49 protein-coding genes (1 of these 49 running past the window's edge) are annotated in these 57,671 nt (G+C 53.8%); 22 read left to right on the top strand and 27 right to left on the bottom strand.

What is annotated here, in order from left to right; all coding sequences use genetic code 11:
* The 9 genes from FHW17_RS12560 to FHW17_RS12520 form a co-directional block, all read right to left on the bottom strand.
* A protein-coding gene (locus FHW17_RS12560) for an FGGY-family carbohydrate kinase (RefSeq protein ID WP_112526322.1) crosses the window boundary here: on the bottom strand, window positions 1-160 show its start. 1,370 nt of this gene lie to the left of the window's left edge; only the first 160 of its 1,530 coding nucleotides appear in the window; it begins with the start codon at window positions 158-160; its stop codon lies beyond the left edge, outside the window.
* 32 nt (window positions 161-192) lie between these two features.
* A complete protein-coding gene (locus tag FHW17_RS12555) occupies window positions 193-1,035 on the bottom strand; it encodes a class I fructose-bisphosphate aldolase (RefSeq protein ID WP_112526324.1) in 843 nt (280 codons plus the stop codon).
* Entirely contained in the window at window positions 1,019-2,755 is a 1,737-nt protein-coding gene (locus tag FHW17_RS12550) for a glycerol-3-phosphate dehydrogenase/oxidase (RefSeq protein WP_112526326.1), read from the bottom strand. Before FHW17_RS12550 ends, FHW17_RS12555 begins: the two co-directional genes overlap by 17 nt.
* Window positions 2,756-2,767: 12 nt before the next feature.
* A complete protein-coding gene (locus tag FHW17_RS12545; RefSeq protein WP_112526328.1) occupies window positions 2,768-3,763 on the bottom strand; it encodes an aldo/keto reductase in 996 nt (331 codons plus the stop codon).
* Complete coding sequence (locus FHW17_RS12540) at window positions 3,760-4,764, bottom strand: sugar-binding transcriptional regulator (RefSeq protein WP_112526330.1); 1,005 nt, start codon at window positions 4,762-4,764, stop codon at window positions 3,760-3,762. The genes FHW17_RS12545 and FHW17_RS12540 overlap by 4 nt, the downstream gene beginning before the upstream one ends.
* A gap of 2 nt (window positions 4,765-4,766) precedes the next feature.
* A complete protein-coding gene (locus FHW17_RS12535; RefSeq protein WP_162700362.1) occupies window positions 4,767-5,756 on the bottom strand; it encodes an ABC transporter permease in 990 nt (329 codons plus the stop codon).
* Window positions 5,757-5,781: 25 nt separating this feature from the next.
* The gene (locus tag FHW17_RS12530; RefSeq protein WP_112526447.1) at window positions 5,782-7,329 is read right to left on the bottom strand and encodes a sugar ABC transporter ATP-binding protein; all 1,548 of its coding nucleotides are present in this window, start codon (window positions 7,327-7,329) and stop codon (window positions 5,782-5,784) included.
* Window positions 7,330-7,395: 66 nt separating this feature from the next.
* A complete protein-coding gene (locus FHW17_RS12525; RefSeq protein WP_112526332.1) occupies window positions 7,396-8,424 on the bottom strand; it encodes a substrate-binding domain-containing protein in 1,029 nt (342 codons plus the stop codon).
* A 185-nt stretch (window positions 8,425-8,609) separates the two neighbouring features.
* Complete coding sequence (locus FHW17_RS12520; protein ID WP_112526334.1) at window positions 8,610-10,097, bottom strand: carboxypeptidase M32; 1,488 nt, start codon at window positions 10,095-10,097, stop codon at window positions 8,610-8,612.
* Between the two features lie 518 nt (window positions 10,098-10,615).
* On the opposite strand from FHW17_RS12520, the gene FHW17_RS12515 reads away from it, so the two are divergent.
* The 3 genes from FHW17_RS12515 (at window position 10,616) to FHW17_RS12505 (ending at window position 17,723) form a co-directional block, all read left to right on the top strand.
* On the top strand, window positions 10,616-13,834 hold the full coding sequence (locus FHW17_RS12515; RefSeq protein ID WP_182510018.1) for a pre-peptidase C-terminal domain-containing protein: 3,219 nt from the start codon (window positions 10,616-10,618) through the stop codon (window positions 13,832-13,834).
* 212 nt (window positions 13,835-14,046) lie between these two features.
* The gene (locus FHW17_RS12510) at window positions 14,047-16,227 is read left to right on the top strand and encodes a type I secretion system permease/ATPase (protein ID WP_113095910.1); all 2,181 of its coding nucleotides are present in this window, start codon (window positions 14,047-14,049) and stop codon (window positions 16,225-16,227) included.
* 8 nt (window positions 16,228-16,235) lie between these two features.
* Window positions 16,236-17,723 carry an HlyD family type I secretion periplasmic adaptor subunit gene (locus FHW17_RS12505; RefSeq protein ID WP_246706833.1) on the top strand — a complete coding sequence of 496 codons (1,488 nt, stop codon included), beginning with the start codon at window positions 16,236-16,238 and terminating at the stop codon, window positions 17,721-17,723.
* Between the two features lie 41 nt (window positions 17,724-17,764).
* Here FHW17_RS12505 and FHW17_RS12500 read toward each other — a convergent pair whose 3' ends face one another.
* The 4 genes from FHW17_RS12500 to FHW17_RS12485 form a co-directional block, all read right to left on the bottom strand.
* Entirely contained in the window at window positions 17,765-18,277 is a 513-nt protein-coding gene (locus FHW17_RS12500) for a hypothetical protein (protein ID WP_182510016.1), read from the bottom strand.
* A gap of 26 nt (window positions 18,278-18,303) precedes the next feature.
* The gene (locus FHW17_RS12495; RefSeq protein ID WP_182510015.1) at window positions 18,304-18,894 is read right to left on the bottom strand and encodes a tetratricopeptide repeat protein; all 591 of its coding nucleotides are present in this window, start codon (window positions 18,892-18,894) and stop codon (window positions 18,304-18,306) included.
* A 475-nt stretch (window positions 18,895-19,369) separates the two neighbouring features.
* Entirely contained in the window at window positions 19,370-21,454 is a 2,085-nt protein-coding gene (locus FHW17_RS12490; RefSeq protein WP_182510014.1) for an ATP-binding protein, read from the bottom strand.
* A complete protein-coding gene (locus FHW17_RS12485) occupies window positions 21,451-22,218 on the bottom strand; it encodes a response regulator transcription factor (protein ID WP_112526348.1) in 768 nt (255 codons plus the stop codon). Before FHW17_RS12485 ends, FHW17_RS12490 begins: the two co-directional genes overlap by 4 nt.
* Window positions 22,219-22,426: 208 nt before the next feature.
* Between FHW17_RS12485 and FHW17_RS12480 the strand changes: the two genes are divergently transcribed.
* The 5 genes from FHW17_RS12480 (at window position 22,427) to FHW17_RS12460 (ending at window position 33,755) form a co-directional block, all read left to right on the top strand.
* Window positions 22,427-23,446: an ABC transporter substrate-binding protein gene (locus FHW17_RS12480; protein ID WP_091882447.1), complete on the top strand. Its 1,020-nt coding sequence runs from the start codon at window positions 22,427-22,429 to the stop codon at window positions 23,444-23,446.
* Between the two features lie 70 nt (window positions 23,447-23,516).
* Window positions 23,517-25,673, top strand: a complete 2,157-nt coding sequence (locus FHW17_RS12475; protein WP_182510013.1) for an iron ABC transporter permease — start codon at window positions 23,517-23,519, stop codon at window positions 25,671-25,673.
* 22 nt (window positions 25,674-25,695) lie between these two features.
* A complete protein-coding gene (locus tag FHW17_RS12470; RefSeq protein ID WP_182510012.1) occupies window positions 25,696-26,796 on the top strand; it encodes an ABC transporter ATP-binding protein in 1,101 nt (366 codons plus the stop codon).
* Window position 26,797: 1 nt separating this feature from the next.
* Window positions 26,798-27,289, top strand: coding sequence for an SRPBCC domain-containing protein (locus tag FHW17_RS12465; protein WP_162730202.1), 492 nt, complete (start codon window positions 26,798-26,800; stop codon window positions 27,287-27,289).
* Window positions 27,290-27,416: 127 nt separating this feature from the next.
* Window positions 27,417-33,755, top strand: a complete 6,339-nt coding sequence (locus FHW17_RS12460; protein WP_182510011.1) for a DUF4781 domain-containing protein — start codon at window positions 27,417-27,419, stop codon at window positions 33,753-33,755.
* Between the two features lie 35 nt (window positions 33,756-33,790).
* Here FHW17_RS12460 and FHW17_RS12455 read toward each other — a convergent pair whose 3' ends face one another.
* Window positions 33,791-34,606 carry a helix-turn-helix transcriptional regulator gene (locus FHW17_RS12455; protein WP_112526358.1) on the bottom strand — a complete coding sequence of 272 codons (816 nt, stop codon included), beginning with the start codon at window positions 34,604-34,606 and terminating at the stop codon, window positions 33,791-33,793.
* Between the two features lie 209 nt (window positions 34,607-34,815).
* On the opposite strand from FHW17_RS12455, the gene FHW17_RS12450 reads away from it, so the two are divergent.
* Together FHW17_RS12450 and FHW17_RS12445 are read left to right on the top strand one after the other, a co-directional pair.
* Entirely contained in the window at window positions 34,816-35,286 is a 471-nt protein-coding gene (locus tag FHW17_RS12450) for a hypothetical protein (protein ID WP_112526360.1), read from the top strand.
* 518 nt (window positions 35,287-35,804) lie between these two features.
* Window positions 35,805-36,302, top strand: a complete 498-nt coding sequence (locus FHW17_RS12445; RefSeq protein WP_112526362.1) for a PaaI family thioesterase — start codon at window positions 35,805-35,807, stop codon at window positions 36,300-36,302.
* Window positions 36,303-36,313: 11 nt separating this feature from the next.
* Here FHW17_RS12445 and sctT read toward each other — a convergent pair whose 3' ends face one another.
* The 12 genes from sctT to FHW17_RS12385 are packed head-to-tail and all read right to left on the bottom strand — an operon-like array spanning window position 36,314 to window position 44,169.
* Window positions 36,314-37,135 carry a type III secretion system export apparatus subunit SctT gene (gene sctT / locus FHW17_RS12440; protein ID WP_113095921.1) on the bottom strand — a complete coding sequence of 274 codons (822 nt, stop codon included), beginning with the start codon at window positions 37,133-37,135 and terminating at the stop codon, window positions 36,314-36,316.
* 8 nt (window positions 37,136-37,143) lie between these two features.
* Window positions 37,144-37,410, bottom strand: a complete 267-nt coding sequence (gene sctS, locus FHW17_RS12435) for a type III secretion system export apparatus subunit SctS (protein WP_112526366.1) — start codon at window positions 37,408-37,410, stop codon at window positions 37,144-37,146.
* A gap of 4 nt (window positions 37,411-37,414) precedes the next feature.
* Entirely contained in the window at window positions 37,415-38,068 is a 654-nt protein-coding gene (gene sctR / locus FHW17_RS12430; RefSeq protein ID WP_091882420.1) for a type III secretion system export apparatus subunit SctR, read from the bottom strand.
* A complete protein-coding gene (locus FHW17_RS12425; protein ID WP_182510010.1) occupies window positions 38,061-39,110 on the bottom strand; it encodes a FliM/FliN family flagellar motor switch protein in 1,050 nt (349 codons plus the stop codon). Before FHW17_RS12425 ends, sctR begins: the two co-directional genes overlap by 8 nt.
* A 2-nt stretch (window positions 39,111-39,112) precedes the next feature.
* Window positions 39,113-39,601, bottom strand: a complete 489-nt coding sequence (locus FHW17_RS12420) for a hypothetical protein (protein ID WP_113095923.1) — start codon at window positions 39,599-39,601, stop codon at window positions 39,113-39,115.
* Window positions 39,598-40,911 carry a FliI/YscN family ATPase gene (locus tag FHW17_RS12415; RefSeq protein WP_246706819.1) on the bottom strand — a complete coding sequence of 438 codons (1,314 nt, stop codon included), beginning with the start codon at window positions 40,909-40,911 and terminating at the stop codon, window positions 39,598-39,600. The genes FHW17_RS12420 and FHW17_RS12415 overlap by 4 nt, the downstream gene beginning before the upstream one ends.
* Before the next feature lie 29 nt (window positions 40,912-40,940).
* Entirely contained in the window at window positions 40,941-41,552 is a 612-nt protein-coding gene (gene sctL / locus FHW17_RS12410; RefSeq protein ID WP_182510009.1) for a type III secretion system stator protein SctL, read from the bottom strand.
* The gene (locus FHW17_RS12405) at window positions 41,549-42,199 is read right to left on the bottom strand and encodes a hypothetical protein (protein WP_182510008.1); all 651 of its coding nucleotides are present in this window, start codon (window positions 42,197-42,199) and stop codon (window positions 41,549-41,551) included. The genes sctL and FHW17_RS12405 overlap by 4 nt, the downstream gene beginning before the upstream one ends.
* On the bottom strand, window positions 42,196-42,993 hold the full coding sequence (sctJ, locus tag FHW17_RS12400; protein ID WP_113095949.1) for a type III secretion inner membrane ring lipoprotein SctJ: 798 nt from the start codon (window positions 42,991-42,993) through the stop codon (window positions 42,196-42,198). Before sctJ ends, FHW17_RS12405 begins: the two co-directional genes overlap by 4 nt.
* Before the next feature lie 16 nt (window positions 42,994-43,009).
* Window positions 43,010-43,420: a hypothetical protein gene (locus FHW17_RS12395; protein WP_112526375.1), complete on the bottom strand. Its 411-nt coding sequence runs from the start codon at window positions 43,418-43,420 to the stop codon at window positions 43,010-43,012.
* 35 nt (window positions 43,421-43,455) lie between these two features.
* Entirely contained in the window at window positions 43,456-43,641 is a 186-nt protein-coding gene (locus FHW17_RS12390) for a hypothetical protein (protein ID WP_182510007.1), read from the bottom strand.
* A gap of 12 nt (window positions 43,642-43,653) precedes the next feature.
* Entirely contained in the window at window positions 43,654-44,169 is a 516-nt protein-coding gene (locus FHW17_RS12385) for a type III secretion protein (protein ID WP_182510006.1), read from the bottom strand.
* Between the two features lie 515 nt (window positions 44,170-44,684).
* Between FHW17_RS12385 and FHW17_RS12380 the strand changes: the two genes are divergently transcribed.
* From FHW17_RS12380 to FHW17_RS12350, 7 genes are all read left to right on the top strand, one after another.
* The gene (locus FHW17_RS12380; protein WP_162700357.1) at window positions 44,685-44,855 is read left to right on the top strand and encodes a hypothetical protein; all 171 of its coding nucleotides are present in this window, start codon (window positions 44,685-44,687) and stop codon (window positions 44,853-44,855) included.
* Window positions 44,856-44,957: 102 nt separating this feature from the next.
* Entirely contained in the window at window positions 44,958-45,863 is a 906-nt protein-coding gene (locus FHW17_RS12375) for an EscD/YscD/HrpQ family type III secretion system periplasmic domain-containing protein (protein WP_182510005.1), read from the top strand.
* A 19-nt stretch (window positions 45,864-45,882) separates the two neighbouring features.
* A complete protein-coding gene (locus FHW17_RS12370; RefSeq protein ID WP_113095929.1) occupies window positions 45,883-46,278 on the top strand; it encodes a hypothetical protein in 396 nt (131 codons plus the stop codon).
* Window positions 46,259-46,618, top strand: coding sequence for a type III secretion protein (locus FHW17_RS12365; protein WP_182510004.1), 360 nt, complete (start codon window positions 46,259-46,261; stop codon window positions 46,616-46,618). Before FHW17_RS12370 ends, FHW17_RS12365 begins: the two co-directional genes overlap by 20 nt.
* The gene (sctV, locus tag FHW17_RS12360; RefSeq protein WP_348643734.1) at window positions 46,615-48,729 is read left to right on the top strand and encodes a type III secretion system export apparatus subunit SctV; all 2,115 of its coding nucleotides are present in this window, start codon (window positions 46,615-46,617) and stop codon (window positions 48,727-48,729) included. The genes FHW17_RS12365 and sctV overlap by 4 nt, the downstream gene beginning before the upstream one ends.
* Before the next feature lie 52 nt (window positions 48,730-48,781).
* Window positions 48,782-50,119: a type II and III secretion system protein family protein gene (locus FHW17_RS12355; RefSeq protein ID WP_182510003.1), complete on the top strand. Its 1,338-nt coding sequence runs from the start codon at window positions 48,782-48,784 to the stop codon at window positions 50,117-50,119.
* A gap of 4 nt (window positions 50,120-50,123) precedes the next feature.
* Complete coding sequence (locus FHW17_RS12350; RefSeq protein ID WP_348643733.1) at window positions 50,124-50,573, top strand: hypothetical protein; 450 nt, start codon at window positions 50,124-50,126, stop codon at window positions 50,571-50,573.
* Window positions 50,574-50,614: 41 nt separating this feature from the next.
* On the opposite strand, the gene FHW17_RS12345 is transcribed toward FHW17_RS12350, so the two are convergent.
* Window positions 50,615-51,409, bottom strand: coding sequence for a tetratricopeptide repeat protein (locus tag FHW17_RS12345; protein ID WP_182510002.1), 795 nt, complete (start codon window positions 51,407-51,409; stop codon window positions 50,615-50,617).
* Between the two features lie 132 nt (window positions 51,410-51,541).
* On the opposite strand from FHW17_RS12345, the gene FHW17_RS12340 reads away from it, so the two are divergent.
* From FHW17_RS12340 to FHW17_RS12320, 5 genes are all read left to right on the top strand, one after another.
* The gene (locus FHW17_RS12340; protein WP_182510001.1) at window positions 51,542-52,579 is read left to right on the top strand and encodes an EscU/YscU/HrcU family type III secretion system export apparatus switch protein; all 1,038 of its coding nucleotides are present in this window, start codon (window positions 51,542-51,544) and stop codon (window positions 52,577-52,579) included.
* A gap of 108 nt (window positions 52,580-52,687) precedes the next feature.
* Window positions 52,688-53,209, top strand: a complete 522-nt coding sequence (locus FHW17_RS12335) for a L,D-transpeptidase (RefSeq protein WP_348643732.1) — start codon at window positions 52,688-52,690, stop codon at window positions 53,207-53,209.
* A gap of 151 nt (window positions 53,210-53,360) precedes the next feature.
* A complete protein-coding gene (locus FHW17_RS12330) occupies window positions 53,361-53,639 on the top strand; it encodes a metal/formaldehyde-sensitive transcriptional repressor (protein ID WP_112526394.1) in 279 nt (92 codons plus the stop codon).
* Window positions 53,636-54,580 (top strand): CDF family Co(II)/Ni(II) efflux transporter DmeF, encoded by a 945-nt coding sequence (gene dmeF / locus FHW17_RS12325; protein WP_112526396.1) that lies wholly within the window; start codon window positions 53,636-53,638, stop codon window positions 54,578-54,580. Before FHW17_RS12330 ends, dmeF begins: the two co-directional genes overlap by 4 nt.
* Before the next feature lie 396 nt (window positions 54,581-54,976).
* On the top strand, window positions 54,977-57,671 hold a 2,695-nt coding region (locus tag FHW17_RS12320), incomplete at its 3' end, for an autotransporter-associated beta strand repeat-containing protein (RefSeq protein ID WP_182510000.1).

Below are 57,671 nucleotides of genomic sequence, written 5' to 3'. Positions count from 1 at the left end.
TGGTCCAGAGTTCGTCCAGCCCGCGCTCAACATGGCCGGGGTAGGGCATGCTGCTGTGCCCTTCCTCAGCCGCCGAAGCGATTTCATTGCCCTGCCGGTCGAAAATGATCGCCTTGATGATGGTGTTGCCAGCATCAAGACCCAATAAATACTCTCCCATACGGAACCCCTCCTCAGGTTCTTGTTTTATTCTCAGCCCTGCTGGTAGAGCGCGTAGGCCTGCTCGCCGCTGGCATTGTCGTGGATGATGGCCATCAGCCCGCGCACCACAGCGCTCGGGTTAGCGTGCTGATAGATGTTCCGCCCATAAACCATGCCAACAGCACCTTGCTGCATCAAAGCTGCCGACTTTTCAAAGACAAGGCGCAGGTCCTCCTTCCCGCCACCCCGCACCAGAACCGGACACCGTGCGGCCTCCACCACCCGATGAAAATCTTCCGCTGATGTCGTAGGGTCCGCTTTGATGATATCAGCGCCCATCTCGCGGGCAAGGCGGGTCAGCGTGACGATCTTGTCCGCATCGCCATCCACCATATAGCCGCCGCGTTCTGTCACCGGCTGCATGACAAGCGGTTCAATCATCAGGGGCATACCGTATCTGTCGCAATCAGCGCGTACCCGTGCAATGTTTTGGACGCACTGGCGGAACAGGTCTGGCTCATCGGGAAGCATGAAGAGATTGACGACAACGCAGGCCGCATCCATCGCAATCGCGCCGATCAGCGGTTCAGCCTCATTTTGCAGGACAGCCCACATATCGCGATGGCGGATGGCATTATAGGGATTTCCCATGTCGATACGCATGACAAGGGCGGGCTTATCCTTGCCGGGTACATTCTGCAAAAGATCAGCCTGACCATAATTCATCTGAATGGCATCTGGGCCAGCCGCTACCAGCGCGCGCACCACCCCTTCCATATCCTCAAGGCCATTCAAAAAGGATGGTTCGTTGCAAACGCCGTGATCGATTGCCACATCGAGGCAGCGTCCGGCACCAAATAGGCGGTTCATACGAACCTTATGATTGTTTCGCATATTGTATTCCTTGTTCATTGCGTGCGGTGAGTGCGTCGAGGCCGACGCCATGGCGTTCGGCGAGAAGCTTGAGGAAGCGGTTCAGCTCCGCCGTTCGGCGTGCGGGTGCCCAATCTCTTTCGTGTGCAAGCAGATCAAGCGCTGCTTGCGCCATGTCGAGTGACAGTTGGCCGCTAATGGCCAAAGTGGTGCGGCGTAACAGCAGATCGTCAAGGTGTTCGACGGCTTCATTGAGGATAAGAAACAGCATTTCCCGAACCGAATATCCGGCGTGGGGCATCGCTTTATCAGGGCTCTCGGCAATAAAGCGCGCAACAGTTTCCGCATCGGTGCCATAGCGCTCGAAAAGTTCGATCATGCGTTTCGGGGAAACGCCCGTAGCAGACGACCGGCGAGCAATCCATTCACTTATATTATCCGGGAATTCCCGTCCGCCACCGATTGCGCGCGCTGTGGTTGTTACCTGCCGTGTCCGCTTCAGACGTTCCAATGTCATATCGGCTGCGAGTTCACCGAACGAGCGAAAGGTTGTCCATTTGCCACCGATCATGCACAGCACCGGCGGCTCATTTTCATCCGCCTCAACAATCGTGCAATAGTGGTCGCGCGGGATTCGCCCCGTGAAATCATCCTTGCTGGCCGGGAGTGGACGAACGCCAGAAAACTGGAAAACGATTTCCTCCGGGTGAATGCGAATATCAGGCAGCACGAAGGCAAGCGATTGCAGGATGTAATCCCGTTCATCAGGTTCGCAATAAACGCTCTCCGGATCATCGACGCGGATATCGGTCGAACCAACCAGAACTTTGCCAAGATAGGGAAAGAGGATGCAGATGCGCCCGTCCTCATTCTCGTAATAGATCATATGGCCATCAAGCGCGGCAGCGAGTTCAGCGTTGTCGATGATCAGATGCGAACCTTTTGTGCCTCCCATCAATGGGGTGGAAGGTGCCGTTTTGGGGAGCAGGGTGGTATTTGCAATATCAATCCAGCCGCCCGTCGCATTGATGATGAAAGCGGGTTCGATTGGCATCATCGTACCTGCGATATGGTCTTGCACGACAAAACCGCCTTGGTCGGTTCGCCTAAGCTCCGCATAGTTCAGCGCATATGCATGGTTCCCGGCTGACAAACCATCCTGCAGCAGCTCAATCCCGATACGCTCAGGATGTTTGACCCAGGCATCATGATAGGTGGCCGAACTTTTGATAGCAGGATTAAGCGCTGGCCATTTGGCAAGTGTTGCCTGCCGTCCGCGAAAACGATGGCGCGGCATCAATGCACGTTTGCGCGTCAGGAAGTCGTAAATGCTCAAGCCAGCTTTGACCGTGATAGCACCACGCCGGCTTGGTCTGCGGCTCAACCCCAGAAACCGGACAATGCCATTGGCAAGACCGGAGAAAACATCAAAGACCGGAACTGTTGTTGGCAATGGCGCGACAAGGTGAGGGGCGTTGCGCAAAAGGCGATCACGCTCGACAAGTGATTCACGCACCAGGCTGAATTCGCCGTTTTCGAGATAGCGCAGGCCACCATGCACCATGCGCGACAGGGCGGCACTAGCGCCCGAGCAATAGTCATGTTTCTCCACAAGCAGCACGTTGACGCCCTGCAAGGCCAGTTCGCGGAACACGCTGATGCCGTTGATACCACCGCCGACAACGCACACGTCCACCTTCGGACTCCGACGAAGTCCGTCAAATATCTCTTCACGGTTCATGATGCAGCCTGTTTACCTGTCCATGTCTGCCAGTTTCACTGCGATGGCCGCGTCAATGGCCGATAGGTCTCCGGTATCGAGCCGGATTGTTCCAGCTCGCGCATTGTCAAGCGCCTGATCGGGATTGCGTGCCCCGCACAGCGCAAAGGTCACGCCCGGTTGGGCCAGTGTCCACGCAATCACGATCTGAGCGATACTGGCACCATGCTTGTCCGCAACGGGACGGATGACATCGGCAAATTGCTTTGCCTTCAACCGGTTGCCGACGGAAAACCGGGGATTGTCTTTTCGCTGATCGTCACCGGCAAATACCCTGTTTGGATCAACGGTCCCGGAGAGCAGCCCCAGCGCGAGCGATGAATAGCTCAGCGTTGCAACACCAGCTTTTCGTGTTGTTGGCAACAAACCGGCCTCAAGCTCCCGGTCGATCATGCTGAACCGCTCCTGTATCGCGTCCAGAGAACCGGTTGCGATATAGGCGTTCAATTCGGCAAGATTGACATTGCTTGCACCAATGGCCCGGATTTTTCCGGCTTTGCGCAAATCTTCCAGCGCCCGCACGGTTTCCTCGATTGGTGTGGTCGGGTCCTGCCAATGGGTGATGTAGAGGTCGATGTAATCGGTGCCGAGACGCTTCAGGCTTGCTTCGATCTCATGAAAGATGGCATCGCGTCCGAGATACCGGTGAACCGGTTTGCCGTCCTGATCGAAAAAGTGCGTGCCTTTTTGGGTATGCCAGACGAGGCCGCATTTGGTGGCAATGACTGCCTTGTCGCGGCGACCCTTGAGCGCCTTGCCAACAATCTCCTCTGATCGTCCAAGCCCGTAGGCAGGAGCGGTGTCAATGAGCGTCACGCCAGCATCGAGTGAAGCCTGAATGGCGGCAATCGACTCTTGCTCGTCCGTGCCGCCCCACATCCAGCCGCCAATGGCCCAGGTTCCGAGCCCAACGGCCGATGCCTGCACGCTCGACTTGCCAATGGCCCGCGTCAGTTGTTCGTTGCTCATATCCGTCCTCCTTCAGCGGCAATATCAAGAATGCGTTGCCCCGTCGCTTCGTCTGTCACCAGCGTATCCAAGTGATTGCCCCGCATAATGCTCAGGATTGGCCGCGCCTTGTTTTGTCCGCTCGCCACGCCAATTTTGGTTGGAATGGACGCAAATTCCTCAAGCGTCAGCGAAACCAGCGACCCGTTCAGGCTGTAGTCACAGACCTGTCCGCGATCATCGAGCAGGTGAGCGAGCAATTCACTGCGCGCGCCGGAGCGTTCAATGGCATCGCGATCCGTGCTGGAAGAGGGATGCAGGTCATAATAGCTCGAGTCATCCGATAGGATGGAACCAATACCCACCACGGCGATTTTCGCTTCGCGTGCCCGTTTGAAAACATCTGCGACCGAACGCATGTTGATCAGCATGGCACGCTCGGCAGAACTGTCGGCAAAGAGCGGCGCATGAATCTGGTAAGCGCGCCCGCCAAGCTTGTCAGCCATCAGGGTCGAGACATGGTTCACATCGGTGTAATGCTTACCCTGAACACAGCCGGTGGCCGGGATTACCTCGACATCAAAACGGCGCGGTGCCTGCAACCCGGCAACCACGGCGCTGACGCCCTTGCCGCCGGTAATGCAGATCGTATCGCCATCGGTGATCTCTTCGAGCAGCAGGCGTGCAGCCGCTTCACCCACCGCCTGAAGGGCTGTTTGCGGATTGTCTGATACGGTTGGTACAACAATTGCCCGGCTGATGCCGCCAAGCGCCAGCAATTGCTCTTCCATATCAACGAGAGGTTCAACCGGCGATTTGATCTTGATCTCGACAAGGCCAAGCTGGCGGCCACGCTTGATCAGGCGGTTGACCGTTGGCTGTGAAATCCCGAGCTGCTCGGCAATCTGCGCTTGCGTCAGTCCTTCCAGAAAATGCAGGACGAGTGCCTGATGCATCTGCCGTGCGATAACGATTTCCTCGCGTGGTGCCACATGTTTCTGGTTGAGTTTGATAAGTGCCATGATCAGGACGCCTTCCGCTTATGCAGGAAATGGTCGATGGAGACTGCGGCCAAAAGAATGCAGCCTTTTATCATGTCCTGCCAGTAGACGGAGACATCAAGCAGGACCAGAGAACTGGTGACGAGGGACAACAGGGCTATGCCAAGGATGGCGCCAAGAATTGTACCCGAGCCACCATTGAGCGAGGCGCCGCCAATGACCGCTGCTGCAATGATATTCAGCTCCATGCCAACGCCGAATGTTGGGGTGGCTGCACCAAAGCGCGACATGTAGATAACACCGGCAAAACCAGCGAGTGTCGAGCAAAGAACTGTTACCCAGAACTTCACCTGTTTTGTCCGGATGCCGGAATAGAGCGCAGCCTTTTCATTACTGCCCGTATAGAAAACCTTGCGCAGGGCTGTTGCGCGCCGAAGCAGAAAATCAAAGAGGACGACAACCGCAAAAAAGATGAGAATGACATAGGGTACGCCATGGAACGAGCCTTGACCCACGGCTTTGAATGCTGGTGGCAGTGTGAAGAGCGAAAGCGGCGTTCCCTTGGTGATGATCAGGCAGAGGCCGCGCACGATCACCATGCCTGCCAGCGAAGTGATGAAGTGATTGAGCCCCACCACCGTTACAAAGAACCCCATCACACCACCGATCAGTCCGCTGGCAAAAATACCAATGAGCGATGCTATCCATGGGTCAAGCCCGGCGAGGAAAAGCGTGCCTGACAGCACCATGGCAAAGCAGACAACCGACCCAACGGCAAGATCGATGCCGCCGACGATCAGAAGGATGGTCATACCGACAACGACAATACCCTCCACCGAAAAACTCATCAGCATGGCGCGGAAATTGCCGAGTGTCAAAAAGTGCGGAGAGACAAAACTCATCACAATGCAAAGGGCAAGGATGATGGCGATCAGGCCTGCTTCACGCATCGACCCCAATTTCTTCCAGGGCGAACCTCGCATATCCTTTGCCATCATCGTATCGACTGCCATTGGTGTATCTCCCACTGTCTTCTCTTCAGGCTGCATGTTCTGATGCATGCGTTGTTTGCCCGTCTTGTGTCTGTTTCAGGCCCGATGCGAGCCGGATAATTGCTTCTTCACTCATCTCGTCGCTGCCAAGCTCGCCCGCTACCGCGCCCTCGCGAATGACCAGCACCCGGTCACACAGGCCAAGCAATTCGGGAAGTTCAGAGGAAATAACGATGATGCCGATGCCTGAACGCGCAAGCTCGCGCAGCAGAAGATGGATTTCCGATTTTGCGCCAACGTCAATGCCGCGCGTCGGTTCGTCCATCAGAATAACCTTGGGTTGCACCGCAAGCTGCTTGGCAATGGCAACTTTCTGCTGATTGCCACCGCTAAGCGAGGATACCGGCATGTCTACATGGTTCATGCGCACGCCAAGCCGCTGCGCGAAATTGCGAGCAAGCTGCCCCTCAGCCTTTGCGTCGATCAGGCCAAGATGACCCGTTACGGCATTCAGATTGAGAACTGAAATGTTCTGGGCAATCGACAAATCAAGGAAAACGCCGGAACCCTTCCGGTCCTCCGAGAGATAGACAATTCCGGCTTTTACCGCGTCCGCATAGTTTCGAATGCTTTTTGGCTGATTGTGCAGGCGTACCTCACCCTCGGCGATCGTGCGCAGTCCGCAAATGCCCTCGGCGATCTCCGTGCGGCCCGAGCCGATCAACCCGCCAATGCCAAGAATTTCACCCTTAGCCAGATCGAAGGATACATTGCCAAACCGGTTTCTGTCGCCAAGATTGCGAACCGACAAGATTGTCTCATCCGGGCGCGCGGCATTCTCCTGTTTTGGTGGATAGAGCTGCGTGATCTCGCGGCCAACCATGCGGCGCACCACATCGTCCGGCGTTATATCAGCGATATTTTCAGTGGAGACATAGCGCCCATCGCGCAGGACCGTTACCCGGTCGCAGAGGTTGAAGATTTCTGCCATGCGATGGCTGATGTAGATGATGGAAATGCCATGCGTCTTCAGTTCCCGTATGATCTCAAAGAGTATGCGCGTTTCTGCCTCGGTTAATGCAGCCGTCGGCTCGTCAAAGATCAGCACGCGGCAATCGAGCGTGAGCGCCTTGGCAATCTCCACCAGTTGCTGGCTGGAAATTGTCAGATCACCGACCTTCTGGCGAACATCAATGGGGGCAAGCCTGTTCATGACCTTTTGTGCGTCGCGCTCAAGCTTGCGGTAATTCATCAAAAAAGACCGGCGGCGGCTGGTGGTCGCCATAAAAATGTTTTCGGCAACACTTGCATCGGGGCAAAGAGCAATCTCCTGATGCACAAGCCCGATGCCAAGGGACTGTGCAACGGACGGGGATGCGATCTTCTGCGGCTTGCCATCGAGCAGGATTTCCCCGTCATCAGGCTGAAGCACCCCGGCCAGAATGTTCATAAGGGTGGATTTGCCAGCGCCATTCTCGCCGCAAAGCGCGTGAATTTCGCCTTTCGCCAAAGCAAAATTGACATTTGTCAGCGCTTTCACCGCGCCAAAATGCTTGGTGATATCGCGGATACTCAAAACCGGTTCCTGTGACATCGCGCCTTCCCCCATTGTTTTCAAGGCTATCCAGACCTTGCCGGTCTGGATAGCTGACGACGAACCTTACTCGTCAATACCCTTGGTGCCGCGGCGCTTCAGATACTTGTCCCAGAAGAAGTCATCCGCATTGTCGGCTGTCACGATGGACAGGCCATTGTCAACAAAGGGGATGCTCATCGGGTTGGTACCGGCGCGCTTTGCATCGTTCATCGGATCGATCAGTTCCGGATGCTTGGCGAACCAAAGCAGCATGAAGCCCATATAGCCCTGCATGCCCTGATTTGGGTTGATCGAGCCGAAGACCTGACCGGCCTTGATCATATCCAGAATATTGGCGTTTACGTCGGCGCACATGACGAGAATCTTGCCGCCGCTTTCCTTATTGGCCTGCGCCGCACCAATGGCCGAGTTTGCCTCTGGCATGAAGACAGCCGCCAGATTGGGGTTGGCCTGAGCAATGCTCATCAACCCCTGGTAAGCTTTGGTCGGGTCCTGATTGGACGCTGCGCGACCGACCAGTTTCATGTCAGGCCATTTTTCCTTCATCCGGTCGACAAAGGCTGTGACACGCCGGTCGTGATTATCCTGTCCCGGATTTTCAAGAACGGCATATTCGCCTTTTCCACCCAGCTTGGTGGCAATCGCGTCGGCGGCATAAATGCCCTCGCGCTTGTTGTCTGATGTGATGAAGGAAATCCGCTTGGAAAGCGGCGAGTCGGCGGCAAAAGTGACGACGGCAGTACCCTGATCAACGGCGCGGTTGATCGGCTCGATGAAAGGATCGGAATTCATTGGATGAACAAGAATACCGGCCGGATTCTGCGCCAGAGCCTGATCGAAGCTGGCGATCTGCTTGTTGACGTCATACTCAGGTGTGCCGGTATATGCAGTCTCACAGCCCAGCTGCTTGCCCGCCTGTTTGAACATTTCGTAGACGGGGAACCAGTATTCAACGCCGGAAACCATTACGTTCATGACGTATTTTTCGCCGGGTTTGCAGCGAAAGGGATTTTCCGTTTCCGCGCTGGCTGGTGATGCAAAAAGTGTGGTCGCAAGGACCGCCATGGCGGTCGTGCCCAAAAAAGTGCGCAAGTGTCCTCCTCGAGGCCGAAGCCCCTCCCATTGGTGTGTGGCGCCTTGGATGGCGACCGCTGTTCCTTATGAAGGCCAGCAATCCTCCTCGAGTGCTGGCAGGGGTAACTAAGCGCATTGCAAAGAGGCCGTCAATATAATTCAGTCAATGAATTATAATTCATGCCGCTTCACTATCGTCCTGTTTACGCTGCTCCATAACGCTTGCGGATATGCCCGATGAAATGGTCCGCGTTGAGCTTTTCGCCGGTGGCTCGCAGAAGCAATTCCGGCGTGGACCAGCGTGAGCCTTGCGACCAGATATGATCGCGGCGCCATTGATTGACGGCTGTAAAGTCACCTCTGGCAATATCATCATCGGCTGCGGGATGCTCTTTTGTCAGGGCCGCCCATTGCTGCGCAGCCATCATTGCGCCGAGTGTGTAGGAGGGGAAATAGCCGAATGCACCACCCGCCCAATGCACATCCTGCATGGGTCCATCGGCTGGATTATCAATCGTGGAAAGACCAAGATATTCGCGCATCTTCGCGTCCCATGCTTCCGGCAAATCGACCGCCTCAAGCCGTCCCTGAATGAGATCCTGTTCCAGTTCGTAACGCAGGATCACATGCAGCGGGTAGGTGACTTCATCAGCATCAACACGGATGAGCCCACGCTCCACCCGATGCACATGGGGAATGATGTCATCGATCGACCATGTTTCACCCAGATGCTTTTCGACAATAGGCAGTGCCCAATGCCAGAATGCTGGATTGCGCCCAAGCTGCTTTTCGACAAACAGACTCTGGCTTTCATGCACTGCCATGCCGCGGGCTTTTCCCACGGGCCAATGGGCCCATTGCTTGGGAAGATTCTGTTCATAAAGCGCATGGCCGGTCTCGTGCAGCACACCCATGAGAGAGGAGAGAAACTCCGTCGTCCGGTAACGGGTCGTGATACGAACATCACTCGGTACGCCGCCACAGAACGGATGGTGCGATATGGACAGGCTACCGTGTGAAAGGTCGAACCCAATGGCAGCCATCATGGCAAGGCCAAGTTCACGCTGCTTATCGATGGAATAGACGCCCGAGAGTGGTTTAAGCGGATGTTTTGCCAGACGTTCCTCCTGCACGGCAAGCGCTTCAGGAACGAAATCCTTCAGGAAGTTTTTCAGCTCGGCAAATACCGGCGAGATCTCGGCGGTGCGATTGCCCGGATCGTGCTGTTCAATCATCGCGTCATAGAGACCAAGACCAAGCACTTCGGAGCGCATCGCTGCTTCTTCGCGCGCCAGTGTAACGACGCCCTCAAGTGCGGGTAGAAATCCCGACCAATCATTCTTGGCGCGCAGATCGCGCCACAACTGCTCACAGCGAATTCGAGTATTCATCTGCCGCTCGACAAACTCGGCTGGTAGGCAGGTCAGATTGGTATAGTTCCGCCTGAACTCTCTGACAGCCGTCTCCTGCTCCTCGCTGAGCGGTTCAGCTTCCGCGGCAGAAATCCAGTCGGCAATCTCGGGCGCTGACGCCTGACGATGGTACATGCCGGCAAGTGTGCTCATGGCTTCGGCACGTTTCTCGCCGCCACCAACGGCCATATGGGTCGCCTCATCGGCGCCAAGAATGGCAAGTGCGTGTTCCAAAGCCTCAAGTTTGTGGCCAAGTTCATCGATTTTCTGGAAGGACATTCTATTCCCCTCTGGGCGATTCCTGATTCAAAGCAGGGCCAGAGAGGACTTCAATTCGTCGGGGAGCGCAAGATTGAATCGGGCGGCAAGGCAACCATCGATTCCCCGGTTCATTTCCCAAATGGCGACGCTGCACCAAAGGAAGAGGCTGGGAATGTATATAAATTATGCGACCAATATATTAGGTATATATGATTGAAATTTACTTCAAAATTTGAAGCGTTTTTCGATAAAAGCGAGAGTTTTCAGCCTATTTCCGCCAGTGATATTTGTTGTTCATTCTAATCAACTGGCGGTCGAGCGTCTAGCGATTTTATACTGACATAATTAGTTACGATTGTTGATAGTTGCAGATATTGACTGTTGGTTTTTTCGACCATGAATTGCCGGTCAGGTAAAGTTACCTCGGGCGGAATGGGTCAACTTCCGTTCGTTCACAGTTACGACAGATGATTACAAAAGCGTACTCCAAATGAACAAGGGGATTCGTTACAATGTGCATTTTGTGTCAAAATGGTATGCCTCAAAAACATGCGCCTACCAGCACTCAGCAGTTCTCTGCGAGTGAAGTAATATCCAGCGCCGCGAGTGTGCCCGGCGATAAATCCTGGCAGAACATCGATCAAACTCCACTCAACACGTTCGGCAAGAGCACCGATTACGAGGCATTTCTCGATTATCTCGGCGCGCTGCAGCGGGATCTTACGCCCGAGATGGCGCAACAGCCCATCAAAGTGAATCTGGAGGAACTTAACAATCACCCGGATTATAAAGCCGCGGCAATGGCAGCGCTGCAGCAGTGGTCCACGGTCACGCCGCTCAAGTTCGAATTCGTCACATCAGGCGAATATCTGAAGGTTGTCAGCCCTGAAGTCGGGGAAAAGGATGACGGGAGCGCCTATTCCAGCGGCCATTATGTCAGTGTCGGGCAGCGGTTCCATGACACAGAGGTCGATAAGACAGCGCCGGGCGGATATATTTTCAACACGTTCATCCATGAATTCGGCCATGAATGGGGGCTGAATCACCCCGGTGTCTATAATTACGGCGGACCCGGCGGCGAACAGATCACCTATCTGGCAGGTGCCACATGGGTATATGATCAGCAGCGTTACAGCGTCATGTCTTATTTTGACGGTATTGACGTTGGCGAAACCACGGCATGGTCGGCAACCACCCCAATGGTCGGTGATATTGAGGCGGTCATTCGCCACTATTATTCCACGGTTACAAATGGAGTGCGGACATATCAGGATGTCCAGCTGAACACTGGCAACGACGTCTACGGGTTTGGCAGCACCAAGCTTGGATATGAACTGAAGACGACTGGAAACGGTCATGATATCGGCTTTGTCATCCATGACACAGGCGGTTTTGACACGGTAGATTTCTCCGGATCAACGGCTGGTACAACGCTTGATCTGCGGGCAGGCCGCTGGTCCAGTGTCAATGGCCATAACAACAATGTTGTTATTTATCAGGGCCATAATGCCGATGCGACAGACTACTACATCGAAAAGGGTGTTGGCAGCGCGTTCAACGACATCATTCTGGGTAATGATGGCAATAACGAGCTGATTGGTGGCGCCGGTGATGACAAAATTGCTGGCTTTGCAGGCAATGACCGGCTTTATGGTGATGCTGGCAATGATGAACTTGACGGCGGCGCTGGTAATGACCTGCTTCTTGGTGGTGCCGGGAATGATTATCTTGATGGCGGCGACGGTGCCGATTCCATTCGTGGCGGCAATGGTGATGACCACATTATCGGCGGTCGGGATTCTCTCGCCAGTCGCGATATCAACAATACCATTCCAATTTCGCAATTGCCTGACCAGACCGAAAGTCTTGACGGTGATGACAAGCTGTATGGCGAAGGCGGCAACGATATCATCGAGGGCGGACAGGGTAACGATATTCTGGACGGCGGCGCAGGCGATGACATTCTGCGCGGTCAGGATGGCGTGGATGTCTTCATCGGCGGTGCCGGTTCCGACACTGTTGATTTCAGCCATGAAAGCCCGTTCCAGTTGCTCGTCAATCTGGAGACCAATGTTGCAAGCGGCGGTACAGCCACCGGCGATACGTTCTACAGCATTGAAAACCTGATCGGTTCGGATGATCGTATTGATCGGTTTATCGGCAACAGTGCGGACAACCATTTCCAGGGCCTTGGCGGCGGCGACGTCTTCAACGGCGGTGATGGAAATGACATACTCGACGGTGCCCGCGATGCCGATATTCTCTACGGCGATGCCGGTGATGATATTCTGATCGGCGGTGCCGGATTTGATTATCTCAATGGTGGTGAAGGCAATGACACCGCAGTTTATACAATCGGTGCCGACTCCCGGAGCAAGCAGGGCGTTAACGTCAATCTTGCTACAGGTGTTGCCAGTGGCGGCGACGCTGAAGGCAATGCTACCGGCGGGGCGAAAGGCGATATACTCGTGTCGATCGAGAATCTCGTCGGTTCGGCCTATGACGACAATCTCTTCGGTGATGCCGGTGTCAACAGACTCAGCGGTGGCGGCGGTAACGACACAATCGGTGGCGGCGCTGGCAAGGATTATATCGATGGCGGCGAAGGCCTTGATATGGTTGCCTTCTACGACAGCACACAGGCTGTAAACATCGATCTGGCTGGCAATACCGGCGAGGATACACTTGTGTCAATCGAAGGCATTGCCGGATCAAGTTTTGATGACACTTTGTCTGGAACCGCTGGCGATAATCGACTGGTTGGACAGGGCGGTAACGATACCCTGAACGGCGGCGACGGCAACGATATCCTCGACGGCGATTTCGAACCTTTCCCGGTTTCCGGAATTGGTCTTGGTGATAGTTATGCCACTTTGGGAGCCGATGCGACGAACACCTCGTTTGCCAACGCTTTCGACCTCACCAACAAGTTCTCGACATTGGCCGACGCAGACATCGCCAATGCTGAAACAAAGCCGCACTCGACCGTTAACGCGGTTGGTAATGGGGCTGCGGGTTATTATAAGGTAACGCTGAATGCCGGGTCCATTATCACTGTTGATATCGACCACACCGTTGGGGCGTTCGACAGCTATATCAGGCTGATGCAGGATAATGGCGGAGCCGGAATTGAAGTTGCCAACAATGATGATGGCGGCGGTGATCCCGGCTCGGTTGGTCGCAGCACAGATTCTGCATTGACCTTTACTGCAACGACAACAGGAACTTACTACATCGTTGTCGGGAACTATGACGATCCGAACTCCGTTCCTTCGCAGGTTCCATACGAAGTCAACGTATCGGTGGCTCCGCCCGTTCCATCCATGCCGCATATCGGCGTTGCCGGTAACGACACGCTTAATGGTGGAAAGGGCAACGACACCCTGTTCGGACGGGAAGGCAATGACAAGCTCAATGGTGGTGTGGGTAATGACACATTATCAGGTGGGTTTGGCAACGACACCTTCTCTTTCAATGCCGTCGGGTTCGGTAACGATATCATCAGCGACTTCAATATCTATGCTGGTGAACAGGATGTGCTGGAGTTCAGCTCGTCCATCTTCGGTAATCTGGATGAAGTGTTGAACAGCGCTGTGCTTCAGGATGGCAATGTCTTGCTCAAGGACGGCAATAGCAGCATCCAGTTGGCGGGATGGAATGACGTAAACGCGTTCAAGCAGTTCGCCACCTCTCACGCGGATAGCTTCCACTTCGTCGGTCAGCCTGCATTCAGTTCCAGGGCTCTTGCTGCTTGATTTGAAGCTGATATCGCAATGGGGCCCAGGGGTGTTGACGCACTTCCTGGGCCCCGTTAAAGCTCCAAAGGCAATTTTAGCGACATGATAATGTCGGCAAATGTTTTGGATATACGACGCGCCTTTGCGCGCGGGGGCATGGATTTTGTTGCCGTTGAGGTAACGGATTGTGGGGGAGACAATCATGATCACAAGCACGCGACGGCTTCATCATGGATAATGTGAGCCCAGGGACAGAGTCCAGGGAGGCAAGCGTCTTTGGTGGACAAGCACCTGACAGTGGCCTCGCGGCGCTGGCAGCAATCGCAGGATATTACCGGATTGCCACGCGGCCCGAGACGCTCGCACGGGAATATGCACTAAAGGGCGCAGCGGGGCCTGAGGATATTCTCCGAGCCGCCGGTTCCATTGGCCTGAAGGCGCGCATTGTCAAAGCAAGCGATGCCAAACGGCTTTCAACACTGCCGGTCCCGGCCATGGCTTGCCTAGATGACGGAACATTTGCCATCTTCGGCGGCGTGAATGCCGAAGGCAAATGTCGGCTCGTCAATCCATTGGGCTTCACCTCGCGCGAGATCCCGGTTGCCGAATTGCTGCAATTGACGGCTGGCAAGTTCGTTCTGGTGCAACGGCGCTTTGCCGGAGCCGGTGCTTCACGCGAGAATTTTGGCTTTCGCTGGTTTCTCCCATCGCTCTGGCGCTACCGGCGCGTTTTTGGCCATGTGTTGCTGGCCTCGCTGTTTGTGCAGCTGTTTGCCCTTGTTACACCGCTGTTCTTTCAGGTGGTGGTGGACAAGGTGCTCGCGCATCGCAGCTATTCAACGCTGATCGTTCTGGTGATCGGCCTTGCCGCTATCGGATTATTCGATGTGGTGCTGCAATATCTGCGCACCTACGCCCTGTCACACACGACCAACCGCATTGATGTGGAACTGGGACGACGCCTGTTTCGTCATCTCCTCAACCTGCCGCTCAGCTATTTTGAGACGCGCGCAGCGGGCCAGACGGTCGCACGGGTGCGTGAGCTTGAAACGATCCGCAATTTTCTGACCGGACAGGGGCTATTCTCCGGCCTCGATCTCATCTTCACAATTGTATTCATCATTGTGCTCTTTGCCTATTCGGCAAAGCTCGCATGGATCGTCGTTGCTTCCATTCCCTTCTATCTTGCCATCGGCTTTCTCATCCGGCCTTTTCTTAAAGAACGCATTGACGAGAAGTTTGATCGCGGTGCCTATAGCCAGCAGTTGCTGGTGGAGACGGTGGTGGGTGTGCAGACACTGAAAGCTGCTGCCGTGGAGCCGGTTGTTGCGGCCCAGTGGGAAGAGCGGCTTGCCGCCTATGTCCGCTCCTCCTTTGCTGCAACCATGCTTGCAGCCAAGGGCCAGAACGCCATTCAATATGTCAGCAAGGTCACCAGTGCAGCGCTGCTTCTCTTTGGCGCGCAGGCGGTGATCAATGGCGAATTGTCTGTTGGCGCGCTCGTCGCGTTCAATATGATTGCGGGTCAGGTGGCACAGCCGATCCTGCGTCTATCGCAGCTATGGCAGGATTTCCAGCAGGTGCAGGTATCCATCTCGCGATTGGCTGACATTCTGAACGCCCCGCAGGAGCCGCGTCCGGCGATTGCCGTCAGCCTGCCCGTACCCAAGGGCGCCATAGAATTCAAGTCGGTCAATTTCCGCTATTCGCCCGACGCGCAGGATGTGCTGAAAGATATCAACCTTTCGGTTCGTCCCGGCGAAGTAATTGGCATTGTCGGGCCATCGGGCTCGGGCAAGTCGACGCTGACCAAGCTCGTCCAGCGGTTCTATATTCCCAATAATGGACAGGTGTTTGTTGACGGGCAGGATATCGCGCAGGTTGATCCGGCGTGGCTGCGCGCCAGTATTGGCGTGGTGCTGCAGGAGAACATGCTGTTCAACCGCACCATCCATGACAATATCGTGCTTGCAGCTCCGGCGATGCCGCGGGAAGGGGCCATGCGCATGGCAAAGCTTTCTGGCGCAGAAGAGTTTATCTCGAAACTGCCCCGAGGCTATGACACGCTGATCGAAGAGCGCGGCGCCAACCTTTCCGGCGGGCAGCGTCAGCGGCTTGCCATTGCCCGGGCACTCGCCACCAATCCACCCATTCTCATTCTCGACGAAGCGACAAGCGCGCTCGACTATGAGAGCGAACGGATCATTCTTGCCAATATGCGCGAGATCGTGCGGGGACGAACTGTTATCATTATCGCTCACCGGCTTGCCACTGTGCGCTACTGCAACCGTATTATCGGCATGAAAGACGGTCGTATTGTCGAAGAGGGCACGCACGACACGCTCATTGCCAAAAAGGATGGTCTCTACGCGCATCTGTGGCAACTCCAGTCCGGGAGCAACAACGCATGAATGCGCCCATGAAGCCTGAGCAGGCGAAGTCGGAAAAGATCACGAAGGACGCGCTGAAGAGGATCAAGCGGCAGCGGGCCGACAACCAGTTTCTGCCGGCAGCGCTGGAGATACTTGAAACACCGCCATCTCCAATCAGAACAGCCTTTATCTGGTTTATCTGCGTCCTTGCAGCAAGCACCATCCTGTGGGCCTATTTTGGCACCTTCGACATTGTGGCAACGGCACAAGGCAAGGTGCAGCCAACAGGCCGGGTGAAGATCATCCAATCGATCGAGCTGGGTCGAACCAAGGCTGTCCCTGTGACGAACGGCATGGCAGTCAAGGCCGGTGACGTGCTTGTCGAACTTGACGACATACAGATCAAATCCGAAGAAACGGCGCTTGCAGTCAGCCTTCAGGCATATCGCGCCGAAGTTGCCCGCCGCGAAGCAGTGCTTGGCACGGTTGCCGACTGGCAGAAGAACGGGTTGCGCAATGCGGAACCGGTGTCGGAGCAGTCGGTTACTTTTCCTGATGGTATCTCCGAAGCCATTCGCCGCCGTGAACAGTTGATCTACCGGGCTGACACATCGCAGCTGCGTTCCTCGCTGGACAATCTTGGCGCTACGGCCAAACAGCGCCAGACCGAGATTGAAAGCCTGACAGAAACCATCACGGCCCAGCAGGCTTTGGTCAAAACCCTGACAGAGCGTGTGTCCATGCGCACTGATTTGATCCCGACAGCCGCAGGTTCGCGCGCGCAGGTCATCGATGCCCTGCAATCGCAACAGGAGGCGGAAGCAAGCCTCGTTACCCAGACGGGCCAGCTTGCCGCAGCCCGTGCTGCTCTCACAGTTGCCTTGAGCGAGGCAGCAAAACTTGTGAACGGTTTCATCGCTGATAATGTTCAGAAGCAGTCCGAAGCCTCGCGCAAAGTGGACGAACTGGAACAGCAGTTGATCAAGGCAAGCAAGCGGTCGCAGGCCATGACCATCATCAGTCCGATTGATGGTGTTGTTCAGGCTTCGGCCATCACGACGGTCGGTCAGGTTGTTTCTGCCGGGAGCGAGCTGATGCGCATTGTACCCAGCAATTCAATGCTCGAAATCGAAGCCTATCTTCCCAACCGCGATATCGGCTTTGTCTCGGCAGGTCAGTCTGCCGTCATCAAGGTCGAGGCCTTTCCATTCACCCGGTTTGGCGTTCTTGAAGGCAAGGTCACACGCGTTGCCACCGACGCTATTCCTGAGCCTGATGCACAGGCACTGGAAGGCGCAGCGGCCAAGGAATTGCAGAGCACCATTCCAATCGGCAATGTCCAGCGCGTGCAGAACCTTGTATTCCCCGTCACCATCCAGCCTGATGTCACCACCATCAAGGTTGACGGCAAGCAGATGCCACTCTCGCCGGGCATGTCCGTCACCGTCGAGGTCAAGACAGGCAAACGCCGCATCATCGAATATCTCTTCTCACCTCTGGCAGAAGTCTCGTCACAGGCCATGCAGGAGCGGTGATTGTGCTCGATATGATTACAATAGCTGCTGGCGATCAGCAGCTATAATTTTCCGAATGCAACGGGGCGCCAACGCCATCCGTGATTGGAAACTATGTCTTGCAATGGTGACTTTAGCTCCTTTGTCGAGAAGCGATATCTGTAGACTTGGCCGTATTGCAACTCTTCTGTGAACGCATAGCCCGCACCAAATTCGATCGAGGTCTGCTGGCCGCGAAAATATTCGCCTGAAGCACTGAGATTGGGCACACCTGTGTGCCATTCGACGGACCATATTTCGTCGCATGACCGTACTTCTTTTTGTATCTCGTCAAGGCGCAGCAAAACCCGTGCAACCTTGGTCAAATGCGCGCGGCCGAATATTTCATACCAGCCTGCATCGACGATCTTCCATTCGGCAATCAGGTCTGCCGAGCCAGTATTCTCCTCGCGAACAATGAAGGGCGCTGAACTGCGGTTGACGGCAAGCAATGCCTTGTGGAGGTCTGTTGCAACAGCAGGGGTAACGCCCTCCTTTGGTGCTTTCGCACCACTCATCCAATCAAGCCATCCCATGATCTTCTTCCTTTAAGTGGATCTGCTCAGTTGGCGGCCTTACTTTGACGCTGGACCTCTTGCTCGTCGGCAACTGCTTGCGTCTGGTGGCCCAATTGCCTGTGGCACTCGGCGCGGTGCTGATACGCCTCGGCGTTCTGTGTCGGTTTAAGTTCAATTGTACGGGTGAAATCCTCAATGGCCTCATCTGGCTGCTTTGAACCCTGATATGCGAGCCCCCGATAGTAAAAGAAGTCGGGGTTGCTGCCGTCAAGCTCAATAGCTTTGTCGAACATGCCAACCGCCGGAATAGGGGCATTTTGCTGGAGGAAGGCGTAGCCAAGATTATACCATCCGAGCGTGAGCTTTGGATCGAGCGAAACAGCAATGCCGAGATCATTGATGGCTTGATCGAGCTTGCCTGCCTGTCCATAGGTCATGCCTCTGGCAGCATAGGCAGTCGGCTTTTGCTTATCCAGCGAGGTGTCGACGGCTTGCGTACAGCTGGCAATGCGTGTGTCAAAACCGAGGGCATCGTCTTGGCATTTTGCCAGCGTATCGCTGAAGCTGTCAGCCAGAACGGGCCCTGACGAAAAAACGCCCAATGCAATCGCGGCCAAGACTATTCGAGTGAACATGCCGGTCTCCATTCTCTTATTCCGGATATCAAAGTTCGATTTCAGAGATTCTCTCTTTTATCATGTCGCTTTTCAGGCCATCTCTCCCAAAATTTCATAATGCAAGTGATTCTTGTTCATAAATACTTGATAATATGATTTATGAGTTTTTTGTGAGCGCGCAAAGTCACGAAGCAGGATGCGCTGCGATGACCATCTGACAGGCGTCTGGATCGGCAAAATCCGCCATTTCTCTTGGGTTGACGCCCGTTACAATCTCAACAGGAGGTAACATGCCAAAGATCGATGATGGAAACGGTAGAGTATTTTTCGCCCCTTACTCACAGGTAGTGTCATCGCCTCCTGTGATCGTTGCAAAGTTGAAACGCCGCAATACCCATACAGCATAACGGCTGTGGGTCTTTGGGCCTTTGAGAATGGCTATGACCTGCCGGGTCGGTTCCATCAGTCTAAGCCGTCAGTAGGAGCAGGACTGCTACTCAGCTGCTTCGAGGAATGACATGGTGATCGTGGTTCCGATATCGACTTTTGACGTCAGTGTTATTTCGCCGCCCGCTTGGCGTACAAAACCATAGACGATTGCCAGCCCCAGACCCGTCCCGCCTGATGATCTGCGCGTGGTGAAATAGGGTTCGAACACACGGTCGACGAGTTCCAGCGGGATGCCGTTACCCGTGTCGACAACAATGACGCGGACGCGATCCGCGATCCGTTCGAGTGTTATCCTGATGTCACCGCCATCAGGCATGGCTGCCGCGGAGTTACGGCAGATATTGACGATCGCCTGCTCAAACAGGGCAGGATCAAGCGATACTTCCGGCAAGTTTTCGGGTGCGGAAATTGTCAGCTTGATGTCGGGTCCCACGATGACGTGCAAAACATCTTCAATGCCGCGCAGGGTTTTGCGCAGATCGCAGCGGACAGGGCTATTGTGCTGCTTACTGGCAAAGGAGAGCATTCCTTCAACGAGTTCCTTGCCCCGTTCAGAGGCTTTCCTGATGCGTGCAACATTCCGCATCTCGGCATTCGAAAGTGTCCCCATCTTTTCCAGCATACCCACGCTGCCGACTACAATACCGATCATATTGCCAAGTTCGTGGCTAAGCTGATGGCTAAAGCGCACCATGCCATCGAGCCGCTTGGCCCTTTGAATTTCCCGCTGCTGCGTTTCCTGTTCGGTGATATCGCGTACAACAAGGATAGAGCGATCACCCGGCTGGTCCGTGCGTGAAACTTCAAGAATCCTGTTGTTCTTGCTGACGCGCGTTACGCTGGCAGCGCCATTATTATCCAAAGGATCACCATTGGCTGGTATCGTGAATGCCGAAGCCAGTTGTTGCAGGCTCCAGGTGCGGACCGTCGCCCCGGCGCCTGCAAATTCGACGAGGCGCCGGTTCATGGCCATAGCCTTTCCATTTGCATCAAACAGCGCGATACCCTCATTCATGCTGCGAAATGTCCAGCGGATGGTGCGGGCAGCCCGAGTGGCTCTGATATGCAGCTGATTGAAACGCTCGACGCTGCTTTTAAAGGCATTGAATGCCCGGATAAGATCCTGTAACTCCGTCTCATTCGTGCCGACAAGAGGGAGGCGGACATCTCTTTCGCCTCTGGCCAATCGGTTCAGCGCATCAGAAATCCGGGCTATCCCCGCTGAAACCCGGCTGATGGAATAATAAACAGTAACAACACAAAGTATGATCACAAGCAGTACTGTTGCGAGAACAAATGTGCGTATGCTGTCCAGATTGTTGGAAACCGCTGCAATGCCGGCGTTAAAATCACTGCGGAGCAACTGGCTTTGCTGTTCAAGCCCGGCGGTGAGTTTCTGTGATGCTTTGCGCATTTCGCTCAATATGCTGCGCACTTCGATGAAGCGGCGCAGATAGATCTCTCGCATTTGAAATATCTGATCGTAAATGCTGTATTGAACCGATGATAATTGTTGATCACCGGCGGCTGTCTGCATCGACGTGGAGCGGCGAAGATAAGATCGCCGCATTTCGCCGAGGCTGAAAAGACTGTCGGCCGAAGCCGCATTCAGCGCGAACTGCCTCAATTGCAGGTCTGGTTCAGGGCCTTTGCCCTCAAAGTGGCGGATTGTTTCGACGCTGCGGGCGATCTTGTCCTTGTAGAGCTGTGCCTCCTCTGCTGCTGCGGCAAGCTTGAGGGTGGTTTCACGAACCAATCGCAGTGCATCGACCAGTTCGCTTGTGCCCGGTGCCGGGCTCACCCCGGATTCTGCGCCGTTGCGGGCAATATATCCGCTGAGGGAATCGATCTGTTCGGCAATGGAGAGACTTTCGTCAGAGAGCCGGTACGGTGATGTCGTGTTGAGTATGAAGGGCGCGGAGGAAAGAAGGGCCGATGCCTGCCGCGAAATATTGGACGCCACCGCAAGATCCGCATAGGTCTGCACGCCATAGGACGTCATTTGGGTCTTGGCATCCGTCAGGCTTTTCACCGCCATGAGAGACAGTAGGAGCACAAGTGTACAGATGAAGCCGATGGCGAGGGGTATGCGGAAAGCAATGGAATTGAGGAACCTGTCCGCCGTCACGGTGCAGCCTGCTCTGGCGCGTCAAGAACGAGCATATAGCCTTTTCCGCGATTGGTTTTGATGTGCTTTGGCATGGATGGATTGCGCTCAATCTTGCGTCTTAGCCGCAGGACCAAGACGTCAATGTTGCGGTCGATATAGAGCCGCCCATCAGAGCCAAGACGATGCAGGATTTCGACACGATCAATAGGCACCCCAGGTTTTGCCGCCAGAATTTCCAGCAGCGAAAATTCAGAGTTTGTGAGCGTGGCAACGGGATTGCTGGTGGAGTAGGCCAGACGCGCCTCAAGATCGATCAGCCAGTCGCCAATTTTAATGGCTTTGGCATTCTCATTTCTTTCCGGCTGGTCCGACATGCGGCTCGTCATTGTGGACCGCCGCAGAACCGCTTTAATACGTGCAGCCAGCTCAATCGGCTCAAATGGTTTCACCACATAATCGTCAGCCGCTGTTTCCAGCCCCAGCACCCGGTCAACCGAGCTGCCCGCTGCGGTCACCATGATAATGCCCTTATCCGTGTCACGGCGAAACCGTTGTGCCAGCGAACGGCCTGAAATGCCGGGCAGGTTATGATCCACCAGAAGCAGGGAGATTGACGTGTCGTCGATCCTTTCGAGCGCTTCCTCGGCGGAAAAGACGCGGATGGCTTCCCAACCTTCCGATTCCACCAGATCAGCGATGACCTCGGACATATCAGGATCGTCTTCGACAATCAGAATTCGAACCGGTGAAATATTCAAAACAGGTCCTCCCTCCTGAGTCATAATCACAGTCTGTGTTCTAATATGAATAATGTGCTTTGTCAGCAAGCCAATGACAACGGTATGTGACTAAGTATTGTAATAATTGAAAGGAAATACCCCTCGTGATGTCATGCACGCAATGAAATGAAGATTGCGGATGCCCTCATTACTCTCTTATGTGAAAGAATGTGAACGCTTTGACGTTTGCGGATTTTCGGGGAGGACTATGATGAAAAAGCTTCTTTTCACAGCCGCGATCTTTTTTGTGGCAACGGGCAGTGCGCTGTCAGCCGAACGGTTGAGTGTGCTGTGCGGCGCGGATGAACGCTGGTGCGCTGAAATGAAGACGAGTTTTGAAGAAAAGTCCGGTATCCGGGTCGCGATGGTCAGGAAAAGCACTGGCGAGATATTGGCTCAGCTTCGCGCGGAAAAAGACAATCCCAAGGTCGATGTTTGGTGGGGTGGTACGGGAGACTTGCAGTTGCAGGCGGCTGAAGAGGATCTACTGGAAAAATATGTCTCGCCAAACAAGGCTGATCTTCTGGGCTGGGCCAACAATTTCGAGGAGATATCCAAGGGACGCGCTTCGGGCATTTACGCGGGCGCACTTGGTTTCGCATATAATGCGGATATCCTGAAGAAGAAGGGATTGCCTGCGCCAAGCTGCTGGAAGGATTTGACGAACGCGGCCTATCGCGGCGAAATCCAGATCGCCAATCCCGCTTCCTCAGGCACGGCCTACACAGCACTTGCAACTTTGGTGCAGCTGTTCGGTGAAGATGAAAGCTTCAAATATTTCAAGGCGCTCGATGCCAATATCAATAGCTACACGAAATCTGGATCAGCACCTGTCAAAGCGGCATCACGCGGCGAAACCCTGATTGGCATTGCCTTCATGCATGATGCAGTGACATTGAAACAGGCGGGTTTCCCGCTGGAGATTGTCGCTCCATGCGAGGGAACCGGCTATGAAATCGGTGGTGTTAGCATCGTCAAAGGCGCAAGAAACCTCGAAAGCGCAAAAGCCTTTGTTGATTATGCTTTAAGTCCGGAAGGGCAGGCGACAGGAAAGAAATCGGGTCAAAATCAGGTGCCATCCAACGCTAAATCCGAGGTTCCAGATGGTGCGCCTGACATCTCGTCCCTGAAGCTGATTGACTATGATTTTGCCATTTACGGCGCGTCAGACACACGCAACCGATTGCTCTCGCGCTTTGCCACCGAGATCAAGGCCGCAGACTCGCAATAGGCCTTTCACCCGGCATCATTGACAACTGTGATCCTCACTGCGGTGAGGCTCCGATTTCAAGACAGACATCATGAATCGCTCACTTCAACTCATCGCAATGTTGGGTCTGGCGGCCTATTGCCTGCTCCCCTGGTACGGCGTTGACTATGGTATATTCGAACCGGACTGGATCGAGGCCGGTGGTCTTCTGTCGGAAGCAGGAGCATCGGGATTGCTTCGCTTGTTCCTGTTCTCCGATGCGGCAATGGCAATTCCGGCAATTGTGCTCCTATTGCTGGTTGCCGTCGGGTCAACACCCCAGCCATCGCGCCGCCTATCCATGTTCTCTATGGCTGCAACGATCTTTGCTTTGTGTGCGATTATCATTCACGCCATGGCGGGCACTGGCCCGATGCGCTCATTCGGATATGGCTCGACAATTATCCTTACAGTGCTCTTCCTGTCGGCAACCAATCTCTGGTCCCGCCTTGGCAAGGGAAATCGTGATGCATTTGTCGTCTCGTCGATTGCCTTTGTATGCGCGCTGATCCTGCTGTTCGTGTTCTATCCGATTGCGCAGATTTTGGTTCAGGCATTTGTCGACAAGCAGGGCTCGTTCAGCGTGCTTGGCGCTCTGCATATCGCAACCGGTGGTGATATCTGGAGCATTGGTTGCCTTGTCGGAAGGTCAAGGTGCGGCGTTGCCGTCAACTCGATCATTCTGGGACTTCTCACGGCAACAAGTACGACCATTCTTGGCCTGGCCTTTGCGCTCCTGATGAGCCGCACACGCTTTCCGGGAAAACCATTTTTACGCGCGCTGGCTGTTCTGCCAATCATCACCCCTCCATTCGTTATCGGCCTTGCCTTGATTCTACTGTTTGGTCGCGCCGGCTTTGTCACCGATATGATTTCAAACCTTCTGGGGCTTGAAGCCAGCCGCTGGCTGTATGGCCTATGGGGCATCTGGCTGGGCCAGACACTGGCCTTCACGCCAATCGCATTTCTTGTGCTGACAGGCGTTGTGCAAGGTATCAGTCCCTCGCTGGAGGAAGCGTCGCAGACATTGCGTGCCGATCTGTCAGCAACATTGCGCACTGTATCTCTACCACTGATGAAACCGGGGATAGCCAATGCATTCCTGCTGGCATTTATCGAAAGTTTGGCGGATTTCGGCAACCCCGTGGTGCTTGGCGGGGGCGATAATGTGCTGTCGACGGAGATTTATTTCGCCATTGTCGGCGCTCAAGCCAATATGATGCGGGCGGCTGTTTTGTCGCTCATCCTTCTGGCGCTTACGTTGACTGTCTTCATAGTCCAGAAAAAATGGCTCGGGCGTACCGATTTCACGACCATCACAGGCAAGGCCGATAACGGCGCAAACAGCATGTTGTCGCGCGGGCATAAGATCATTGTCTATGGCCTCACTCTGCCATGGATGCTCTTCACAACCCTCATCTATGTCATGGTTTTCTATGGCAGCGTGGTCAAGCTTTGGGGGCAGGATCACACCCTCACACTGGCTCACTATAAAGAGGCGTTTGAAGTCAGCTGGTTCGATGGGGGTATCTGGTGGAAGGGTGCAGCGTGGGATTCGTTCTGGACGACCATCAGTATCTCAGCCATCGCCGCTCCGCTCACCGCTGGTCTTGGTCTCCTCACAGCGTGGCTTCTGGTAAGGCAGAAATTTGCTGGGCGAAGCACATTTGAATTCCTGACAATGCTCAGCTTTGCCGTTCCCGGAACAGTTGTCGGCGTCAGCTATATTCTGGCGTTCAACAACGCACCGATAGAGCTGACGGGCACCGGCACAATATTGGTTCTGTGCTTCATATTCCGCAATATGCCTGTTGGCGTTCGCGGCGGTGTTGCCGCCATGAAGCAGCTCGACAACAGTCTGGATGAGGCGTCGCTGACGCTGGGTGCGAACAGCTTCAAGACCTTGCGGCATGTCGTACTGCCACTGATGCGCCCGGCTATCGTCTCCGCCATTGCCTATAGCTTCATCCGTGCAATCACCTCCGTCAGTGCGGTGATCTTTCTGGTGGGTGCGGATCACAACATGGCAACGGCCTACATTATCGGGCTGGTTGAGAACGGCAGCTACGGCTTGGCAATTGCCTATTCGACCGTGCTCATCATGGTCATGTTGGTGGTGGTCACAGTTCTTCAAGTCGCATTCGGAAAGCGGCGTTTACGCCGGGAAGACAGGATCGGACAGCAATTGTCCCGTCCTGTTGTCGCCTGATTGAACCGAACGAGGATAGAAAATGAAATTGGACACAAATTGGCAAGCCTCCGAACAGACCAGCATCAATCTGAATGATGCGCGCGGCAGCATTGTCTTCAGGAATGTCGTCAAAAAATACGGCGCGGTATCGGCCGTCAATGGTCTTGATCTTGAGATCAATCGCGGAGAACTGGTAACGCTGCTTGGTCCGAGTGGTTGTGGCAAAACAACAACCTTGCGCATGATTGCCGGGCTGGAATTACCAAGCACAGGCACGATAGCCATCGGCGGAACGGATGTTTCGAGGCTTCCAGCGACATATCGCAACGTTTCCATGGTGTTCCAGTCCTATGCATTGTTTCCACATCTAACAGTGCTGGACAATGTAGCCTACGGGTTACGCATGGGCGGGTTGAAAACACCATTGGCAAGGGAAAAAGCTGAAGATGCACTTTCGACTGTCGGACTTGCAGGTTTTGGGCCACGTTTGCCGAGTGAATTGTCCGGGGGGCAGCAACAACGCGTCGCTCTCGCCCGTGCTATCGTGCTCGAACCTGAGGTTTTGCTGCTTGATGAGCCTTTATCCAATCTGGATGCGAAGCTGAGACGATATGTGCGCGAGGAAATCCGCACACTGCAGCAAAGGATTGGCGTCACAACGGTTTACGTGACGCATGATCAGGAAGAAGCGATGGCGGTGTCTGACCGCATTATCGTGATGGAGCAGGGCAAGATTGCGCAGGCAGGCTCTCCGGCAGACCTTTATCACAGCCCTCAGTCGGCTTTCATTGCCAGCTTCATCGGCGAAGCCAATCTGATTTCCTGTGCCGCCAGTACGGTTGCGAACGGGGATAGGGTCGCCAAGATCGGCGACTACAGGTTTACGGTGCCGGGGAGCAATGTATCAGAAGGCCAGGCAACATTGGTCATTCGTCCGGCTGCGATCTCATTTTCAACCAACGCTGACGAAGGCATGCCGAGCATGATCACTTCAGCAGCCTTTCTGGGGGACCGTGTGTTGTACAGCATCGAAACGCCCATCGGACGCCTGTTTTATGTCGAGTACACGTCATCGATCCGGCATCCTGACAGAACCGAGATCAACATCACTCTTGATCCTGCGAAGTTGCATCTTGTTTGAGATGGCCAGTTCCAGACCAGGCATTGATCTTGAGAATCCGGAGGAAGCGCCGGTGCGGGCGATAAAGCGTGGAACAGCTGTTTTTGAGAGACGTCTGGACATCTCGGCACAGGCGGCGTTCGGCGAATGGTCCCGTCCTGTTGACCTGCATCTGAGACGGGACCGAGCCGGAAATCTGTTTTCCTATGTCAGCTTTGACTTTCGTATCGATAGCGAAACGGTCTTCGGCTTCGGTACCCCTGACGGCAAATGGTACCGCGCGAAAATGCGTTACGAAGAAATTGTCGAGGGACAGCGCATCACATATGTTCTCACAATAAAACGCCGTCACAGGCTCATCTATCTCAGCACGGTAACGATTTCATTCAGAGAAACCGCGAATGGATGCGTGCAGACCTATTCGGAGCAGGGCACAAGTTTCGACGGTGAACCCGTGCCGGATCACCTGCAATGGTATGCACACCGGTTGTTTGGCAAAAATTTCTCAAGTTGAGCGTAAGCGGGCGGCTTGTGTGAGGGGCTTTCCATAATGTGGAAAGTTGTAAGTTTTGTAATCAAAAACCTGCTGCATTTTTTCACAAAATACTCACAATGCGTTATCACATGCTGTATGAGTTATGATGAGTATCCTTGGCCGGCGTTTCGATGGCCGCAAAGCAGAGCAACAGGGCTTTGCCCGAGACAAAGGTGATTTCATGTTTGGTCCCGACGGTATTTCGTTTGCAAAGTTCTTTCGTGACATTGAAATCCTGCGGCAGAATGCGATTGCCGCCGCGGCAGCTGCCGCAAAGCCCACCTATACTGCCAGTAAGGGGCAAACGCCGCAGGTGATTGCAAAGGCGCTGGGGCATACGGATGGCGGGCAGGCTATCGCCAAGGCCAACAAGTTGCGCGTCGATCAGGTAATTGAACCGGGCGTTGTTCTCGTCATTCCGAAAATCGAGCCTATTGCTGATCCTGCAGAAACCAATTTCAAAAATGTGGTGGCAACGAAAAAGGATGTTCCGCCTCCCGTTGATCCCAAATTGCTTGCAGCTGATGTGAAGGGCGGAAAAACGATCGAGCAGATTGCCGCGGAACGCAAGCTGAAGACCGCGGATGTGACATCAGGGCTGGAGACGGCAGGTCTGCAGATCAAGACGACCGATCCAACCAGCAATAATGGCGATGTCAAAACGACGGAAATCATTGATAAGGCAACCAGCAAGGTTGTCGCCACGCATTATGAAGATTTCCAGCATGGTGGCACCACATCGAAAATTACGGATGCCGATGGCAAAGAAGTAACGCAGAGCCAGTACGGCGATGGCACGAGCAGCCGCACGGTCAACGATACAAAAAAGGGAGAAACCACCACCCGCGTCGAAGATCCCAAAACCGGCAAGGTTACTGAGACTGTGGTCGATAACGAGAAACGGGTCAAGGAAACGACGACCGAGAAGGTTGGCAATGAAACCCGGAAGACCGAAAAACTTTCGTTCAATGGCTATACGCTGACCACAGCGCCAGATGGTACAGCGACCCTTGTGCGCGAGGCTGACGGTATTCAGATTGCCATAAAACCCAAAACACCAGAATCATCGCTCGCCAAAACCTTGTTTGATGTCAATCCGAACAGCACTGATCCGGAAAAAGCCAAAGAGGGTGCGGTTGTCAAAACCAGCATCGACGCCATGCTGCTGGGGCAGAATTATCAGGAACTTGATGCGGCGGCCCAAGCCAGAGCAAAAGACACGAAAGCGGCGATTGACAAGTACGGAGCAGGGCAGTCAACGACCCCTGCACAGCCCTTGGCTCCGTCTGGCAAGCCCTGGGTTCAGGTTGGCGAGCTTTGGGTTGATCCTGAGGTTGCCAAGGCCATGGCTGCGGAAAACACGGCTGGCGCCAAGCTGATTGAAACCTCGGCAAAGATCAAGCAGGCCGACGATCAGTTGAATATCTATGCCCTTGATCCGGCTTACAAATCGGCGATGAATGGGGCGGCGAAGATTCTCGACAAATCTCTGGCACCGCACAAACTGAGCTGGGTCAGACCAGAAGGCACAGGCACTCTTGATGAAGCGCGGCAACAGCTTGCCGCCACTGACAAGCAGGTAACGACGGCCAGCACCACCGCGAAGGAATATGCCGAAGCCGAGCGGCTTACGGGCGAGGCGATCACCAAGAAGGGACAATTGCCGCCGCCGGTCAGAAAAGACGCTACCGTAGCGACGTCCCCATCATCTCATTACGATCCTGAAACGGCAACGATCGAGTGGAACGCCAAAAATGCCGAGGTGAATGATCTGTTTGCCAAAGCTAATACTCACACCGCCAATGGTGACAAAGCCTTTGCTGATTATCTGGTTGGCATGAGACAGGAAAATTTTGCTGCCACAAAACCCGGCACGAAGGAAAATACTGAAGCCAAGCAACTGCTGGATCAGGCACTGTCCCAACAGGACAAGGCGGGAAAAAATGTGGAGGCCGCAGGCGTCTATGAAAACTATCATAATGCCAACAAGACCGCAGCCGATCTGCAGGTAAAAGGCCAGGGAATAAAGCAGCAGATCATAGCGGAAGACCGCCGGAAGAATCCTGATCGCTATGACTGGAGCATAGAGAACAGCACCTATGGTGGCGATTATCTCGGTAAGATAACGGATCAGAAGGTTGTGGAGGACCCAAAAAACAATCAGCTTTATGTCGAGACAACCTATGAGCACGGTGGCACGAAACGCATCCAGCTCACATTCGCCCGCAGTGACAAGAATGTACGCGGTGAGTTCAAGGATCGCGAACTTAATAAACAGTGGCAATCGCTTGTCGATGGCCCGGAGGGACAATGCGGTCTGGGTGGTCTCAGGAGCGCTCAAAGCGCGGTTATTGCCGGTGGTGAACAAATCAAAAAGCTTCAGGTCAATGATCTCGATCTTCAGATCAAGGATCTGGACAAAGCCATTCCGGAACTGAAAAAAGCCCGCGACGACGCCATCGCGAAATATGGTCCAGGTACGCCAGACGCACCGGCTGGCAACAAGACCAATGGGTCCAATGTGGTCGATGCCGGTTACACAACGCCGCTCGGCAAGGGAACGGAAAATGCTCCGGCGAATGGCGAGTCGGTTCGCATCCAGATGGATGGGCAATGGATGTGGGTGCATCCGGAAGTGGCTAATGCGCAGCTTGCACTGGACACTGCGACGAACCAGAAGCAGTCAGCCGAACGCGCCCGTGACGAGGCCAATGCCGCACGCAATCGTTTGAACTTTGCTTTGACGCAACCGATCAAACTCATGGTCGATGAAGGCTCCGACACTTATGGAAAGAATACGGAATATGCCTATCTTGAAAAGCATCGGGACGAAGCGATCGCGGAATATCAGCTGAAGTTCAATGACCTTTATAAAGATGGTTATACAAATGATTTCAAAGGCATAAAGACCGGTAAGGATCTTGACACCACCGTTGCGAAGGCCTTGGGGCTGAATGCAAGTCAAGACGCCGAAACTCTCGGAAAAATAACCGGAGAAATTCATGACATTGCCGGTGACAACGTTCAGTACAAGATCGTTCCAATGTTCCATGTCAGCGAGGATCAGGGTTCCCAGCAGACGGCGCTTGTTGCGGTAAAAGAAGGCGGCGGCAAGGTTTATTATGTCGATGTAACAGGCAAGCGCTTTGAGAATCTGAAAGATTTTCAGGACAACAATACCCAATTTGGAGAGGGTGGGCGCCTCGTGGTGCCGCGCAGTCTCGACATGCGAAAAGGCCCTGATTCAACTATTCCGCTCGAAGTTGTCAGCGCACGCAATTTCACTGTCGCGGAAAAAATTATCGATCCGGTGGTGGGGACGATCACTACGGTTGCAACAGTTGCATCCTTCATTCCACCGTTTGCGCCGGTTGCTGCACCCATCGCCATGACTGGCGGTGCCTATCTCGGCGGCCGGGCGATTGCACGGCAGGTCAACCACCTCCAGCATGGTGGTGAATGGGGTGACTCGGAATCCTGGATGAACATGGGATCAGTGGCAAGTTCGTTCATTCCCATGGCAGCCGGCGGACTACGCACACTGGGCATGTTCCGCGCGGTTGAGGACATGTCTGCATTGCAGGCGGCCAGAGGCAGCATCGGCGCCCTCAGGGCGGATTCACCGATGGCTCTGAAAGCCGCTGAATATATGAGCAATGGCGGTAAACTTAATCGCACGGCCCGGGGACTGGACTGGTCATCGCTTAGTATCGGTATTCCGATGGTGGGCGTATCAGTGCATGATATCGCTTCGGGCAACCTTAAGGGCCTTGATCTTTTCAATACGATTACCGGCGTTGCCACAGGTGCCGTTGGAACGGCGTTCGGTATACGCGGATTGTTGATGACGCGGCCAAACAAAGGCGAGTCGGAGGAGGGTGGTGCCTCAAATCAGCCATTCATCCCGCCAGTGCTTCCGGAACTCAAGACCAATAAATTCAATTCTCAGGGCTTTGATGATGCTCAAGTGGTCAACAATGTAAAAAATTTCGTTGATTTTGCGCAGTCAAAGCAACCGCGTAACTTGTCTGCTGCCGGACGGGAAAAGGACTGGGGCGAGTTGTGGAGCGATTATCAACGGCATTTGGGCAAAGACCCCAATGCTGGATCACGCCCCGAGCCTTTTGATATCCCCGGATTGGCAAATCCCCTGCATGCGGGAGCCGATCCAAACAAAGGTATCGGTCCAATCACCTATAACAAGCCTGAGATCACAGCAAACACTACGCCCGAGCAGATCGGCTCAATGCTGCCGGGTCAGCTTGCGCGGCTTGAGCCGAGAGAGTTTGAGAATTTCACTCCTGTGCAAGCCGAGAGTGTCAGAAAGGCGGCAAGAGAGAGCCTCAGTGACGAGCAGCTGGCAGCGCTCGAAACAGCCAGAAAGCGACGCAATCCAAGTACATCAGGGCCCAAACAAACAGTGCAGACCGTTGTGGCAAGCAGCGAAAGCGCGCCCGTGGGCGTGACAAATGTTGCTGCTCCAGATGGGCCTTCCAAACCAGTCATTACGCTGACGACCAAGCCGAAGGAAATTAAGAAGCTGTCTGATGAAGAAATCGCTCTGTTAAGCCCCGAGGATTTGCAAGCTCTCCGCAGAAAGCAGGCAAAGGCTGTTAATCCGGATAAGTTGGAGACGGACGAACATCTTTCGGCTTTGCTTTATGCCCAGAGGCGGCGCGGCGCAAACGAGAAGAGGCATGAACTTCTTGATGTGATGAGCGAGCGCAGTCCTCCGAAACTAAGGACGGGTTGGATCAAGGGAGGTGTCGCTGGCGCGAACATCGGTGCTGAAGCGCTCAAACGTTCATTGGGGATCTCTGAAGTGTCCAACACGCTTGGCGGGCCTTCCTCGGCTGTTTTTCTCTCTATTCGCTCCAATGTTTCAAAATATGCCTGGTGGTCGAACAATCATGGCGTCCAGCGTGCGTTCGGGTATGCCATGGTTGGTAACGAGAAACGCGCGGTCGAGAGAGCCGAGCAGCTGTTGGCGCGCGCGGGAACAAAGGGTGCTGCAAAACCATCGGCAGAACAAAAAGAATTCCTTATTGCTACCCTTAAGGAGGTAGCTTCGTTGGGGAAGGCATATCGCGACGCGCGCAATGGCGTCTCAAAAGCCGACCAGCCGATTCTACCCAAAATTGACACCGACAAATTGAAACATCCCAGCATCTCGGAAGAGAAGACCCTCAATGCCATGAACAAGCGGGTCAACTACAAGGTTGACAAGAGTGTTGATCCAAATGATGTCGCAACAGCACAGCAGCGAATAGAAGATTTAGGCGCTTTGGACCCGGATAAGTTCGGCCCGGCCTATGATAGATATTCGCGCACCGAAGATGCCCGCAAAGCCTATGATGATCTTCATAGTTATCTCCTCGACAAGTTCGGGCACGAGCAGGATGAGTTCAAGGGCACAATCGACTGGAAGAGAGCTGAAAAGCTTGTCGGCAGTTCCATGTCTCCCGAAACGCATTTGGGCTTTGCGCTGAAAGCTGGCGCCTTGGCTGCCCCGGCCAATGCGCTTGCAGCAATCATGCTAAGCTCACATTCAAGCCATTTGAATATTGCGCAATGGCTTGCTCAGGATACGGGTAACGTTTTGCGCGCACTTCCGGCTGTTCTGATCCAGACGGCCTATCTGAAAGCTGTTCAGAACGCTGCGGATATCAAGATGGACAAAAGTCCAATGACGCCCGAAAAACAGGCAAATATAAAGCAGCTGGACCAGAAAAAAGACGATATGAACAAGGCGAGCGATGAAACCGCCTGGAAATTCAGTCTGCCCGGTTTTGCTTTGCTTGGCGGTGTCGCCGCAACAATGCCAGAAGGTGGTTTGAAGTCTGCCTTGTACGGTGCGCAGGCTATCGGGGGGCTCGCATGGTATGCTGCCCAGCGGCCACCAAAATGGATGCCGACATTGCCGGGCCGCGTCAATGAAGGGATGCGGTTTTTCGGGATTGCAACCAGTGTGGCGGTACCATTTTATATATTGATTGACTCCTTCTTTGCTGAGAGCAAGGACAAGAGCAACGATAAATCCAATCTGGACAAGTTGGTCGAATTGTCGACCTGGGTATTCAGCGATAAGCAACCACTGGCTCCCGGTCCCGCGACAAAAAGCACCTTGCCGCCACGGCCGACAACAATAATCCCACCTTCAACGGTGCCTGTGATTACCCCGACGGTACGTGCGGGACTGAAGCCTATCAACTTCAATATGCCAACAGGAACGGGCAGTGTTGAGGACGAACTGAGCTTTCACCTGCAGCGTGCAAAGGTGATGCTCGATCCAGCCTATGCCGGTACGAAGGAACGAGCCCAATACGAAGCAGCCGGACCGAGCAGTTCGGTGTTTGCCTGGGAGAACATGCGCAATTCGGCGGCGGATATGGTGAAGCTGCTGGACGTCGATGCCAGAAGGATGGATATACCTCTTTCTGCCTGATCGGACATTTCCACAATTAACAGGTTCAAGCAGTTTTATTCTGCTTGAACCTTGTTATCGGGAACTGGCGGGCAGTTCGCATAGATAATCTCGCGGGTTTTCTGATCATCCGCGAACCATAATTCGGCCCGCGGGGACGATATTGTGACATCCTGAGGCAAGCCCGGCACGGTCTGTATTGTGAAGAACGACAAAGGACCAAACCGGCTGTTGAAGCGCAATACGAGATGCGTATCCACCGCTTCGCTTACGCGGGATTGGGTTGAGATGTTAAATCGTTTCCATAGGCTTTTTTCAAAACGATCGATCCGAGGGCGTAGATCCGGTGTTACCCATTCCTCCACGCGAAGCTGGTTCAGGAACGCCAAAGCCACACAGACCGGGTCCAGTAGTTGTGACAGCAGGCCATCATCTGCAGTCAGGCAATCGATCATATCAATATGCGCTGCAGCCGCGCCCAAGCGGTTCATATAGTCAGGCATCAGTTCGCTGCACAACCATTTCCCGCCATGATTGATTTCCATGATGTGCCATTCCGGACAGAATATATGCGCTGGCATTGGACTATGCGCTTCGATTGCACCGCGCATACCTCGCAAAGATGGCGATTTCATCATCTGCGGACTGTAGTGCAGCGCGGTATATCCGGCCAAGAGCAGCATTGCGTTTGTTACCGAAACCGGCGCATTGAGTTCGGTCAACCATTTAGTCAACAGAGCCTGGCTCGGCCGGGAGCGGTCCCTTTCGATAAAGCTCACATGTCGCTGTGAAATTCCCAGACGCAGTGCCAGGTCCAATTGTGTAACATTGCTGGTGACGCGTAGTCGCCTCAGTTTATCGCCCAAGTTCATAATGATGTCCCCTGCGATTAGTCATTCAGATGCTATTGCTCACAACGCTGTGCTGGATCGAAGGTGGTGCAACCGATGAAACGCCTTATTTTCCCCATCGTTTGAGAGATATGACTTTTTGTGAACGGTCCCATGCACCGGAAGCATTGGCTTATTAACTAATATGTTTTATGTTTATCTCAAACACTTGGGGTAGCTGGTATATCGAAATGTCGAACGCGAAAGTACTAATTAACACACAATCACTCACAATCGAGCTTGAAGGGGAAGATGAGTTCGTCAGAACCTATCTCGACAAGCTCATGCCTATTTTGGAGCGGTCAAAATTCGGCGAAGACGGCCATGCTGATGGTGAGGCTGGGTTGCGCGAAAATCTGCAGGCGGTTGCCTCTGCCAAGTCTATCGGAACAGCCGGATCTCGAAAGCGCGTAAGATCGGCTCTGGTGTCGGGCGGTTCTTGCCGTGAACGTGTTAAAAAGCTTCGTGAAGACGGTTTCTTTGATAAGCCGCATGGCATCGGCGAAATCGTTAAAGCATTGAACGATCATGGTTATCCACACAGCATCAATCAGGTGGGTGCAGCGCTGTCGACGATGTTTGGCCGCAATGAAATTGAACGCAGCAAGGTCGACAAGAAGTATTCCTATTTCTGGAGTTCGAGCCAGATCAAGGCTGCCTGATAAAAGCTGAACGAACCTTCGCTTACGTGAGACATCTATATTTCAGCCGGGTTCAAATCACATTGAATCCGGTTGTTCGATTATTCCGGCATCAAATCTGTATCTTTTAGCGCCCATGCACATGCTGAAGGCGCTCTTGTGTATTCCGTAATAATTGTGATTCGGACGTACATGCAGCGTTTATAAGAGCTGCAACAGCAATCTTTCATATTCAAAAAAATTGAACGTGTATCATTTCATGACAGTTTTATGGTTGAATACGTTCAAAGTTGTCTCACAAATGTTAAGAGAAATTGTTTTGACCTGGACGTGGAGCAACACTATCGTCTAATGGCCAAATCGTTTTGGAGAGTTTGTCTGGAATTTTTGTTCTCTTGAAAAATGTATCTCACACATAACCTCGCAGGTAATCGCCAAACAGCAACTGCGATGTCATGTTGCCCCTCCCCAAAGGGTGCCACCATACGAATTAGGTGGCATTCCTCGTTGCAGTCACCCTGAAACAGGATTCCAGCCAAATGCGGTCACTTGCCCGAGAATGGATAGACGAAATTCTATTGAGGACACCTTTTGCGCGTAGTCTTGGCATCATATTCCTTTCCGCTCATGGTGATGCCGTAAAGATGAGACTCCCGGTTCAGGGAGATGTAACCCAATTGCCAAACAACGTTCATAGCGGCGCAATCGCCGCCTTGATCGAAGTTGCCGGATCGGCAGCGGCGGTATTGGGGGCCGGGAATCTTTCTATCGCCGGTTGTGCGACAACCCAGCTGAACATCACGTTTCTATCGCTGGGTGATAGCCGCTATCTTGATGCAAATGCGACCATAGTGCATCGCACTGGCACTCAGGCTGTCGTGGATGTGACCATAATAAGTGATGACGGTCGCCCGATTGCCAAAGCAACAACCGTTTGCCGCATCTTCGAAAAACGCGCTGCGGTGCCAGTGCCGCCGGTCTCGTTTTTCAGGCCCTTTGTTGTCAAGAACGCGGCTGATCAACAAAACGCCCGGTAGAGATTCTGCGTTTATCGCTTGTTATCGGGCTTGATCTCAAAAAAAGTGTCGACGTTTTGACGTAACCGGCCAAGCTCGGTTTGCATCTGCGGGATGAGAAAAACAGCGTATAGTGCGATCAGCAAAGCAAATATCAGGTTCTTGACTGCCATTGACAGATCGAAAACATGAAGCTGCGGTGCCATGCGCGAGAGAAAGGCCAACATCAGATCCGCGATCAATAGGGCGAGGACGATGGGCCCAATCTGAACGAGCGCCATCTGCATCATACCATTCACGGTTCCGATAAAGAGCGGCAGGGTCGCCCCTGTGAGAACAGGCACGAAGTCGGTCACGGGCCATATCCGATAACTGTTATAGAAACTGTCCAGCAGGACCAGAAAACCACCCGACGAAAAGAAGAGAACGATCACGGCAAGAGCAAAGAATGTTCCGGTGATACTGGTTTCTGTTACCGCTTGCGGGTCGAGAAGTTGAGCAGCGGTAGACCCGCGTTGCAAGTCGATGAGATCTCCGGCAATTTCTGCCGCCCAGAACGGAATGCTGAACAGGAAGCCAATGGCAAAACCGATGATGAATTCCTTGAGCATCATCGCGCCCAACCACGGGATGGTCATGGGAGGCCGGCTGGCGAGAGTCCGCATCACCTCAGGAATAACCGGCACGCAAATGGCCAGCGCAACACCGGATCGTATTGGCCCTGTGATGCCTAGCCGCACAAATATGGGTGAGATAGTCATAAGGCCAAAACCGCGCGCCATCGCAATCGACGTCGCCAGAAGTATGGCGTAGCCAGCTTCGAACAATGGCAGCGTGATCATCTGCTGTTCCATCAGCGCACTCAACGCGTCATGGCGGGGAACTCATCAAGGACGCGACTGGCCAGGGACGTGACCTGCACCCCGAGCGCCGGGCCAGCCACAATCAGAACCAGCATAACCGCCACGAGTTTAACCGTTTGCGGCAGCGTCTGATCCTGAATTTGCGTCAAAGCCTGAAGCAGGCCGACGCTGATGCCTATGACGATAGCCACGATCAATGCCGGCGCTGAAACCATAAGAACGGTGAGCAGCGCAGTTTGCATCTGTGCGAGAAAGGCAGTCTGCATATTTTCACCTGTAACTGAGAATGAGTCCGTGCATGAGCCGTGACCAGCCATCGACGGAAACGAAAAGGAATATCTTGAGCGGGATGGAGATCAGGGTAGGGGATACCATCATCATACCCATTGCCATGAGAACATTGGACACGATGAGGTCGATGACCAGAAAGGGGATGTAAAGCAGGAACCCGATCTGGAATGCGCGGGACAATTCCGAGCTTACAAATGAGGGTACGAGAACGACCAGATCGTCAGGCTTTACGTTCGCCCGTGCTTCTTCCGACCATATACCTTCGGTGGATTGCAGGAAGAACTGTCGTTCGCTGTCTGTGGAATAACGCGCCAGATGTTCCTGCAGCGGGCCGCGCACAACATTGGCGGCGCGGGTTATGCCTTCAACATTGCTAAGATCAATCGATTGCGTTTCCGCTGCCCGGTAAATATTGCCCACCAGCGGCGCCGTGACATAGACGGTCAGGATAAGCGCAATGCCATATAGCACCAGATTGGGTGGCGATTGCTGGATGCCCAGCGCGTTGCGCACGAGAAAAAGGACAATGGAGATTTTAAGAAAACCGGTCATTGTCACAATGGCGAGAGGAATGAATCCAATCGATGTAACGAGCAGCAGAATTGGTAGGATATTGCCCTGAAGGTCAGTCATTTGCGCCCAGCTGCAAGATGCGAACGCCGAGACCTTCACCCAGCCGTACAATATCGCCTCGGCCGATCTTGCTGCCATTGGCGAGGATAGAGACCGCGCCCTCGCTGATCGCTGCTACGGGCACAATGCTGCCTTCGGCAAGCTCCTTCACCTCGCGCAGCGACATATCAGTGCGCGCGAGTTCGAATATGACGCGAACAGAAAGATTATCGATCGCTCCTTCATCCATTGCCGTTCCCCTTTCAACGAAAATTTCATTGCCCTCTGGCCGCGAGATTGTGGCCGTGCTCCAGCCGCTGGTCAGCACGGCCCCTTGTTCTGATTGGATGCAGCGGGCCTGAAGCTGGCCTGCACAAAGTGCATATAGCTCCCCCGGTGTGCCGCCCTCGCTCATGATTGTATCGCCCGGCTGCAGGGCGGAGATTTCCGCGACGCTGAGGGTCTGTGCGCCTGCCAGCAACTGGATGGGAACCGGCAAGTCCTTCAAATCGAGAGGCGCGTGCGAGGAAAGTCCATCCCAAGCCTTGCTGATGAGTTTGCTTGCCTCTGGATTCAGCACAAGCCTTACAATCCCTTCGAACGAAGAAAGTGCGACATTAAGATCAAGCTTGATGTCCGCCGCATGCAGATTTGCATCTGCAACAAACTGTATTGGCTTCAACACGGCAGCTTCAAACGGAGAAAGCAGGTCTTCAAGAACTGCTTCAATCAGAATCGCCTGATGAAGGCTCGACAGGCCATGGAACGAGCCCGGTTTGCACAATCCATCCATCAACTCTTCAACAAGGCTACCGGGCAAATCCAGTTGAAAATTCCAGATTCCCGCGGAAACGACAAAGCTGCGCGACGTATCACTCGTCACCCAGGGGCGGCCTGATAGCCCGACGGATAGTGGTCTGCCACGCACTTCAGTCATTAGCGGCTGACGGCGCCGATAAAGTGCATTGTGTGCGAGCAATGCTGCGGGTGAGACGGTCGGAAAGGGCTGATGATCAACCGTCAGATCGGGCTGCTGTGCTGTGTTTCTTTTGCTCCGCGGCATGATCAGGCCCGCCCTGCGTTGAGAGGGGAGCTGTGGAAATCGTCGCGATCCTCATCTTCCATTTCCGCTCGTAAAAGCGCCTCCGCGCTCATCTCCTGCTGAAAAGCCGCCTCCAATTGTTCGAGCGACTTCTGCCGGGCAAGATAGTCCGCTGACCTTTTTTCAAGATCGACCCGCATTTGATCGAGATAGGCGCTTGCCCGCGAATGGGCATTGGCGCTCTCGGCAAGTTGGCGATCCATGTCCTGAATGTCCTGATGATATCGTTCAAGCGTCGCCTGACTGACCGTATTGCCTGTCATATTCCGCCTGTTTTCATCATCGCGCGCATTCAGCTCTGCTGCGAGTTCGAGCATATTGTTATGAGCCTTGAGCTTCTGTGATTCAGCGTCGTTGACATGTCTCTGTTGGACGGACAGAGCATTGATGGCGATCTGCAGGCGCATTTTTCGCAGCCGGACAAGCTTTTCAAATCTCTGCCGGTTTTTCAATTTGCAAGCTCCCACATCCTGTCCAAGGTGTCATTGAACGTCGAATGTTCATGGCTTTCCTGCCGCAGGAAATCAGTAATGGCCTGATGTTTCTCAACGGCCTTATCCGTGACCGGGTCTGATCCCGCCTTGTATTCATTGACGCGAAGCAGCAGTTCAACTTCTTCGTAGCGAGCCATCATTTCGCGGATTGCGGTAGCGCTGGCCTTGTGCGTTTCACCGGCAACAGCGTCCATCAATCGGCTGCGGCTGCGCAGAATATCGATCGCGGGAAAATGGTTTTTCTCAGCCAGTTGGCTGCTCAATGATATGTGGCCATCGAGAATGGCTTTCACCTCTTCTGCAACCGGATCGAGTGTCTCATCGCCCTCGGTCAGCACCGTATAAAGTCCGGTGATCGATCCGCCAACGCCAGGCCCTGAACGTTCCAGCAGCCGGGGAAGGGCGGCAAACAATGATGGAGGATAGGCTCGTCTTGTACCCGGTTCGCCCGCGGCCAGTCCGATTTCACGCTGCGCACGGGCAAAGCGTGTAACGCTGTCCATGAGCAGCAATACGTCTTTGCCTTCATCTCGAAAATATTCGGCGATTGCTGTGGCGCAATGCGCAGCCTTGACGCGCTCGATTGCGGGCCGGTCGGATGTGGCAACAACAGTCACCGCGCGTTTTCTGCCTTCGACACCCAACTGGACGTCGATAAATTCACGCACTTCCCGACCACGCTCGCCAATCAGTGCGATGACGACGACATCGGCCTTTGTCCCCCGGACAATGCTTGAGATCAGGGACGATTTCCCGGCACCCGGCGCGCCAAAAATACCAATGCGTTGACCGCGCGCGACTGTCAGAAGCCCATCTATCGCCCGTATTCCCAGTTGCAGCGGATCGCGAACCAGATCTCGATGCAGAGCATTCACTGGTTCAGCGAGGGTTGGATAGAGCGCCAAAATGTCCGTTTCTGCTTCGGGATCGTGGCTGTTGTCGCTGACGATCTCGCCAAGCGCATTGACCACACAGCCCAAAAGGCCGGGTCCGACAGGAACCTGCATGATGCTACCGGTAGGGATGACCTCGGCACGCGTGGACATGCCCGCTATATCGCCAATGGGACTGAGAACGGCCTCATCATTATCGAAACCGATGACCTCGGCGGGAATGGTTCGACCGGATACGGGATCGCGGATTTCGCATAATTCGCCAATCCGTACCATGGGCAATGAAGCATGGATGATGACACCCGTAATCCGGCGCACGCGTCCGTGAACCTGCAGCGGATGCGCACTGATCGCTGCCTTCTGAAAACGGTTCATGAGTCGGCTGAGATCACTTTGCATGAATGTCAGACCGCTCCGAATTCGGCTTCATCGCGTGCGGCGATCAAAGCCTGACGAATGATGGACAACTGCGCATCAAGACCAGCATTGACCACGGCACTTGGAGAGACAATCAGACAGCTCTTATTGTCCAGCCGGGGATCGCCGGTGATTCTGACAGGCAAGCCTTTTTCCAGACCGGTCGATATCTCATGCAGAATTCTTCCCACATCCTTCTCAAGTTCAGGCGCGACATAGATGGTGAGGGAGCGTTCGTAGCGCAGAAGCTCAATGGCATTGCTTGCAAGCTTGGCAATAACAGCCGGATTGTCGATCTCGCCAATCAGCTGCTCAACCACGGACAGACTGAGATCGATAACCTGTTCCTGCAATGCTTGAAGATCACGGTCGACTTTGGTTGTAGTCTCGGCAACGAGGATTGCTGCATCAAGTTCACCCTGATGCAGGCCCTGCCGGTAACCTTCTGCCTTGCTTTCATCGAAGGCAGCCTGTGCCGCGCTGCGGATTGCAGCCGCTTCCTTTCGCGCTGCTTCAAGCATTTCCTGCGCGTCAGTCCACAGTGCCGTGTCGCGCGCTGATACAATCCGAGCCACGGGGGTTCTGGGTGAATCCATCATGCGGCGGCCTTATCGCTGACTGAGTGCGATGGATGCCGCACTATAGCGAGGGCTCGCTTCCCGGCATCGCCACGATGTGCTGGTTGTATCTCTTCATCCGAAGGATATTTCAGGCGGAACCATTCATTGATGTATGCAGGCATGGTTTCGCGCCAGGTAGAGAGACAGGCTTGGCCATCTCGCCGCATGGCAGCGAGCAAGGCATCTGGATCGGTTATGACGTCTCCCGAAATTGCCAGATGCCGGTTTGCGAGTGCAAGACTGTAAACCTCTTGTCCCAAAGTCTCCCGCAACCTGTGAACCGCTGCCGACTGAATGATCTGGGCGAGTGAATTTGCCAGAAACATCGCACCAAAGCGCAGCTCATAGCCTTTGACATCCTCGATGGGCATCAGCAATAGCTGCAGGTCCGGTCCTTCCATAGTGAGTTGAACAGGCAAGGCAGGCAGTCCAAAATGCTCGCGGATCAGGCGCCGTGTATTGTGACCGATACGTTGCGCGTTGCGCAGAAACTCAATGCCTTCAGGCAGGAGAATACCGTCAAAACATTCCAGCAAACGGCTGGGATGAATAAATCTGACGGTATGGTTGAAATAGGTGTCCCAAACGGGCGTGGTTTCCGGACTGCCGGGCTTAGACACTGTCATTGTGTCTTTCCATTTCTGACAATATCGGCAGGTTCAAGGGCGTAGGTTACCGGTACCCGGCGTTGCCAGAGCAGAAATCCGATCGCGCCCAGCAGAGCCAGAACAAGCGCCCCAACAGCCGCAGCAATCCAGAACACACGGCTTTCACTGTCTTTCGTCAACCACAGACCCATATATTCCCGCACCTCAAGTGCAGGAGGAACTTCGCGCGTCTTCTGCGGCGCTGCGACCGGGATAACCGAGACTTTTTCATAGCTCAGTCCAGCAATGCCGTTTGCAACAAGGGTTTTGATCTGGGGGATCAATGCATTGATATTGAGCGACGGTTCATGCCGGATAAAAACAGATGCCGATGCTGGTGCCGCAAAACGATTGAGTGGATCATTGTCAGCCAGAACAACATGAACACGAGCGGAAAGAACCCCGTCAATTTCCGAAACCGTGCGGGACAGCTCTTCACTCAGGGCATAAATCATCTGCGCCCGTTCCTGAACCGGTGAGGCGACAAGACCTTCCTTTTTAAACACGCTGCCTATAGTGGCGAACTCGGCCTTCGGCAGACCGTTTTCTGCGAGCAGCGTTACCGCTTCGGCAAACTGGTCCTCATCGACGACGACGGTCAGTTTCCCATCCTTCTGCGGCTTGCGGGTTGCGGAAATCCCATGCGTCAACAGCGTAGCCACAATCTGATTGGCTTCACGCTGATCAAGATTGGTATAGAGATCCGATTTACAGGCCTGCAGGAAACATACGGCGACGAGCGCCAGAACCATGCGTTGGAACTTATGCATCATGGGATTGCTATTGACCTCAACCACCGCCGCGTGTCGTTTCACGAACACTTGTGGTCAACTGAACAGGCACATTTGCGATCATGTGTTGGCGCTGCATCAGATCAAACGACATGGTGAGCCCCTGTATGAGGTTTCCCATCTTGTCCTTGCTCAGCGAAGACTGATCTTTGGGCTGACCAGCGGTTGCTGCAGTTCCATCACCGGATGCGAAGAAGCGTTGAACCTCTACCCGTCCGCTTTCAAGCCGGTCAGCAACTGTCTTGAATGCAGTGCCGAGACTGCGGCCAACATCGACAGGGCTGGCACCATGGGGCATCGACTGAATAGTTGTTGCGACATGCTCATAGATATTCTGCTGATTGGCCGAGATCGGCTCGACAAGCTGGTGCTGCGAAACGCCGCTGACCGGAGCAATTTGAGTGACCATTGGAGAGTACCTCGTTGATGGGTTACGGCTGATACTTATTCGGACGAATTGGCTTCGCTCATTTGATCACCCGCAATATCCATGATGAACTGGGTGAACATCGACGTGGCGCCCGAGATCATTGAGTCCTGCAACGCCTCTTCGAATTGCTTCTGCGCCGCATCATCCGCAGGAGATGTTGCCTGCTGCGGAGTAACCGCTGTTGTCCGTTCTACAGTCATGTTTGAATCTCCTCAGTTTGTCGTTTTGGGCGACGTGTTGGCGGGCTTTGATCCCTGGTTATCCACGCGTTTGCGGGCGGACTGTAGTTCAACGGTTTCATCAACTGTTGAACCGCGTCCACGAAACACGCGCACTCTCGGATCGTCGTCAGCTGCAGGGGGAGGCTGGATGGTTGAGATAACCTCCCTTGTTACTTCGATATAGGATGGCGGCCCGGAGACACGCAGCGCCGCGGCATTCTTGCTGTAGTTGATCGAGAAACGCTCGTCGTACAGCTTCATACGTTTCATTTCACTCAGCACGACATCACCAGTGAGTCGCCCCAGCTCGATGACCTGCGTCTTGAATTCATCACTGGGGCTGACGTGAAGAATCGCGCCGTCGAAATACCAGTTCAGGCCATTGCCTTCGGCGAGTTCATCGAGAAATTGCCCAGCCGTCTGCGCTTTGATCTGTCCACGGATTTGGCCACGTACCTGACCATCAAGCACAACGGGAAATCCAAGATTTCGGCCAAATTCCTTCATGGCTCCTGGCAAGTCCTGATTGATCAACACATAATTATAAGGTCTGCTTGTCCATTCCGGGAGCGCAGCTGCGACTGACACGCCTGATATTACTATCACTGCGGCGAGTGCCGTCAGGAAAGCGGAATGACCCAAATAGGCGATATTTTCTCCCACGCTTTCACATCCCGGTTCAGCAAACTCACCGTTGAAGGATTACAATTGTGAGTATTCACTGTCAATGTTATTGTGATGCATCTGTGATGCGTTTGAAACCTCATATAAGCGCCGCGATATTATCTGTACTGGATAAGAAACATGTTGTAAAACAATGCATTAATGAGAGATCGGTTCATTTTCTCAATGCCGCCTTGTAATATTTGTAAGACAAAAGAGTGATTGGTAAGTGCGATCTCCTTTCTGTAATATTGCCAACATATGAGTATGCTGTTAGTTGTGAGTTAGCACTGATTTGTGCTTTAACAAGGCTCGCAGTGTCGAGCTGATGGTTAATTGAAACGCAAAAGGGATTCATCATGGCTCAGTCAGGTTCCGTAAACGCTTCCTCATCATCCACCAACTTCGACAGCAATCTTGCTTCCCTGAAGGAAGCATTTGATCGCATCCAGAAAGAAGCAACGCAGACAAAGCTTGCTACAATGGATGGTCAGAGCGTTCTGGATATCGCCAAGGCAAAAATTGGCTAACTTCTACCGGAGAGCGGATGGCCCCAAGCCGTCCGCTCTCTTTTTTCTTTGCGCGCGCCATGGGGCGCGAGTGCTGGCGACCACAACAAATGCAGGTTTCACATGATGTTGATGAAGCAAATTTCTGGCGCCACAAGTGAATTGACGTTGAATGTTCTTGATGGTGTCCATCGCGGCGTAACCGTTCCCATTTCCACTGACGATTGCGAGATCGGCTCGTCAACGGATTGTGACCTCTTTCTGAGTGACAGCTCGATAGAGAGTCGGCACTTTTCTATTCGCCGTGCCGGAGCAATGGTGGTTATCGGCGCCCATGGCGGCGAAGTGATCATTAATGACCGCACAAAACTTGATGTCGGTAAGGGAATGCGCACCAAGCTTCCCGTGAAAATCTCGGCTGGCGGTGTCTCCATGGTTCTGGATGGTCCAGCCAATGCGCGGCATAGTCTGCAGCCCTATCTTCAACCTTTGCGCAAAGTCGGGTTGTTCGGTGGTTGCGTGGCGCTGTTGGGCCTGTCGATCGCACTCGTTCAGGCTGGTGTTGCCAGCAATCTTGATGGTGGTCGTACGAGTTCGACAATTGCCGCTGCATCGCAGGTTGTTCCCGATGTTTCGGCTGCGGCTGATCCCCAGCAGGTGCTCAACCAGATGCTGGCGGACAATGGCCTTAGTGCTCTGGATGTTCAGTGGGATGGCTCGCGTGTCCATGTGGACGGCGCAGTTGACCAGGAGCAGATGAAGAAATGGGCTGATGTCCAGTACAGATTTGACAGCCAGTATGGCAGCCACAACGTCGTGTCGAGCAGCGTGCATGAAGTGGCGAAGAAGATTCAACCAAAGTTCAAATTGCAGGCGATCTGGTTTGGAGAAAAGCCCTACGCAATTGCAGCTGACGGTTCGCGTCTCTACACGGGCGCCGCGCTGGAGGATGGTTGGATCATCAAGGAGATCGGGGCTGACAGGCTTGTCGTCAAGCGCAATGTCGAAGAATTTACATTGACATTCTAACGGGCGGGGAGAGAGGCCAATGGCGCTTGATCTGCGTCGTACAGAAGGGCGGGAGCGGGCGGAACGGCTGTTGCCGACTGTTGGTGATCGTGCCGGCGCGAATGCAGCAACGGATGTTCAGTCTTTTGAGGCAGCGCTGCGCAGCACGAAGCTTTTCAACGAACGCGGGAAGAATGCAAACCGCAAGCGTACGGACAAATTTTCGCGGGTTGATACATCTGCAATCGGCAAGCTGAAGGGCTTCCACAGCGAAGAAATGCTTCTGCACATTCTGGAACATGTCTTGCCCGTTCTCGAACTTGGGCCGGAAATTGCCGCCATCGCAGCGGAGTTGATGCAGGAAGAAATTGATAAATGCCGGGATGTGAACGGTCGAATTGCAGAGGTAAAGTCCGTTGAACTTCAGCGAGCGTGAAAGCGCCGAATATCTTCATACTTTAGGTCGGCTCTATTGGCGGGCAGGAAATCTGGATCGCGGTCTGGTATTCCTGCTGCTTGCAGCGCGTATTGCGCCTGACGATGTGACCATTCTCAAGACGCTTGCCGTGGTGTTCATCGAACAGGGCGCGGCCGCCCGCGCACTGACGACCATCGATCGCATTGCAGGACTGGGTGAGGAGTTTGAGCTGGAATTGGCAGCGCTGGAGAGCCGCGCCTTGTGGACGGCGGGCCAGTATCAGGAAGCCCGTGAAACGTTCTCCGACTTCATGACCAAGAGATCCTCATCCTCGACTGCTCCGGCAGGATCGCGATGATGAAGATACTTCTGCAGTTGAACCAATTGGCCCGCATGGCGGCAAAGCGCACCGATCTGGTCGTGGCCATCATGGTGCTATTGGCAATCAGCATGATGATCCTGCCTTTGCCAACCGTAATGGTCGATGTATTGATCGGGATCAATCTCGCTTTCAGCTTGATGGTGCTGATCGTTGCTTTCTATATTTCCAAGCCTGTGGAGTTCTCGGCGCTGCCATCTGTGGTCTTGCTGGGAACATTGTTTCGCCTGTCTCTTACCATCACGACAACGCGTCTTATCCTGCTGCAGGCGGACGCTGGCGATGTGGTCAATACATTCGGGAATTTTGTCGTGGGCGGCGAGATTGTCGTTGGCCTCGTTGTCTTCCTCGTGATCACCGTTGCCCAGTTCGTGGTCATCACCAAAGGCGCGGAACGCGTGGCGGAGGTGGCCGCGCGTTTCACACTTGACGCGTTGCCGGGCAAGCAGATCAGTATCGACAATGAAGTGCGCAATGGCGACATAGACGCGGCTGAAGCCAAGGTCAAACGGCAGAATCTCGAACGGGAAAACCAATTTTATGGCGCCATGGACGGCGCTATGAAATTCATCAAGGGCGATGCCATTGCCGGTATTATCATTATCGGTATCAATTTGATCGGTGGCCTCAGCATTGGTATCTGGCAGCGTGGACTGTCCTTTGGCGAGGCGGCTCATACCTATTCGCTGCTGACTGTCGGTGACGGTCTGATTGCCCAGATACCGGCGCTGCTTGTCTCCGTCGCTTCGGGCGCAGTCGTAACGCGCGTTGCTTCGCACGGTAATCAGGATCTGGGAACCGAAATCATTGGCCAGCTTGGTGCCGATCCGCGCGCGATCTCTCTCGCCGCCGTCATCCTTTTCCTGCTTGCCTTTGTCCCAGGCATGCCCGTGACTGTTTTTCTGTCCCTTGCAGCCGTGGCTGGCGGCTTGGCATTCATGCGTAAGCGTCAGATCAAGGCTGAAAATGCAGTCTTTGCGCTCGAAAATGAAAGCAGGGAAGTGGAACCTGCGGCACCGGAACCATCGCGTGAAACCATGTCGCGACTGGCAGTCTGGCTTGGTGAGGACCTTGGCAAGGCGATTTCAGCCGAAAAGTTCAACTCGGGTGCCGATACAATCAAGCGCCGTATCTTCATTGATCTCGGCATCAATATTCCGCAGGCCCAGCTCTGGCCGACCGAAGATGGCGACAAGAACGATTTCCGCATTGATCTTGAGGGTGTGCCGATTGTCGAGGGTGCGATCGAACCCGAGCATCTGCTTGTTCTGGATTCAGCGACAGATCTGGATTTGATGAGCATAGACTATGAGGATGCGGGATCGCTTATAGGCCGCAGATCGACCTATTGGGTTCACAAGCAGCACGAGCAGCAGCTCATTGATGCGGGCATAACATTTCACGCTCCTGATGCTGTTCTTCTTGAAATCATGTTCCACGCCTTGCGGCGCTATGCTTCGCATTTTGCCGGCATTCAGGAAACAAAAGCCCTGCTTGCCGCTTGCGAAAGCCAATACGGGGAATTGGTGAAGGAAGCGGTTGAAGTCTCTTCGGTGCAGAAGATTTCCGAGGTTTTGCGCCGTCTTGTCGAGGAAGATGTGCCTATCACCAATATGCGGGCCATCCTTGAAACGATCGTGGAAAATGCACCGCAAGTCGAAAATGCTCATCAGATGGCGGAACTTGTTCGGGGCGGTCTGGCACGACAAATCAGCCATCGCCGTGCCGAGAAAAACCGGATCATTCCGGTGTTTATTCTGACACGGCAGATTGAGGAAGCGATCCGGACGGCGTTGAGACAAGGCAACTATATACAGGACGATGTGTTGAAGCCGCTCATTGATCAGATCAGCGCGCTCCTGAATTCCGGCGACCCGATGTTGAAGCGTTCGGTGCTGACATCGATTGATATTCGCAGGCAGATTTACAGCGTTCTTGCAGGCCAGAATGTCGATATCCCGGTGCTTTCCTATCAAGAGATCGCCTCTGAATTCAATGTGCAATCACTGGCAACTATCGCACTGCCTGCACCGGAAAAACCTTCTTCGCTGAAGGCTGAACGCAATGACCAGACGGAAACAGCCGGATAGTCCGGCATGCAAGGTCGGGGGACCCAGAATAGTGAAATATCTGATACTCAATATGAAACGGTCCTTTGGCTGGCGGCGCGGCATGATGCTGTGTGCTCTGCTTCTGGGCGCAATATCGATGATCTTCATGGACGGAACTGCGTTCTCGCAAACAATCAGCGTGGATGCGATGACCGGTCAGCCGTTGAAACTCATACAGGGGCAGGGTGTCATTATCCGCTTTGACCAGCCCGTTGAGTCAGTCTTTGTTGCTGACACCCAGATAGCCGATGTTCGCGTCGTCTCCCCCGGAGCAATCTACGTGTTCGGTTCAGCTGTCGGTACCACCAACCTCATTGCGCTCAATGCGGACCAGAGTTTGCGCGGGACGATGAAGCTTATTATTTCAGGCAATACCGACCCTGCAAAACAGTCGATGAAGACGTTGCAGCCCAACACGATCATCGATGTAAAGCTCTTTGGTGAAAAGACGGTTGCGACGGGTAAAGCCCGGTCGGTCGGCGAAGCGGTGGATACGGAATCGGTCATTCAGTCTTATGCAAAGCCCGGCAACCCTCCTGTCAACAATACCACAATACAGGGTGCCAATCAGGTCAATATCCGCGTGCGATTTGCGGAAGTTTCGCGCAATTCGCTCGAACGTTATGGATTGAACTGGAGCGCCTTGATTGATAGCGGCTCATTCTCATTTGGCATCGTAAAGGGTAGCCCTCTTGCGACGGTTCCCGGTGGCATCAATGCGCATCTTGGTACAGGGAATGTGAATGTTGATGTTCTGCTGGACGCCCTGCAGAACAACGGCATTTTGACGGTTCTCGCGGAGCCGAATATCACAGCGGTAACAGGTCAGACTGCGAGTTTCCTCGCCGGTGGTGAAGTTCCGATTCCAGTCCCAGCTGGCGACCGGCAAATCGGTATTGAATACAAGCAATTTGGTGTCTCGCTGCAATTCACGCCGGCGCTTCTTCCCAACAACCGCATTTCGCTGCAGGTAAAACCCGAGGTTAGCACGATCTCGGCTGCCACGGGTGTCTCCATAGGCGGTATCAGTGTGCCGGGTTTCAAGGTTCGCAGGGCCGATACAACCGTCGAAATTGGCAGTGGTCAGACATTTGCCATAGCAGGTCTGTTTCAACGGGAAGAGACGCGGGAACTGGAAAAAACGCCTATTCTTGGCGACGTTCCGATCCTTGGAAGCCTGTTCAAATCGAAAAAGTTTCAACGCAATGAGACCGAGCTTGTCATTCTCATAACGCCCTATCTGGTTCAGCCACGATCCGACAGGTCGCTGAAAACGCCGCTCGACAGTCCAAGTGGTGCGTTGTCTGCGCCGGTTGCCAAGAAACGGCAGGTAGCGAAAAAAGGATACGGGTTCTATGTGGGAGATTAAGAATATGAAAATGAGCCCACGCCAGATCCTTCATTTTGCCGGGCTGTGCGCCCTCTTGGGTGTGGGTGGTTGCCAGACCCAGCCTGAACCCTATTCCCCCAATTATCACTATGTTTCCACGGGCCCTGTTGCGGCAGGCAGCAAAGGCAAGATCGTGCGCAAGGGGTATGACAGGCCGGGTGAGAAAGGTTATGCCGCCGAGGGCAGAATGCTTGTTCCAGACGCATGTACTACCCCTGACAATACGCCGGATGCGCTGTATCTGCCTTCAGGTTGCGCCAATAATCTCAATCTACAACTGATGGCGGAAAAAGAGGGCGATCTGGTACGTGGTCGAGATATGGGGCCGGCCATGGCAGCGCCCGTTGCGCGGGCAGCCAAGCGCATAATCGAGGGTGATGAGCGCGTTGGAAGCAAGCCAGCGGAGTCCACCACCAATCTTGGGGGAAACTGATTTCAGGCAGGTTCCGCTTTACGCAGAACCTGCTATGCGCATCAGCCGGAAGCGATCACACCGATCGCTTTGGCGCGGGATGCGGGATCTTTGATTGTCACAGCATTGGCAGCCTGACGAAGGATGGTTTCCTTGCCTGCTGCTGTCATCTCAGGAACATTGACCGCGCGGGCTTCGTCGGTACGGCCTGACATACGCAAGATAACCGCGTAATTGATAAGCTGGCGTCTTTCCACCAATGGCGAATTGACCACTTCCTGCATTGTCGAGGTGGCAACGGGGAACTTTCCGCCAATTGCCTGTGCCAATGCGAGATTAGTGCGCGTGTCGAGCTTGCCGGGTTCGATTGCGAGCGCCTTGTTGAAAGCGCTTTCCGCATTTTCTGTTTGACCGAGCAGGATATAGGCTGTGCCCAGCTTGTTATAGATTCTGCCTGTTGGCTTCTGCGTTGCAGCCGCGGTAAGCGAGCGAATGGCACCCTGCGCATCGCCGCTCTGCAACTGTATTGAACCCAACCCCGTCAATGCTTCACTGTTATTGGGGTTTGCAGTCAGGATGCTGCGATAAACCGTTTCGGCGCCTCCGAAATCATCCGCAGCCTCACGCGCCTTTGCCAAGCGCAACTGGATGGCCGGATCTGTCGAGGATGTTGCTGCGCGTTCGTAAAGCGCAAGCGCTGTTCCCTTGTCGCCACGCTTCTCGACATCGGCAGCAAGTTTCATCAACCGGGCTTGATCGGTCATTTGCGGAGTTGGTTTTTCGGGTGTGGTATTACAACCGGACAGCGCGAGCAGTACCCCGCCATATGCCAAAGCATTCGCCCAACGTAGTGCCATGCGACTCTCCCCCGCGAATATTCACAGCTAACTCAATAGCGCATATGATATCAATTTCACAAGTTTCATAATTCGTTTTGTGAGCGTTGCCGTTTGTGGCACAAGTGACGGACTGAAATGCGGATATGAGCAGTGACAGACACCAGTGAAGAAAAAAACCTGCCGGCGTCAGACAAGAAAATTGATGATGCGCGCGAGAAGGGACAGGTAGCGCACAGCACGGACATGGTATCGGGAGCGACATTGCTGGGTGGAATCGTGTTTCTTTCCAGCATATTGGCATCGCTGCAATTTCGCGCTGAATCAATGTTCGAGGAAGCTGCGCGATTTTATGAACAACCGTTTGCAGATGTGTTGTACCGAATGACCCGGATAGCCATTGGCGGCTTCCTTACATCCGTACTGCCTATCCTCATCATCACAATTGCCATCATCATAGTTACAAATGCGGCCATTACCGGTGGTTTTGTGTTCTCGACAGACCCGTTGAAGCCGGATTTCAGCCGGATCAGTCCTACGACGGGTTTCAAGCGGATATTCTCCCTGAAAAGCGTCGTGGAATTTCTGAAGGGCATCGTGAAGATATCATGCCTCGGCGTGGCTTTTATCATTGTGTTCCGGTCCGGGCTGGAAGCTCTGTTTCAATCGCCTTCCTGTGGTGGCGCATGCACGCAGGAAACCTTCTGGGCGATGGTTCGCCCGCTGGCGATAACGACGATCATTGCCTTTTTGATCGTTGGTGCCATTGATGTTGTGCTGCAACGCTGGTTGTTCCTGCGTGAAATGCAGATGACGCAAAGTGAGCTTAAGCGCGAGCGCAAGGACATTGAAGGCGATCCTGCAGTGCAACGTGAGCGGCTGGCAGAGCGGCGCGCCACAAGTGCGGTGAGAGTTGGCCTCAAACACAGTTCACTTCTTATCATAAGCCGTGATCGCCTCGTGATAGGTGTGCGCTATGTGGCGGGAGAGACACCTGTGCCCGTACTGACCTGCCGTTCTACAGCAGACAATTATCACGTCATGCTTGCCCGGGCTCAGGCGCTGGCCATTCCGATGTATGAGGATGAAGAACTCGCACAGGATCTTGAAGCTGTCAGCATCGGAACGCCTGTTCCTGAACGCAGATTTAGCGCCGTTGCCAATTATCTGGTGGCGGCCAAGGTGATTTGAATTAACGACAGCCGGAGGCATCTCTTGTTATCATTCAGATATTTTGCATTTCTTGCCGCTTCCATACTTCTGTTTGGGATGCAGTCTGCACATGCACAGAACCAACCAGTGGATGCCATTTCACCTGAATACCGTGATTTTCTGTTTGGCGAATCCGGATCGAACTCCGCGCAGCGGTCGCATCGCTCAACTAAAGTAGCGTCCCCGAAATACGTCACATATACGGGCAATGAAGCTGCTGGAACGATCATTATCGACACGCGGAAGATGTCGCTTCTGTTTGTGCTTGGAGGCAGGGCGCTGCTTTATCCAATTGGTGTTGGCCGCGAGGGTTTCGCATGGCACGGTGTTGAACAGGTGAGCCGCAAGGCGGAATGGCCAAGTTGGACCCCACCAGCCGATATGCTGAAGAGACGCCCGGATTTGCCCGTTTCAATGTCTGGCGGGCCTGACAATCCGCTTGGATCACGGGCAATTTATCTCGGTCAAACTCTTTATCGAATTCACGGTACGAATGAGCCGGAAACCATCGGAACAACATCGTCATCAGGATGTTTCCGGATGCTGAACAGCCACGTCAATGATTTGTATGGGCGGGTCAAAATTGGCGCAAAAGTTGTGGTGATGTGAGGCTGAGACAGAGCCCATACCCCTCATACATCTAAACAGTTTTACCGGCGCGGAATGAACCCGGCGCGGTTGATTTGTTACCGCTCTGCGCAACGGCTGGCTGGCGCGCCCATCTTGCATGAAAGCAAAATATAGGGTAGGGGGGTATGTTATGAGTCATACAACTGCAGAAAAGACCAAACTGATCGCTCGCATCCGTCGCCTGAAAGGGCAAATGGAGGCTGTTGAGCGCGGTCTGGAAGCGGAGGTGCCGTGCGGCGAAATCCTGAACCTCGTCGCTTCCGTGCGGGGGGCAGTGAATGGCCTGATGGGCGAACTCATCGAAGACCACATTCGGATGCATGTGGTCGATCCGGACAAAGACCGGGATGCCGGGAGGGCGCAAGGGGCCGCCGAACTTATTGATGTTGTGAGGAAATATCTCAAATGACACAGAACCAGTCTACGCATTCTGCGTCAGGCTCGCACGATCATGTGTTCCTTGGTGACAATCATGCGCGTAATGAGCGCCGGACATGGCTTGTCATCATCCTGACGACAGTAATGATGGTTGCAGAAATTATTGCAGGCACAATCTATGGCTCGATGGCATTGGTCGCTGATGGCTGGCATATGTCCACTCATGCGGCAGCTATGCTGATTGCAGCACTGGCCTATCTCTACGCAAGGAAACATGCCCGCAATCCGCGTTTTACCTTTGGAACCGGGAAATTCGGTGATTTGGCTGCGTTTGCCAGCGCCGTGGTTCTTGCCCTTATCGCCATACTGATCGGCTGGGAGAGTTTCCTGCGACTGACCAATCCGATCCCGATCAATTTCCCGCAGGCGATATCTATCGCCGTTGTTGGTCTTGCCGTTAATCTGATCTGCGCCTGGCTTTTGCGGGATGATCATGCGCATCACGGGCACCATGGCCACGACCATGATCACCATCACACCCATGCGCATGATAATAATCTGCAAGCGGCATATGTGCATGTGCTGGCTGACGCGCTGACCTCTGTATTGGCAATCGGCGCGCTTACGGCGGGAAGTCTCTATGGATGGCTCTGGCTTGATCCAGCAATTGGTATTGTTGGTGCTCTCGTCATCGCTAACTGGTCGTGGGGCCTCATCCGCAACGCGGGCGGTGTTCTGCTTGATTATGTTCCGTCAAACGAGGATTTACCGGAAGAAATTCGCACAGCCATTGAACTGGAAGGCGATGTCATCACGGACCTTCACGTGTGGCAGCTTGGACCGGGTCATCACGGAGCGATTGTATCAATCATAAGCGATCACCCGGAAGCGCCGTCTTCCTATCGCGCAAAACTGTCGCATATTCATGATCTGTCGCATGTGACGGTCGAAGTTGAGCAGAAAGCGGCTTGAATTAGCGCCGGTTGAAGTGATTTTGGATCAACCGGTACTCGCGTCAAATAGGTCACAGGATCAAGACGCCAGAAACGCTCTGGCAACGTACTCAAAGGGTGTTTCGTAGCAGGCACCCAATATAGTGCGATCCGCTTGCGCCAAAGCTGACAAAATTATCTTCCCGATATTCCCTGTCATTCCAGAGGGTTGGTTTGTTCGACGCTGTTTGCGTTGATCAAATGACAGGAAAGCGAGACTCTCCGCAAGAAATGTTGTTAAACTGACATATGCATCGTCTAATGTTTGAAAAATAACATTTTGAATTCGTCAATTTGACATTGATCGTAAGGCGGGGGCTACATCATGCAAAAGCAGCAGAAGCGGAATAGCACACTGACAACATTGAGGATTGGAATGGCTAGCGGTGCCATTGCAGTCTTCGCCTGCGGGGTTTCATCCCCGGCATCGGCACAGGATGCGAACACAAAAAATTACTCTGTGAAGTTCATGGCCTTTAATATCTGGAATCTTGGGGCCAACTCGAAAATTTGGGACCCGGCGCAAAAACAGGCCGGTAATCTTGTCTACACCGATGCGATGAAGCAACTGCTTCGCAGCGTGGCACCGGATGTGCTCGTGCTCCCGGAATTGAATAATAACGGAAGCGCTACGTTCAAAGGTACAAGTGTCGCTGATTGGTTCGCGCAGAACACGCTTGACGTGATGAACAGCGGACCACGAAAGCAAGACAGCTTCGTCACCGCTCAGAAAAATCCGGATGAAGGCGCGAAGGGCAGCGGCAGCATCTTTTCATCCGTTGCCTTTCAAAATTTGCCCGGAGACTCGGTCAGGATCAATCCGGGTAACGGCTTTCCAACCGCGATCGTCAACAGCGTCCATCTGAACTATTACGACGAGTCGACAAACCGGATAAGGCAATCAAAGGAACTCAACATTGCCGCTGCTGCCAGCCCCATTCCAACAGTCATCCTCGGTGACTTCAATGCGGGCGATATATCCGAGCGCGGGTTGAACAGGAAAGAGCAGCAGCTGCTGGTCATCAAAGCGGCTGGCGGAAACAGCTTTTATAAAAAGCTCGCTAACGAATATCTGGCGCTAGCTGATACAGCAAAATATCGTCAGACAATTCAGGATGCATTTCCCGGCAAAAACATTGATTCATTATCGTGGGCGCAGTGGGGGACGGCTCTGGAGACAGCCATGAAGGCTGGAAAAGATACCGGCCTGCAGGATGAAACCTATCCTGTTGCCGACAATCTGCCAGTGACGATGAATATTCTGAAAAAGCAGTATCAGCTTTTCCAGTTGGAGCGGAACAGGGAGCAGTTTCAGCCAAGCCGGGTGGGGGATGAACGTGCCACCTGGACCAGCGATGGCGAAGATGCAACCAATACATGGGCCAGCTGGGATCGCGTCACCATTGATCATATCATGATGTCGCGGCCGTTCGCGAAATGGACCGAGATTGGCGATACGGGTAAATCCACCGGCAATCTTTCCGGTAGCGCCCGCCTGCCATCGGGAGGCTCTTTGTCCGATCACGAACCTGTGGCACAGGATTTGCGCTGGATTGGGCCGCAGCTCGAAAATTATACCGATAGTGCAGGAGAAAAAACCCGGCTCGTCTGGGGCTCTGGTGCTTATAATTTTGCCGGGCGAAACAAGGAATTTTATCTAACCCGCAACAATAATCGCAACGATGTTTATCTCGGCCAGATTGCCGATGCTGATGGCAATCCTATACTCACTGGCCTGACACTCGCTGAAAAGAAGACGCTGCTGAATTGCAAAAGCACAGATGCCCGTTTCCAACAGGCGATCAAGGACTATTGCATCGACGATCATTCATTCATTGGCGAAACGCTCGTTACCGATGGTGGCACTGTTATTGTAGATGAAGATGCGGCTTTGGGGGGACGTCAGGCCAAACTCAGGCTTGCCTATGGTGGCCTTCGAGTGGTTGGTCAATCCATGCACAATCTGGACCGCGCTGTATCTTTGGAACAGCCGAGCTGGATTGATATATCCGATGCCGGCAATAGTGTATCCGTGGATCAGGGCGTGACGGGTGCTGGCAGCCTGACAAAACTCGGTGATGGAACTTTGGTCTTTGCCAGTGCCAACAGCTACACGGGCGGGACATTTGTCGAGAAAGGCACCCTGAAATCAGGCGTTGCCGGTGGGTTCGTCAATGGTACCAACTATCAGGTCAATGGCGGCAGTCTTGACCTCAATAATTACAGCCTGTCGATGTCGTCGCTATCGGGTCAGGGCGGAAGCATTAAGCTTGGCAGCGCGTCACTTGGTGTGAACCAGACGATCAACACCCGCTATAATGGCAATATTGACGGTACCGGCAATCTGACCAAATCGGGTGATGGCTGGCTGGTCCTCAACGGACAGAACAGCTATAGCGGCTCAACCTTGATCAACGGCGGCGGGTTGGTCATCGGTGACGCTGATCATCCGGGCGCCAAGCTTACGGGCAATGTAACTGTCGGCGCAGGTTCGACCCTTGGCGGCATTGGGACAATCGGCGGTTTGACCGTAGCAAGCGGCGGTACGATTGCTCCGGGAAATTCGATTGGCACGCTGTCTGTTGCGGGCAATGTCAGCCTCGGTGCTGGTTCCACCTATCGCGTTGAGATTGATCCTGCTGGAGCAAGCGACAGGATTGCGGCAAGCGGATCGGCTGTTATCGCGGGTGCCAATGTGGATGTGGTCAAAGTCTTGGGCAACTACATGCCGGGACGTCGTTATACCATTTTGAGTGCAGATGGCGGCATTACCGGCACTTTTGGAAACCTCAGCCAGAATATGCCGTTTGTTGACCTTGGTCTCGCCTATGACCCCCGTACTGTTTATCTCGATATTGCCCGCAATAAAGTCCTGTTTCCCTCGGTTGGCGTAACAGCCAATCAGCGGATGACGGCAGCAGCGGTCGAAACACTGGGCGGCGGCAACGCTGTTTATGACGCTGTTGTTCTACAGGCGAGCGCCGATGAAGCGCGTGCTGCATTTGGCCGGTTGTCGGGTGAGGCACATGCCTCGACCAAGACAGCACTGGTCAATAGCAGCCAGTTGTTGC

The sequence above is a fragment of the Phyllobacterium sp. P30BS-XVII genome (genome assembly GCF_014138335.1).
Lineage (GTDB): Bacteria > Pseudomonadota > Alphaproteobacteria > Rhizobiales > Rhizobiaceae > Phyllobacterium > Phyllobacterium meliloti.
This window is presented reverse-complemented; position numbering and strand designations above follow the sequence as displayed.

What these genes read in the sequence shown, in the direction of transcription:
- FHW17_RS12555 (WP_112526324.1), bottom strand. Translation starts at nt 1,035, where the DNA reads ATGCGAAACAATCATAAGGTTCGTATGAACCGCCTATTTGGTGCCGGA.
- FHW17_RS12550 (WP_112526326.1), bottom strand. Translation starts at nt 2,755, where the DNA reads ATGAACCGTGAAGAGATATTTGACGGACTTCGTCGGAGTCCGAAGGTG.
- FHW17_RS12545 (WP_112526328.1), bottom strand. Translation starts at nt 3,763, where the DNA reads ATGAGCAACGAACAACTGACGCGGGCCATTGGCAAGTCGAGCGTGCAG.
- FHW17_RS12540 (WP_112526330.1), bottom strand. Translation starts at nt 4,764, where the DNA reads ATGGCACTTATCAAACTCAACCAGAAACATGTGGCACCACGCGAGGAA.
- FHW17_RS12535 (WP_162700362.1), bottom strand. Translation starts at nt 5,756, where the DNA reads ATGGCAGTCGATACGATGATGGCAAAGGATATGCGAGGTTCGCCCTGG.
- FHW17_RS12530 (WP_112526447.1), bottom strand. Translation starts at nt 7,329, where the DNA reads ATGTCACAGGAACCGGTTTTGAGTATCCGCGATATCACCAAGCATTTT.
- FHW17_RS12520 (WP_112526334.1), bottom strand. Translation starts at nt 10,097, where the DNA reads ATGTCCTTCCAGAAAATCGATGAACTTGGCCACAAACTTGAGGCTTTG.
- FHW17_RS12515 (WP_182510018.1), top strand. Translation starts at nt 10,616, where the DNA reads ATGCCTCAAAAACATGCGCCTACCAGCACTCAGCAGTTCTCTGCGAGT.
- FHW17_RS12510 (WP_113095910.1), top strand. Translation starts at nt 14,047, where the DNA reads ATGGATAATGTGAGCCCAGGGACAGAGTCCAGGGAGGCAAGCGTCTTT.
- FHW17_RS12505 (WP_246706833.1), top strand. Translation starts at nt 16,236, where the DNA reads ATGAAGCCTGAGCAGGCGAAGTCGGAAAAGATCACGAAGGACGCGCTG.
- FHW17_RS12500 (WP_182510016.1), bottom strand. Translation starts at nt 18,277, where the DNA reads ATGGGATGGCTTGATTGGATGAGTGGTGCGAAAGCACCAAAGGAGGGC.
- FHW17_RS12495 (WP_182510015.1), bottom strand. Translation starts at nt 18,894, where the DNA reads ATGTTCACTCGAATAGTCTTGGCCGCGATTGCATTGGGCGTTTTTTCG.
- FHW17_RS12485 (WP_112526348.1), bottom strand. Translation starts at nt 22,218, where the DNA reads ATGACTCAGGAGGGAGGACCTGTTTTGAATATTTCACCGGTTCGAATT.
- FHW17_RS12480 (WP_091882447.1), top strand. Translation starts at nt 22,427, where the DNA reads ATGAAAAAGCTTCTTTTCACAGCCGCGATCTTTTTTGTGGCAACGGGC.
- FHW17_RS12475 (WP_182510013.1), top strand. Translation starts at nt 23,517, where the DNA reads ATGAATCGCTCACTTCAACTCATCGCAATGTTGGGTCTGGCGGCCTAT.
- FHW17_RS12470 (WP_182510012.1), top strand. Translation starts at nt 25,696, where the DNA reads ATGAAATTGGACACAAATTGGCAAGCCTCCGAACAGACCAGCATCAAT.
- FHW17_RS12465 (WP_162730202.1), top strand. Translation starts at nt 26,798, where the DNA reads ATGGCCAGTTCCAGACCAGGCATTGATCTTGAGAATCCGGAGGAAGCG.
- FHW17_RS12460 (WP_182510011.1), top strand. Translation starts at nt 27,417, where the DNA reads ATGAGTATCCTTGGCCGGCGTTTCGATGGCCGCAAAGCAGAGCAACAG.
- FHW17_RS12455 (WP_112526358.1), bottom strand. Translation starts at nt 34,606, where the DNA reads ATGAACTTGGGCGATAAACTGAGGCGACTACGCGTCACCAGCAATGTT.
- FHW17_RS12450 (WP_112526360.1), top strand. Translation starts at nt 34,816, where the DNA reads ATGTCGAACGCGAAAGTACTAATTAACACACAATCACTCACAATCGAG.
- FHW17_RS12445 (WP_112526362.1), top strand. Translation starts at nt 35,805, where the DNA reads ATGCGGTCACTTGCCCGAGAATGGATAGACGAAATTCTATTGAGGACA.
- sctT (WP_113095921.1), bottom strand. Translation starts at nt 37,135, where the DNA reads ATGGAACAGCAGATGATCACGCTGCCATTGTTCGAAGCTGGCTACGCC.
- sctS (WP_112526366.1), bottom strand. Translation starts at nt 37,410, where the DNA reads ATGCAGACTGCCTTTCTCGCACAGATGCAAACTGCGCTGCTCACCGTT.
- sctR (WP_091882420.1), bottom strand. Translation starts at nt 38,068, where the DNA reads ATGACTGACCTTCAGGGCAATATCCTACCAATTCTGCTGCTCGTTACA.
- FHW17_RS12425 (WP_182510010.1), bottom strand. Translation starts at nt 39,110, where the DNA reads ATGCCGCGGAGCAAAAGAAACACAGCACAGCAGCCCGATCTGACGGTT.
- FHW17_RS12415 (WP_246706819.1), bottom strand. Translation starts at nt 40,911, where the DNA reads ATGAACCGTTTTCAGAAGGCAGCGATCAGTGCGCATCCGCTGCAGGTT.
- sctL (WP_182510009.1), bottom strand. Translation starts at nt 41,552, where the DNA reads ATGATGGATTCACCCAGAACCCCCGTGGCTCGGATTGTATCAGCGCGC.
- FHW17_RS12405 (WP_182510008.1), bottom strand. Translation starts at nt 42,199, where the DNA reads ATGACAGTGTCTAAGCCCGGCAGTCCGGAAACCACGCCCGTTTGGGAC.
- sctJ (WP_113095949.1), bottom strand. Translation starts at nt 42,993, where the DNA reads ATGATGCATAAGTTCCAACGCATGGTTCTGGCGCTCGTCGCCGTATGT.
- FHW17_RS12395 (WP_112526375.1), bottom strand. Translation starts at nt 43,420, where the DNA reads ATGGTCACTCAAATTGCTCCGGTCAGCGGCGTTTCGCAGCACCAGCTT.
- FHW17_RS12390 (WP_182510007.1), bottom strand. Translation starts at nt 43,641, where the DNA reads ATGACTGTAGAACGGACAACAGCGGTTACTCCGCAGCAGGCAACATCT.
- FHW17_RS12385 (WP_182510006.1), bottom strand. Translation starts at nt 44,169, where the DNA reads ATGAAGGAATTTGGCCGAAATCTTGGATTTCCCGTTGTGCTTGATGGT.
- FHW17_RS12380 (WP_162700357.1), top strand. Translation starts at nt 44,685, where the DNA reads ATGGCTCAGTCAGGTTCCGTAAACGCTTCCTCATCATCCACCAACTTC.
- FHW17_RS12375 (WP_182510005.1), top strand. Translation starts at nt 44,958, where the DNA reads ATGATGTTGATGAAGCAAATTTCTGGCGCCACAAGTGAATTGACGTTG.
- FHW17_RS12370 (WP_113095929.1), top strand. Translation starts at nt 45,883, where the DNA reads ATGGCGCTTGATCTGCGTCGTACAGAAGGGCGGGAGCGGGCGGAACGG.
- sctV (WP_348643734.1), top strand. Translation starts at nt 46,615, where the DNA reads ATGATGAAGATACTTCTGCAGTTGAACCAATTGGCCCGCATGGCGGCA.
- FHW17_RS12355 (WP_182510003.1), top strand. Translation starts at nt 48,782, where the DNA reads ATGAAACGGTCCTTTGGCTGGCGGCGCGGCATGATGCTGTGTGCTCTG.
- FHW17_RS12350 (WP_348643733.1), top strand. Translation starts at nt 50,124, where the DNA reads ATGAAAATGAGCCCACGCCAGATCCTTCATTTTGCCGGGCTGTGCGCC.
- FHW17_RS12345 (WP_182510002.1), bottom strand. Translation starts at nt 51,409, where the DNA reads ATGGCACTACGTTGGGCGAATGCTTTGGCATATGGCGGGGTACTGCTC.
- FHW17_RS12330 (WP_112526394.1), top strand. Translation starts at nt 53,361, where the DNA reads ATGAGTCATACAACTGCAGAAAAGACCAAACTGATCGCTCGCATCCGT.
- dmeF (WP_112526396.1), top strand. Translation starts at nt 53,636, where the DNA reads ATGACACAGAACCAGTCTACGCATTCTGCGTCAGGCTCGCACGATCAT.